This window comes from Hongsoonwoonella zoysiae (assembly GCF_013266695.1).
Classification (GTDB): Bacteria; Pseudomonadota; Alphaproteobacteria; order Rhizobiales; family Stappiaceae; genus Hongsoonwoonella; species Hongsoonwoonella zoysiae.
In genome coordinates this window covers 570,596-628,266 of sequence record NZ_JABRXF010000002.1, presented here as the reverse complement: position 1 = coordinate 628,266, position 57,671 = coordinate 570,596, and the positions used below count along the sequence as shown (strand labels likewise).

The following is a 57,671-nucleotide window of genomic DNA, read 5'->3' as shown; positions in this document are numbered from 1 at the left end:
CGTAACCATCGCCGCGGTGGAAAGTGTGTGCGACAGCCTGTTACCCGACGTCGTTTCAGCGTTTCGGGCGAAGTTCCCCGGCATTCACGTATCCCTTAGGGTGGGCGGCTCCGAAAGGGTCAATGGCTTCGTCATCTCGGGCGAGGCGGAAGTGGGCTTCACTTTCGATCCAACGCGAGATCACGGCCTGACCGTTGCGTTTCAGCGCGATTTGCCTATCGGCGTCGTCATGCGCCCGGATCATCCCTTGGCGGAAAGAAAGCGGCTGAAACTGGCGGATTGCCTTGAATTTCCCTTCTGTCTTCCCAGCGAGGGACTTTCCCTGAGAAAGCGGCTCGATGCCGTTCTCGTGACCTTGGCTCCAAGTCGCAAGACCTTCGTCGAGGCAAATTCGCTTCGCTTCATGCGCGCTCTTGTCAAGCGTGGCGGAGTAATCGCCTTCCAGACCCGTTTCGGCATCGAGGACGAGCGTGAGTCCAATTCACTGGTTTTTCGCGAGTTGGACGACCCGCCTCTACGCCGCGATCGCTTCGCGGTGGTGATTTCTGCAAACAGGGCGCTTAGCCTGGCCGCATCAATGTTTTTTGATCATGCAACAGACGCAATACGACGCCAGCTATCGGAAAATGATGCCGATATGGCATCACTGCGCGCGTGAATCTATGCTAGTGCGCTACAGTCATTTGGTGCAGCATCTTTAGGCTTGCCCAAATCGCAATCGAATAAAAAAATCTTCCGCATCAGGGGAGTGCGAATTGGGACGGTTGACCGCGCGGTTGCCCGAAAAGCTGAAAGGCGTACCGGCGGCGTGGCCTACCGCTAAATCAAGGCAATCGGGGAGGAGGGTGTCCTGATCAATTGCGCACTGACAGTTGAGGACGGCAGGGGCAACGGTACGCCGCCCAAGGGCGCGCGGGTGCTGGCGTCTGTCGGCAAATTGCCTGTCAAAGTCCAGCGCCGCGGGACTGCCTGTGACTTTTTTCTGTCTGATCCTGTGTTTCTCGGACAAATTCCAATCCGTTTCGGCGTATTGAAGGTCGATACGCCTCACCCTGTGGCGCTGCATCCGGCGCCACACGAATATTCAACCTATCGGGGGAGTTGATGCGCGATTGCATCCGGTTTCTCCACCGCGGCGAAATCGTCGAGGTGAACGACTTCAAGCCGACCGACACGGTACTCGACTATCTACGCTTGAACCGCGGATTGAAGGGGACGAAGGAAGGCTGCGCGGAAGGCGATTGCGGTGCCTGCACGGTTGCGCTTGGACGCGTAGAAGGTGAGCGGGTGACCTATCGTCCGATCAATTCCTGCATATTGTTCCTCGGTCAGGTCGACGGGGCAGAACTTGTCACGGTGGACGATCTTGCACAGGATGGAACCCTGCATCCGGTTCAGCAGGCGCTGGTCGATTTTCACGGTTCCCAGTGCGGCTTTTGCACGCCCGGCTTCGTCATGAGCCTGTTCACGCTCTACCATGCGCCGGACAAGACGGCGGATCGAAGGATCGTTACAGACTGGCTAGCAGGCAACCTTTGCCGTTGTACCGGCTATCGCCCTATAATCGATGCCGCTCTCAATTCCTGTTTCGACGCCGCTGACGACGTTTTTTCCAGGCGCGAAGCACATACGCGCAAGGTGCTGCAGTCGCTTGCCGACGGACGCGACGCGTTGATCGGCGCCGAATCCTTCTTCGCCGCGCCTGCGACGGTCGAAGGTCTTGCCTCATTATACGAAAAACATCCTGACGCGACCATCGTCGCAGGAGCAACGGATGTCGGCCTTTGGGTCACCAAGCAGCTTCGCGAATTGAAGAAGATTATCTGGCTTGGGCGTGTCGAAGGGCTTGACCGTATTGAGGAAACGACCGGCGGATTATTGTTGGGAGCCGGTGCGACCTATTCCGTTGCTGAACCGTATTTCAGCCGGGTTGACCCGGACCTTGGCGAATTGTTCCGGCGGATCGGATCGAGGCAGGTTCGCGCGTCCGGGACTGTGGGCGGAAATATCGCGAACGGATCTCCGATTGGTGATACGCCGCCTGCGCTGATAGCGCTTGGCGCCACACTCGAACTCCGCAAAGGTGAAGCTGCGCGCACAGTCGCATTGGAAGACTTCTTCATCGACTACGGCAAGCAGGACCGGGCGCAGGGAGAGTTCGTGACCGGGCTTTACGTCCCCAAACTCGATCCCAACCAGATATTTCGCACCTACAAGATCTCCAAGCGCTTCGACCAGGATATCTCCGCCGTGATGGGCGCTTTTCGGTTTACTGTCGTTGAGGCCCTGATCACCGATGCGCGGATTGCATACGGGGGAATGGCGGCTACGCCGAAACGGGCCGCGGGGGCGGAAGGCGCACTTATCGGCGCACGCATGGACGATCCTTCATCCTGGGCGGCGGCACTGAAGGCCATTCTTGAGGACTTCACGCCATTGAGCGACATGCGTGCAAGTGCCGAGTACCGCCGCGAAGCAGCCAGGGCCCTTCTCGCCAAGGCGCTGATGGAGGCGGCCGGAACGGATGACGCGATGACCCGCGTGACCGGACACAGAAAATTGGAGAGCGTCGATGCGGCATGAGCATCCGGCACCGCACGAATATTCGGTCGTCAACAAGCCGACGGTGCATGACAGCGCGGTCAAGCATGTTTCGGGAACGGCGACCTATATTGACGATATTCGTGAACCGGCGGGTTTACTGCATGTGGTTCCAGGCTGGTGTCGGGATGCGATACGCGGACGCATAATCTCGATGGACCTTGAGGCCGTGCGCAATGCTTCCGGGGTGGTTGCTGTGCTGACCGCAAGCGACGTGCCGGGCAAAAACGATTGCTCTCCGTCTCTTGGGGATGATCCCGTCTTCGCAGAAGGGGAAATTCAGTTTTACGGGCAGGTGGTTTTCGCTGTGGTGGCGAAAACACGGGACGAGGCGCGGCGTGCGGCGCTTCTGGCAAAAATCGAGGTTGAGCACGTCACCCCGATCCTGACCGTAGGCGATGCCATAGACGCCGACATCACCGTTCTGCCGGATTATCAATTCCGCAAGGGCTCACCTGAAACGGGGATGGCTCAGGCCGGGCGGAAGCTTTCCGGCTCGATGCGCATTGGCGGGCAGGAACACTTCTACCTCGAAGGGCAGGTGGCAATGGCGCTGCCCGGCGAAGACGGGGATATGCACGTCTATTCCTCCACGCAGCACCCGACGGAGGTTCAACACACGGTCGCCAAGGTTCTGGGGCAGCCGGATGCTGCGGTGACGATCGAAGTGCGCCGGATGGGCGGCGGCTTCGGCGGCAAGGAAAGCCAGGCCAACCAATGGGCGGCATTGGCCGCGATCGCGGCCCGGGCAACGGGTGCGCCCTGCAAATGCCGGCTTGACCGTGACGACGATATGATCATGACCGGCAAACGTCACGACTTCCGCGCCGATTGGGCGGTGGGGTTCGACGATGGCGGGCAGATCCGCGCGATCGACATGCAGTATTTCGCGCGTTGCGGCTATTCGGCCGATCTTTCGCTGGGTGTCGTCGACCGCACGATGTTTCATTCAGACAACAGCTATTATTATCCTGATGCGATCATCAATACGCGCAGGCTGAAGACGGATACCGTTTCCAACACGGCATTCCGCGGTTTCGGCGGCCCGCAAGGCACGCTTGCCGCAGAACGGGTGATCGAAGCCATCGCGATATCGCTTGGCAAGGATCCGCTGGAAATCCGCAAGGCGAATTTCTATCGCGAAGGGCGGAATATCACGCCCTACGGCATGACCGTAGACGAGTATGAGACGCTCCATACGATCGTCACGCAACTGGAAGCTTCTTCGCAATATTGGGAACGCCGCGAGGAAGTAAGGACGTTCAACGCGGGGAGCCATGTGCTCAAGAAGGGGCTTGCGCTGACCCCGGTGAAATTCGGCATCGCATTCACGCTGAAGCACCTGAACCAGGCCGGCGCCCTTGTGCATGTCTATACGGACGGCTCGATACATTTGAACCATGGCGGCACGGAAATGGGGCAGGGGCTTTATCAGAAGGTCGCCCAGGTTGTGGCGGAGGAGTTCGGCGTATCGCTCGACCGCGTGCGCATCACCGCCACCCACACGGGCAAGGTGCCGAACACCGGCCCGACCGCCGCTTCCAGCGGGTCGGACTTGAACGGCATGGCTGCAAAACGTGCGGCAGAGGCGATAAAGGCGCGTATGGTGGCGTTTGCCGCGCAGGAATTCGACATTGAACCGGAACTGATCGAGTTCCGCGACAACCAGGTGATCCTCGGAAACGAGGCGATGGATTTCGGCGCCCTGGCCAGGCAGGCGCACCTGAACCGTATCCAGCTTTCCGAGGCCGGATTTTACGCGACCCCGAAAATAACCTGGGAACGCGAAACGGCGAGTGGGCGGCCGTTCCTCTATTTTGCATATGGCGCAGCGTGCTCCGAAGTGACCATAGACACCATGACGGGGGAAATGCGCGTCGACCGCGTCGATATCCTTCATGACGTCGGGCATTCTCTCAACCCGGCGCTCGATATCGGCCAGATCGAGGGCGGCTTCGTGCAGGGAATGGGATGGCTGACGACCGAGGAGCTTGTCTGGGACGAGAAGGGACGCCTGCGCACCCACGCGCCGTCCACCTACAAGATCCCGACCGCATCCGACGTGCCGGCGGCATTCAACGTTTCGCTCTTTGAATCGAAGGGCAATCCCGAGGATACGATCTACCGCTCGAAGGCCGTCGGCGAACCGCCGATCATGCTGGCGAATTCAGTATTCTCGGCGATCGTTGACGCGGTTGCGAGCCTGAAGCCCGGTGTCGTTCCGCCACTCGATGCACCTGCCACGCCGGAAGCGATTCTCAAGGCCGTGACGGCAATGAAACGGATGGAAAGCGCCGCTGAATGATGGTTTGGGCCACCATATCGACCGTTCTGGAACGGCAAGGGTCTTGCGCTCTTGTGACTGTGCTGAGAGCAGACGGATCGAGCCCGCGGGAGGCGGGCGCGCGGATGATAGTGCAGCCCGACGGCAGCTTCTTCGGCACGATCGGTGGTGGCAACCTTGAATACGATGCGATCGCAATCGCCCGTGAAGCGGCGAAGCGGGGACAACCCGGACTCACGCTACGGAATTTCTCGCTGGGGCCGGACCTTGGACAATGCTGTGGCGGACGCGTGTGTATCGCTATCGAAGTTGTCGATGCCGGCCGTCGGAAAGAGATCGACCGATTGTCCGAGAAGGAGCGCAGCGGCGCGTTTTCAACCAAGGCGACGATCGAAGAAGGCGGAACTGTCGGCCCGCGCGAGATTTTAGATCTGGCCGAAGCGCCGATTATCGACCTGGATGGCGCCGAATTGATCGAAACGTTCGGAGAGTTTCGAACAGAGCTTTGGCTGTTCGGTGCAGGTCATGTGGGGCGTGCTCTGGTCCTTGCATTGGCGCCCCTGCCATTCAACGTGACATGGATTGACAGCAGGGCGGACGCATTCCCGGCGATGGTGCCGGCAAATTGTCGCTGCGTCTTGAGCGAACGGCCCGAAAAGGAACTGATAAATGCGCCGGACGGTGCGTGGGTGATCGTCATGACCTACAGCCATGCACTTGACCAGGCGATCGCGGATACGGCGCTGCGTAGAACAAAAATCCCGTATGTCGGGATGATAGGCAGCCGAACCAAACGGGGCCGTATGCTATCCCGTTTCCGCGCCGGGGGCATCGAAGAAAGTGCGTTGGATCGGTTTGTGTGTCCAATCGGCTTGCAATCAATCCGATCCAAGCATCCGGCGGCTATTGCGGCTTCTGTCGCGGCAGACCTGCTTGCTAAACAGGAAACGGAGATAAGGGCGTGGAAATCTTGCGCGCCCCTTGCTTCTTCTGTTGCATCCGCAGGGCGGGCATCTTGATAACGGTTCCGACGGGGGAGCAATGGAAACCAACACGCAAACGAAATCGGGTCCGCAAGCCGGTACCTTCGAAAGGTCTGGGGATCTGCTCCTCCAGGCCAAGGGAATTACAAAACGCTTTGGCGAGATACTGGCCAACAACGATGTATCGATCGATCTCAGGGCAGGTGAAATTCATGCGCTTCTGGGAGAGAACGGGGCAGGCAAATCAACGCTGGTGAAGATCCTCTACGGCGCGCTGGAGCCGAACGACGGCACCTTGCTGTGGCGCGGAAAGCCGGTTTCGATCACTTCTCCCGCCGAGGCGAGAAAACTCGGTATCGGTATGGTATTCCAGCATTTTTCGTTGTTCGAAGCGCTGACTGTCGCTGAAAATATCGCTCTCGCCATTCCCGGCAAATTGTCCATCCGCGCGCTTTCCGAACGTATACGAACCGTTTCGACCGATTACGGTCTGGAACTCGATCCCGGAGCAATCGTTGCCGACCTGCCGGTCGGCATCCGCCAGCGTGTGGAGATCGTAAGGTGCCTGCTCCAGGAGCCCGATCTCATCATCATGGATGAACCTACTTCGGTATTGACACCGCAGGAGACGGATCAGCTTTTCATCACCTTGCAGCGCCTGACGAGCGAAGGCTGCGCGATATTGTACATCAGTCACCGGCTGGAAGAGGTGAAGCAGATCTGTCATCACGCAACGATTATGCGCCACGGCGAGGTCGTCAGCGAATGTGACCCTTCGCAGGAAACACCGGCTACCCTCGCAAGCATGATGGTCGGCGCGGAAATCAAGGATGTACGCAAGACCGGCGCCGGTGAGCCTGGGGATGAGAGGTTGGTGATAGGCAGTCTGAGCGCTCCGGCTGACGGCCCGTTTGGCGTTGCGCTGCGGGACGTCAATCTTGCGGTACGCGCAGGTGAAGTCGTTGCGATCGCCGGAATCGCGGCAAATGGGCAGGGCGAGCTATTCGACCTGATTTCTGGAGAGCGCCTTGCGGACCGGGCGGATAGCGTACTCATTGACGGACAAGCAGTCGGCCGCAAAGGCGTTAACGACAGGCGCCGGACCGGTGCGGCCTTTGTGCCGGAGGAGCGGCTTGGGCACGGCGCGGTTCCGGGCCTCAAGCTATCGGAAAACATCGTGCTGACGCGGCATGGTGTGAACGACGGGCTCGTGAACGCAGGCTTCGTGAACCGATCGCGAGCTGAGGAGCTCGAAAAAAAGATCAAGAAAAATTACGACGTGCGCATGTCACATGACGACCCGGAGGCAAGGTCGCTCTCTGGCGGCAATCTGCAGAAATTCGTCGTCGGTCGCGAGCTCGACCGAAATCCCGGCGTAATCGTCATCAATCAACCAACCTGGGGCGTCGACGCTGGCGCAGCTGCCACCATCCGCCAGGAATTGATCGATCTGGCGCGGGCTGGAAGCGCCGTTCTCGTAATCAGCCAGGATCTTGACGAGATTTTCGAAGTGGCCGACCGCATCGCGGTGATCTCGCGCGGCGAGCTTTCGGAGGCCGTATCTGCAGAAATAATGACGCGAGAAAGGATTGGTCTGCTGATGGGCGGAATAACCGATGCACATTCGGCTCAAGGCGAAGGAGCGGCGTTCGATGCGGCTTGAACTCGAAAAACGGTCCGAGCATTCGACGTTTTATTCGATCGCCTCGCCATTTATCGCAATCGGGTTGACGCTGGTATTCGGCGCGATCCTGTTTGCCGTCATCGGAGAGGACCCGGCCGAAGCGCTATACATCTATTTCGTGAGTCCATTGACGTCGACCTGGTCACTTCATGAGCTTGCCGTTAAATCCGCGCCATTGATCCTGATTGGCGCCGGTCTTTCGCTTTGCTTCCTGTCTTCGAACTGGAATATCGGCGCGGAAGGGCAATTCGTCATGGGTGCGGTCGTCGGCTCGATGATGCCCATCGTGTTTCCGGACGTCCAGAATTCACTCGTCCTTCCACTCATGATCATAATGGGCATGGCGGGCGGCGCTGCCTACGCGTTCATACCGGCGTTCCTCAAGACACGCTTCGGCACGAACGAGATCCTGACAAGCCTGATGCTCGTCTATGTCGCCCAGCTTTTTCTCGACTGGCTGGTGCGTGGCCCCTGGCGCAATCCGGAAGGATTCAACTTCCCGGAATCCCGTGCGTTCCATGAATATGCGATCCTTCCGGAAGTGCTGGAATCCGGGCGGGCGCACTATGGGGCGGTATTCGCGATCCTGGCGGTGCTTGGACTTGCAATACTGCTTTCCAAAACGCTGAAGGGTTTCGAGATCCAGGTAACCGGCCAGGCGCCAAGGGCAGGGCGTTTCGGTGGGTTTTCAACTGCGAAAATGACGTTCTTCGCATTTCTGCTTTCAGGTGCGTTAGCCGGACTTGCAGGCGTTTCGGAGGTGTCCGGCGCTGTTCAGCAGCTCCGGCCGGTGGTTTCGCCGGGTTACGGCTTTACCGCAATCATCGTGGCTTTCCTGGGGAGGCTTAACCCGATCGGCGTTCTCTTTGCCGGCATTCTGCTTGGAATATCCTATCTGGGCGGTGAGGAAGCGCAGATCGTTCTTGGTCTCTCAGACAAGATCACCCGCGTTTTCCAGGGCATGCTGCTCTTCTTCGTTCTCGCTTGCGACACGCTGATCCTCTACCGCATACGCCTCGTGTCCAAGCGTGCACCGTCGCTTGCGATGGGAGAAAACTGATGGAACTCGCTGTCGCAGTCATAATAACGATCGTTACGGCAGCGACACCGCTGCTGATCGCCGCGACTGGCGAATTGGTCGTGGAGCGCTCCGGCGTATTGAATCTGGGCGTCGAAGGCATGATGGTGATCGGGGCTGTCGTCGCCTTCGCCATCGCGCACGGTACCGGAAGCCCGTATATGGGTATCATCGGCGGCATCGCAGCCGGTGTCTTTCTTTCGCTGCTGTTCGGTTTTTTGACCCTTACGCTTGCAACGAACCAAGTAGCGACGGGTCTTGCTCTGACCCTCCTCGGCCTGGGGCTTTCCGGGGCAATCGGCGAACCTTACGTCGGTCTTCCCGGTACGAAGCTGCAGCCGATCGAAATTCCCCTGCTTGCCGATATTCCGTTTTTCGGGCCGGTCTTCTTCAAGCAGGACATCATCGTATATGTGTCATTCGCCCTTGTGGCGGGTGTGGCGTGGTTCCTCTTTCGTACACGTTCCGGGCTTACGTTACGTTCTGTCGGGGACAGCCAGACGTCGGCGCATACGCTTGGAATTCCTGTGATCCGCATTCGATATCTGGCGGTCATGTTCGGCGGGGCCTGCGCCGGCCTTGCCGGCGCGCAGCTTTCGCTCGCCTACACGCCCCAGTGGGTTGAAAACATGACAGCCGGCAGGGGCTGGATCGCTCTGGCGCTTGTCGTCTTCGCGTCCTGGCGGCCACTGCGCGTAATTGCGGGCGCCTACCTCTTCGGCGCGGTTACCATCGGTCAGCTGCACGCGCAAGCGCTGGGTTTCGGAATTCCATCGCAGCTATTGTCCTCGCTTCCCTACCTTGCGACGATAGCCGTTCTCGTTATCATCTCGCGCGATCGTCGGTTGACTCTTGTGAATACGCCGGCTTCGCTCGGAAAACCCTTCGTACCGGACAGATAACCGACGTATGAAGAGCAGGAGAGCGGGCAAAGCGCGTTCACACCTGCTTGAAAAAACCAGAGAGGATGTTGCAATCATGAAGTTGAGAATTCTGGGACTTACCCTTGCCGCCGCAATTGTCGGATCGGCCAGCGCCCAGGCGCAAGACCCGGTAGAGGCCTGCTTCGTCTACGTCGGCTCGAAAACCGACGGCGGCTGGACGCAGGCCCATGACATCGGCCGGCAGGAAGCCGACAACCTTATGGGCGATGCGGTGACCACCAAGTTCGTCGAGAATATCCCCGAAGGGGCCGACGCCGAACGCGCAATCGAGCGCTTCGCACGGTCCGGCTGCGACATCATCTTCACGACGTCCTTCGGCTTCATGGATCCCACGATCAAGGTCGCAAAAAAATACCCTGACGTGAAATTCGAGCACGCAACCGGATACAAGACGGCCGACAACGTCACGAGCTATAATTCGCGCTTCTATGAAGGCCGCTATATCATCGGCCAGATCGCCGCGAAGATGTCGAAGACGGGCGTTGCCGGTTACATCGCCTCCTTCCCCATTCCTGAAGTCGTTCAGGGCATCAACGCATTTCTGCTCGGTGCCCAATCGGTCAATCCGGATTTCAAGCTCAAGGTTGTCTGGGTGAACAGCTGGTTCGATGCCGGCAAGGAAGCCGATGCCGCCAAGGCCTTGATCGATCAGGGCGTGGATATTCTGACGCAGCACACTGATTCCACGGCTCCGATGCAGGTTGCCGCCGAGCGTGGTGCCCATGCGTTCGGTCAGGCCTCCGACATGATCAAAGCCGGTCCGGAGACGCAGCTTTCCGCCATCGTCGATACCTGGGGCGCGTACTATATCAAGCGGATCCAGGCAGTGATCGACGGGACCTGGGAATCCCAGTCGAGCTGGGACGGTTTGGCGGAAGGCATCCTCACGATGGCGCCTTATACGAACATGCCCGATGACGTGAAGGCAATGGCGGAAGAGACGGAAGCCAAGATCAAATCCGGCGAATTGCATCCCTTTACCGGCCCGATCAACAAGCAGGACGGCACGCAGTGGCTCGCCGAAGGCGAGACGGCCGATGACGGCACGCTTCTTGGCATGAATTTCTACGTCGAAGGCGTGGACGACAAGCTACCGCAATAAGACGATTAAAAGCGCCGGGATGCAGGTCGTGTCCCGGCGGCTTCCATTGATTTTTATGGGATTTCTTATTTTAAACGATGATGTGTTGGCTTCGATATCGAACTGACAATAAGATATCGATATCATGACGATGCCAATCGTGATTTTAAATCATGCCGCCAGATCCAAGAGCTGGATGCTGGCGAGCAGGGGAGTGGGCCGTGGTGCCTGATGAGCCGCCGCTAACCGCGCATGAGCTGGGCGAGGAGGCTGCCGCACTCATCGATGAGCTTTCTCGGATATCTGCCGAAGAAGACAAGCTAACGCGCCTTTACCTCACCCCGGAGCACCGCAATGCGGCGGATCTTGTCGCCCGGTGGATGCGGCAAGCCGGGCTTGACGTTCGCGAAGACAGCCTTGGAACCGTGCGGGGCAGATTACCTTCCTCAATGCCCGCCTATGGCGAAAAATGCCTTTTGATCGGCTCGCACATCGATACCGTGATCGATGCAGGAAAATTCGACGGGGCGCTTGGTGTCATCTGCGCGATTCTTGCCGCGCGCGAGCTGCGAAAGCGCGGTATCGACCTTCCATTTGACATCGATGTGCTCGCCTTCGGAGACGAGGAGGGAGTGCGTTTTCCAACCACGCTATTATCTTCGTCGGCCCTTGCCGGTACCGCGCCTTATAGCGAGTTGGACGCGCGAGACGCGAATGGTATCAGCGTCGCCGAAGCTTTGCGCGAATTCGGAGGACGCCCGGAAAACATTCAAGATCTCAAGGAGGTGCCCGAAAAGCTCGTCGGGTATCTGGAGGTCCATATCGAGCAGGGGCCCGTTCTCGAAAGGGAGGCCCTGCCGGTTGGCATCGTGACGTCACTTGCCGGTGCGGAGCGTCACTGGATTACCGTTCAAGGCGAAGCGGGACATGCCGGGACTGTGCCGATGGATGCGCGAAAGGATGCTGTTTCCGCCGCTGCGGATTTGATCGTCTCTATGGAGACGGCGGCCAAATCAGCTAGAAGCGATGGTGTCGTGGCGACCGTCGGGGAGCTTGGGATCCATCCAGGTGCGGTAAACGTTATTCCGGCGCAAGTGAAAATGACGCTGGATCTGCGCGCGGCAACAGATAGGCCACGAGCGGCGGCGATAGACGAAATCAAGGCGCGAGCAGCTAGAATATCCAGGAAGCGCGGATGCCCGATCGAATTCGATCAGTTTCATGAAGTGGTAACGTCTCCTTGTTCCGAGATCTTTCAGGACGCGGCGAAACGCGCGATTGCATCCATGGGCATTCGTCCGTTCCGGCTGATGTCCGGCGCGGGGCACGACGGTCAGGCAATGAAGGCTCTGACGGATATCGGCATGCTTTTTGTGCGATGCAGGAAGGGAATAAGCCATAATCCGTCCGAATATGTATCCATCGAAGATATGGGGATGGCTGTCGAGGCGACGGTCCGTTGGGTCGCGGAAATCGCGCAACAGGAGATGAAAGCGTGATCAAAGCGGCAATCGATGCACGGTGGGCCGAGGAGGTGGGTTTTCTCAAGGCGCTTATCCGATTGCCGAGCGATAATCCGCCCGGTGACACAATTGCTCATGCGGAGGAAACAGCGAAGCGGCTGGAAGCCCTTGGCTTTCAGGTCGAGCGCCATCCGGTGCCCGAACCTTTCGTGAAGCAACACGGGATGCGCAATGTTACCAATCTCATCGTGCGCGAGAAGTTCGGCGAAGGTACCGGGCCGACGATTGCCTTGAACGCCCACGGCGATGCGGTGCCGCCAGGTGAGGGGTGGACGAGCGACCCATACGGCGGAGAGGAAATCAATGGAGCGATCTACGGACGTGGCGCGGCAGTTTCCAAATCCGACTTCGCCACGTACACCTTTGCACTTCTTGCGTTGAAAGATACGTCCGACGGCCTGAACGGTACTGTTGAATTGCACCTGACCTATGATGAAGAGGCCGGTGGCTTCGTTGGGCCAAGATGGTTGTTGGAACAGGGCCTTTCAAAGCCCGACTATGCCATTTCCGCGGGATTTTCGCATGCGGTGACCACGGCCCATAACGGTTGTCTTCATCTCGAAATCGTTATTCGCGGCAGGCAGGCTCATGCGGCTACGCCGGAAAACGGCGCCGATGCGCTGGAGGCTGCAACACCAGTGCTTGCAGCACTCTACGAGGAACGCAAACGGCTGCATAAGATCAAAAGCGAGACGCCCGGCATCGGCTCGCCGCAACTCACTGTCGGTCTCATTGAAGGCGGCATAAACACGAATGTCGTGCCGGATCGCGTGACGCTGCGTGTCGACCGCCGGTTGATTCCGGAAGAGGACGGCGACGCGGCCGAAGAGGCGTTGAAGGATCTGATCGAAACCGCTGCGCCTGACCACGAAAGCCTTGAGGTCGAGTGCAGGCGTATCATGCTCGCCGATCCGATGCGCCCGATCTCTGGAACCGAGCGGCTTGCCGAAGTCGTCAAGCATCACGCGGGCGAGGTGCTTTGCGAAGACGTGCGCGACACCGGCATACCGCTATACACCGATGCGCGCCACTATACGCAGGTTGGGATCCCAACGGTGCTTTACGGAGCCGGACCGCGATCCATCGCCGAAGCGAACGCACACGGGGCGGATGAGCATATCATGCTGGCGGACCTGCGAGCTGCAACGGAAGTTATTACGCTGACGCTAAAAGACATGCTGAGCGGATAATCCATCATTCACAGCCGCACCCGCATAGGGGCGCATTTATCGAATAACCACCCGATACGCGCCGGATCTCAAAGAGGGCGACTCGAGTACAGCCGTCTAAGCCGTCTTCGTATGTGCCCTCGAATGAATAAATTCGCATAAGATATATTATGGAATTATTTTGACGAAGGTTTGTGGGTATGACATCAGCCAGGTTTTGGCCGCTTCAGGCTGCAGATGCCCGCCTTGGCCAAGCCAATCGTTTTGCGCTCGCGTCCATTCACTCATCACAGGCGCTTTGCCGAAGCGCATCGACGTTTTCTGCCGTCACTATCTTTCGGGCGAGCGCATATGAAAACCCTGCGCGGCAAAGCGCGGCGGTTTCCTTCTCCATGAGCTTGTGATCCACTGCGAGCGTCGTGCGCCACGGTCCGAAGCGCCGACGTTTGGCGAAGCGCATCGCGGCGGCGATTTCGCTTTTCGGATCATCGTCCAACGTTTCGTCGATCAAATCCTTCGAAACGCCTTTTGCTACCAGCGTCGCCTTGATCCTGCTCGTTGACCTGCCGCGCCGCCTGAGTCCGGCAATCTTTGTTTCGGCATAAGCCCGATCATCTACAAGCCCGTTGCGAACGCAGAAGCCAACCGTATCTCGGATCATGTCCTGAAAATCGTCAGGGTTCAGTTCCAGCGCCATAGCGGCACGCATGACCTTGCGTTGCAAAACCTGCCTGAGGTTATCCTCGCTCGATGAATAGCGCTGGAGGTATGCGATAGCCGAACGTTTCAGGCGCTCTTCCGTCGGCGGTTTTGGCGGGCGGCGGAATTTCAAAACGTGTCACGCATCCACGGAAAATGTCAGGCCGTCATAGGCAGGTTCGATATTTTCAGGCAGCTCCGCGCGAAGCGTACGGTAATCCAGATCAATATGCATGTTCGTCAGGATCGCTTGCTTCGGCGCCATGCGCTTGATCCACTCCAAAGCTTCGGAAAGTGAGAGATGGCTCGGATGATGTGAATGGCGCAATGCGTCGAGAATCCATATATCCAAGTCCCTGAAATGCAATTCAGACATTGGTGAAATATCTTTCACATCAGGGAGGTAAGCAACGTTCTTAATCTTGAAACCAAGCGCATCAATGTCGCCGTGACCAACCTTCACCGGCAGGAATTCGAGGGTGCCGCCAGCGCCTTCGACGGCAAATGCCCTCTTCGGGTCAATCCGGTGCTCGTTCAGGATCGGCGGATAGTTCGAACCTTCCGGCGTCTTGAATACATAGCCGAACGCCTCATGCGCCTTCAGAGACGTCGGTGCATCCATATAGACATCGACACGCCTTCGATGGGTAATCGCGATCGCGCGCAGATCGTCGATACCATGAATATGGTCTGCATGTGCGTGGGTATAGACGACCGCATCCAGGTCCTTCACTTCCGCATTCAATAGCTGTTGACGAACATCCGGCCCGGAGTCGATCAGCACCGTAGTGGTGCCGGTTTCGGCGACCCGCCGGACGAGCAATGCGCAACGAAGCCTGCGGTTTCTGGGCTCCGCCGGGTCGCAAGCTCCCCATATGTTCCCGACCCTTGGGACGCCGCCGGAGGAACCGCAGCCGAGGATCGTGAATTCCAGCTGCGCCGTCATTCCGCCTCCTGAAGCGGTACCTTGGAAAACAGCCGGAAGAAATTCGCCGTTGTCTGGGTCGCCATTTCTTCTGTCGAAGAACCATGGCAATCGGCAAGAACCTGGTTGGTGTGAGCGACGTAAGCCGGCTCGTTGCGTTTTCCGCGCCAGGGTTGCGGGGCGAGATAAGGAGCATCGGTTTCGACAAGAAGGCGATCACGCGGCAATTCGCTCGCGATTTCGCGTAACTCCGTTGACCTTTTAAAGGTCAGGATGCCGGAAAAAGAGACGTAGAGTCCTAATTCTATTCCCTTCAACGCCAGTTCCCGGCCGGATGAGAAACAGTGAAGAATGGCCGGAAAGGCCCCCTTCCCCATTTCGTCCTCGAGGATGGTAGCCATGTCCTCATCGGCATCGCGCGAATGAATGACCAGCGGCAACCCGGTTTCTCGTGCGGCGGCGATGTGGCGCCGGAAGCCGGCCGCCTGCAGGTCCCGCGGAGACTTGTCGTAGAAATAATCCAGCCCGGCTTCGCCGATCGCAACAACCTTCGGATGCTCGGAAAGGCGAATAAGTTCGTCGACCTCGATGTCAGGTTCTTCGCCAGCATTGTGTGGATGAGTTCCGACGGAGCAGTAGACGTTGTCATAGCGCTCCGCGATGTCGCGGATCCGGTCGAACTGTCGAACCCGAGTTGAGATTGTCACCATGACCTTCACGCCGGCATCGCACGCCCGGGCGATGATTTCATCGCGCTCTTCGTCAAAATCAGGAAAATCGAGATGGCAGTGGCTGTCGACAAGCATCAGGCTTCGCCCTCGACCTTTTCCTCATCGACGTAGCGCGGGAATACAGGTTGAGGTTTTGGAAGCTCTGTCCCGCTCTTAAGCCGTCCCTCGGCACCCAGGTTTGCGAAATTGCGCGCGCCTTCCGGCACACCGAGAGCATCGAGAATCTTTGCAGTGCTATCCGGCATGGCCGGCTGGGCAAGGATCGCGATTTGCCGGATCACCTCCGCCGTCACATACAAAACAGTGCCCATGCGCGCCGGATCCGTCTTCCTTAGAACCCAAGGCTCCTGAGACGCAAAATACCGGTTCGCTTCGGCAACACACGCCCAGACGGTCGCGAGCGCCTGGTGAATCGCTTGCGTCCTCATGGCGCTTCGGCAGGCCTCCAGCATGGCATCGGCCTGAGCGAGCATGGCCTTATCGGCATTCGAGAGCGAGCCGCAATCGGGCAAGGTGCCTCCGCAATTCTTGGCGATCATCGAGAGCGAACGCTGCGCGAGATTCCCCAGGTCATTGGCGAGATCGGCATTGATGCGGTTGACGATCGCATCGTGGCTGTAGTTGCCGTCCTGCCCAAAAGGCACTTCGCGCAGGAAAAAATAGCGTACCTGGTCTAGACCGTAATGACCGATCAGGGCAAACGGATCGATCACGTTGCCGACGGATTTGGACATCTTCTCCCCCCGATTGAAGAGAAAGCCGTGGGCAAACACACGGTCAGGCAACGGTATCCCGGCGGACATCAGGAACGCCGGCCAATAAACCGTGTGAAATCTTACGATATCCTTGCCGATCACATGCAGGTTAGCTGGCCAGTACCGCCAATTCGGCGCTGCCTCATCCGGGAATCCCAAACCTGTAATGTAATTGGTAAGCGCATCCACCCACACGTACATAACGTGTTTTTCATCGCCGGGTACCGGAATGCCCCAGTCGAATGTGGTGCGTGATACCGACAGGTCGCGCAAACCTCTTTTCACAAAGCTGACGACTTCGTTGCGCCGTTCGTCGGGGCCTATGAACTCCGGGTGTTTCTCATAATGCTCCAACAGCTTGTCCTGATAGTTGGAAAGCCGGAAGAAATAGCTTTCCTCCTCCACCCATTCGACGGGAGTTCCCTGTGGGCCGTAGCGCATGCCATCGTCGCGAAGTTCGGTCTCGCTTTCCTGATAGTAGGCCTCATCGCGAATGGAGTACCAACCGGAATAGGAATCCTTGTAGATATCGCCGTTGTCGGCCATCCGCTTCCAGATCGCCTGCGATGCCTCATAATGGCGCTCTTCGCTGGTGCGGATGAAATCGTCGTTGGAACAATTGAGCGCCCCAATCATCTCCTTGAATCGCTTGGCGTTTCGATCGGCCAAGTCCCTGACCTCGATGCCTTCTTTTCGCGCGGTTTGCAGCATTTTCTGCCCGTGTTCGTCTGTCCCGGTCAGGAAATAGACGTCACGGCCATCCAGGCGGTGGAATCGCGCGATCGCATCTGTCGCGATCGCCTCATACGCGTGGCCGATATGCGGCGCGCCGTTTGGATAGGAAATCGCGGTGGTGATGTAAAATGGCGGCTTGGCGGTCATGGCTCTTTTCGGTCGGAAACGCAGTGTCGACGGGGGCGAATGATGCCACGGCCGACTGGGCGTATTTCAAGCATCTCGAGAAAGGTCTGCGTAGGACAAGGCGCGCTGTTGCAGGTCTGCGGAACTTGTCGTCACATTCGGGCGGTTTGGGCCATTTGCCTGAAGACGGTCAAGATTACCTGCTTCCTGTCAAGGTTCAGCGCATCCGCATCCGATACGGCGTGGTTGGTCTTTTCCCACACCTCGCTCCACCTGACAAGCCGGTGTCCGCCGCTTGCTGCCTCAGCACGCAGGCGTGCGTGCAAATGCTCCGAAACGAGATCATAAAACAGAATCCACGCGTCGTCAGACCCGCTTGCGGAAGCAAAATCGGCGAACCCATGCAGGGCTTCCGTATCTACGTCCGGGAGATTAGCCATGAGGCGGTCGAACAAGCGGGCAAGTTCAAGACCGCCGGTCAACAAAAGTTGCAGCGCCCGCCGCAGGCTACCGCCGGAAAGTCGTGCCACAAGCGGAAGATCTTCCGGGTCGAGACCATGCTCCGGTACGAACCGGCCAATACCCTGCGACACCATATCGGTTTCAAGGGGTTTCAGATGTAGGCGGCGGCAGCGTGAGCGGATTGTCGGAAGCAACCTCCCCGGTGCATGAGAGAGAACGAAAAACACGGAATGCGGTGGAGGTTCTTCCAGGATCTTAAGAAGCGCATTCGCCGCATTGGCGTTCATGTCGTCCGCCGCGTCAACGATGCAGACACGCCAGTTGCCGCCGGATGCCGTGGAGCCGAAGAAAGAGACCGTGCGACGGACCTCGTCTACCGTCAGTTCTGTTCGAAACCTGCCCGTCTTCTCGTTTAGGGGGCGGCGCAAATGCAGGATATCGGGATGCGCTCCACTTGCCACCTTCCGGCTGACCGGTGATTGCGGACTGACGGCGAGCGTTTTTGCTTCCATCACCGCCGAAGAGAAGCGTTCCGGGTGCGAGAATGCGAAACGCGCGAAGCGGAAGGCAAGAGTTGCTTTCCCGATACCTCTTGGCCCACCGATAATCCATGCGTGGTGAAACCTTTCCGAGCGAAAGGCGTCAAGCAGGACCATTTCCGCCTCTTGATGGCCGATCAGATCGGTGGTTTCGCGTGGATGGGGGATGCCGTCAATCTGGTCCCACTCGCCGGGTGCCTGAGTATCTTTCTGCCGTAGAGCCATGTTTCTAGCCATCCCGTGTTCCGGGCACAATCAGAGGAACAACGCGAGTCGCATCTTCAAGCCTATGGCCGAGCCTTTCACGGACAAGTGCCCATATCGCTTCTTCCACCGTGTCGGCGGACTTTGAACCATCGACGACGGCAATCCGATCCGGTTCCGCCTTGGCGAGATCAAGGAACATGGCTTGCCGGCGAACCTGCACTTCGAGATCATCCTTTTCGAACCGGTCGGGCGCGCCGGATGCCGATTCAGTGGCGCTTCGCGTGGAGACCCGCGCCAAGCCGATATTCGGCGGGACGTCTATCAGGACCGTGAGGTCGGGCTTCTTTCCCGCAACTGCGAGGTTTTCCAGTTCACGAATGAATGCCGGATCTACCCCGGCCTCACCCTGGTAGACGCGGGTGGAATCGGTAAAACGGTCACATAGGACCCATTCGTCGCGTTCGAGCGCTGGAAGGATAATAGAATCCATATGGTCGGCGCGGGCCGCCGCAAAAAGCATAGCCTCGGTATCCGGACCAAGGGCTCGCGCCTTGCCCGAAAGAAGAACGCTGCGCACGACCTCCGCTCCCGGGGAGCCGCCGGGCTCACGCGTGACAAATACCGGAATGCGCAGCTTTTCAAGATGTGCTTTCAGGCGGGCAATCTGCGTGGATTTGCCTGCGCCCTCGCCCCCTTCAAAGGTTATGAATTGTCCCGTCACGCAGTTGTAGCCTCTTGGTCGGGGTAGCGCTGGTTCCTGAAAAACCGGTAACTGGTGTCTGCAAATCGAGTGTAGCCGATTCAGCGGCAGCCTGCAGAGACGATCCGAGGCGCACCTACCACCAACCGAATAATGTTTCCGTCACCGAATCGAGGGCCTTGGTCCGCATTGTCCCTTCTTCCACCCTGTCCATTGTGACAAGGGAAGTGCGGTAGGTAACGACATCGTTTTTGAGAATGCGAAGCTCCCCTGCTTTCTGCCCCTTCTCGACCGGGGCGATGAGCGGGCCTCGGTAAACGACGCGGATTTTATAGTCGTGCCGGTCGCCGCGCGGTAAAAGGACACGTACCGGCGCTTCCGCTGCAAGTGCAACACCGGATTTCGTGCCGCCAAAAGTACGGGCATCCGCAACCGGCTCCCAAGCATCGTAAAGTATTACTTCCTCGAAGTCTTTCTCGACACTGTCGAGAAGCCGTTTCAGGGCGTCGATGCGAGCGCTCTCGCTGGGTGCGCCGGCGACGACTGCGACGAATCGGCGATCTCCTCGAACCGTGGAGCCGACGGCATTGAAGCCGTCCGTCTCGCTGAAGCCCGATACCATGCCGTCGAGTTCACGGATCTCTCCCAGCACCGGGTTGCGATTGCGCTGAAAAATATTGTTCCAGGTGAACTCGGGGAGGCTGTAGAGGTAATAGAATTGAGGGAATTCATCCAGGATGTAATTGGCCAGCACGGCGAGGTCGCGTGCGCTTGTATGAGCGCCTTCCGCTTCGTAGCCGGTCGGATTTGCGAAGCGTGTGTTTCGCAGGCCTATTTCTCGGGCAAGCTCGTTCATAAGATCGGCGAAATCTGCTTCGCTGCCGGCCATTCCCTCGGCGATGACAATAGCCGCGTCATTGGCGTTTTGGATTATGAGGCCGCGCAAGAGATCTTCCACGCGGATCTCGCTGCCCAGTTCGGCGAACATCGTTGCCGTGCGTGCCGGCGCGCCACCTGTACGCCATGCATGCTCGCTCACCTTGAATGTGGTGCTGAGTTTTAGTTTGCCCTCTTCAAGTGCCTTGAAGACGACCGCAGCTGTCATCAGCTTCGCGGTGGAAGCGGGAGGAAACGGTCGCTCGGGATCGGTCGCTGAAAGCAGCGTTTCCGTCGTCGTATCGAGGAGGTAGGTGGATGTCTTTTCAGCACCTTCCTCCGCGCTTGCGGGCGGATGAAGGAAAAACGTCATGGCCAGAAGGCCAGTCTGCAACATTGATATGAAACCGTACCCTGCACGCACTTTTCGTCGCCCGATCTGCCAATGCGGTGGACGTTAGCGAAAATCTCAATGATTTCAAATTTAAATATAAATTGCAGAGCTTTCCTGGCATCCGAAAAGCCCGACTATTCCGGGAGTTTCACAGCGAGCGCAGCCAGCGAAACTCCGCCCCCAATTTCCGATATGGCGGAATAGGCTGCACTGATGCGCAGTCTTGCTGAGTAGGATGACACTGCCGACCCGCCGTCGAAGCCCGAATTCCTTACCGGAAGCACGCCGAGGACACCAGGTTGAGGGTCAGGCGATCCGGTCGGGCGGTTCAATGCGGCGGGAAGCGTCAGATCATACGGTTTTCCCAACTGCTGCGCGGAAGGGACAAAAGCATTTGCGGATGCGACCTGAATGGTTTTGCCAGACGCTTCGAATGCAAGTGCGGGATCGAAAGCCGCCACTTCTATCCCCTGCTGCAATTGCCCGTCCACCGATGCGAGAGTTGTGAATGCGCCATAAGGCCGGGTTTGCGGAATTGGGGCGGAACTAAAAATGGATGCCGGTGGCGTTGCCTGTGCAAGCAGCGTACCCGGCAAGGTGCCGCCCGGCGTCGTCTCGCCCGGGCCCGAATAGGATGCGAGAAGAAATTCCTCATCCCGACCATCCAGTCTCGCAGGGCCGACATATTCGACCTTCACCTTGGCGACGCCCTTGTGCTTGTAATCAAGCAATGTCGCAACACGCTCCGAAAGGTCGATTTCCCGGTTCCCGTGGAACGGCCCTCTATCGTTCACGCGAACCGTGACCGAACGGCCATTCTCAAGGTTGGTGACGCGAGCATAGGAGGGAAGCGGAAGTGTTGTATGAGCAGCCGTAAGTGCGCTTCGATCGAAAATTTCGCCGTTAGCCGTCATCCGCCCGTGGAATGTCGGTCCATACCATGATGCATAGCCGACTTTCTCATAGTTCGGATCGCGCTTCGGCTTATACCATTTGCCGGCTACCTTATACGGCTTGCCGACCACCGCGCGTCCGCCGCCTTTCGGAACGGGTTTGCCATCGGCGATAACTTTCGGGCTGGCGGGAACACCATATTTCGCGGAACTGAATTTGACCTTCTTCTCGCTCGGCCCCGAAGAACATCCTGCTACGGCGATGCACAGCAACGCGGTTGCCGTTGCGCCAGCTCCGCGCGGGGAAATAAAGAAGGAGAATGCCGTGCTGGAGGCTTGCGATGCGTTCTGCTTCTTGGGTCTCATGCCGTCTTACTCGATACACGTTGTCGACTGACTTGCCTGCACGGGGCAGATCGTTAGCCGCCGGCCAACCGCTTCGATCATTCCGGCATTCGATTAACATGCCGGAAACATCCTCCCGTCAGGCAGCGCCGTCCCCCAAAAATGGCGCCAAACCAGAGAATGCATCAAAGCTCTTACTGTATCGTGAACGACACGTCGAGACACAGATCGCCTCAGTAAGACGATAATGATATCAATATGGTAAATGATTTCTTAATTGTGGCGGATATGTCACTGTCCGATCCGCGCACGGCCGCTTAACCCGTCATCACGAGTCCATAAAAGTGTACCTTCGCCTCGTTCTGCGAGAGTAAAGCAAAAGCGCTTGCCGTCGTACCAGGACTTCCATTTCTGACAAAGTTTGTCGCCCTGGACCCACCAGTTCCCGGAATCGGTCGGTTTCATCAAGCGGCCAAGTCCAACCGCCTTGCCGGATCCGTCGACCTTTCCATTGCTTTGATAGTAAAGCGGGAACTCGCCGCCAAACGGCGTCTTGAGAAAAATCCGTTTACCTGAAACCGCTGCCTTTATTTCGTTTCCTGTCATCACGGAATTTGCGACGGCTGGTTTCGTCATAAAGCAAATCGCCATTGCGACGGCGAAAACGCCTGAGAACCGGAAAAACGAAGGATACTTGCCTTTCATCGTCACCTCCCGTTTTCATCACTGGAAGGTACGCATGTGCAAATCTGACGGATCAATGAATGATCGAATTGCAAGTGACCCACGTCACATCCCTGGAAGCCAATTAGCTGTAGACAAGTTGTTGGCGCACGCCCCTGCGCCTTTCGCCGTATAGACGGCGTTGCCGCTGATCCGGCCCCTGCCTCGACCTGCCGGGTCGGCGGCTTATTTCCCAGCCGACCAGGAAGCCGGATACACGGTTGAAGTCTGCTCCTGACGCACACTCTTGACATTCGCTTTCGAAACACCGAAACGAGGCGCGTCGGAGGTGTGGCCGAGTGGTTGAAGGCACCGGTCTTGAAAACCGGCAGGCGGGAGACCGTCTCGTGGGTTCGAATCCCACCGCCTCCGCCATGAATTCTTTCAGGCGCCTAATATGTCGATATTTTTGAACTTACTTTAATTACGCCGCATAGATTATATTCGCCCCCCCTTTCATTAAGTGAAGATATGTATCCGTGATATGATCACGTAGCGTTCGTTTATTATAATTTTCAATGATTGACCTTCCAGCCGCTGGAACAATTATGTATTGGGCTGTTTTATGTGCTGATAGGCGAAAAGATGAACGGTCAAAAAGGCGACTCCACCGAGAAAAGCATCGATAGTCCGCATGACGACGGCCGCGATCCTGGAACGCATGCACACTCGGTTATCGACCCTGTGTGCGGCATGAAGGTGACGCCTGGCGAGGACAAGCCGTCGCACGACCATGCCGGCCACCGCTATTTCTTCTGCAGCCAAAGGTGTCACGACAAGTTCGTCGAGACGCCCGAGAAATATCTGGGCGATCGACCCGAAACGGAAGCCATGCCGTCCGGCACAGAATACACCTGTCCGATGCATCCGGAGATCATCCGCGACGAGCCGGGCTCCTGCCCCATTTGCGGCATGGCCCTGGAACCGATGGGCGTGCCTTCCGTCGATGAAGACCCGAACCCGGAGCTTGTCGATTTCACACGACGCTTCTGGGTGAGCGCGGCTTGTGCCCTCCCGCTTCTCGTGCTGACGATGGGGCCGATGGTCGGCATTCCTTTTCGGGCCTGGCTTGGCGAGAGTGCTTCGGTCTGGGTAGAGTTATTTTTGGCCACACCGGTGGTTCTCTGGGCGGCAGTTCCTTTCTTTGAGCGTGCCTATCACTCTTTTCTCAACCGCAGCCCGAACATGTGGACGCTTATCGGCCTTGGCGTCGGCGCGGCCTATGGATACAGCGTCGTGGCGACACTCTTTCCGAGCGCGTTTCCGGCTTCCTTCCGGATGGAGAGCGGCCATGTGCCGGTCTATTTTGAAGCCGCTGCCGTCATCATCGCGCTGGTGTTCCTGGGCCAAGTTATGGAACTGCGGGCGCGCGAACGCACGGGCTCGGCTATCCGAGCTCTCCTCGATCTTGCACCGAAGACCGCGCGGCGTATCGATGCGCAGGGCAACGAAGAAGAAGTGCCTTTGGATGAGGTGAAATCCGGCGACCGGCTGCGCATCCGCCCGGGCGAAAGCATTCCCGTCGACGGTAGCATCGCCGAGGGCCGCTCGTCGGTTGATGAATCCATGATCACGGGGGAATCTGTCCCGGTCGAAAAGGAAACCGGCGACGGCGTCACCGGCGGCACGCTCAACAAGAACGGCTCCCTCATCATGGTGGCCGAACGCGTTGGTGCCGACACGATGCTTTCCCGCATAGTCGACATGGTGGCCAAGGCGCAGAGGTCACGCGCGCCGATCCAGGGGCTTGCCGACCGTGTGGCGGCCTGGTTCGTGCCGGCAGTGGTGCTTGTGGCCGTTTTCGCATTTGTCATCTGGGCGATCTTCGGACCCTCACCGTCGATGATATTCGCCATTGTTTCGGCGGTCTCGGTGCTGATTATCGCTTGTCCCTGCGCCCTCGGACTTGCGACGCCCATGTCGATAATGACGGCGACCGGACGTGGCGCGCAGGCCGGCGTCCTGATCAAAGACGCCGAAGCACTGGAACGCTTTGCCCACGTCGATACGCTGATTGTCGATAAGACGGGCACGTTGACGGAAGGAAAGCCGAAGCTAACGGATGTCATCGCGGACGACTGGGATGAAATGGATGTCCTGCGGCTTGCGGCAAGCCTGGAGCGGGGTTCGGAGCATCCGCTTGCTGATGCGATCGTCGAAGCGGCACGTGAACGCGACCTGGAGCTTTCATCGGCTTCCGAATTCGAGGCGGTTACGGGCAAGGGTGTAACTGGTGAAATCGCGGGTAAATCCGTTGCACTCGGCAACAGGGCCATGATGGATCATCTCGGGATCAACACGGATAGATTCTCCGAGAGGGCAAAGGATCTGAGCGGGGAAGGAAAGACGGCAATGTTCGTCGCCGCCGATGGGCAGGTAATCGGGCTTCTGGCGGTTGCCGACCCGATCAAGAAGACAACGGCCGATGCAATCCGTGCTCTGCACGACCTTGGTCTCACCATCATCATGGCGACCGGCGACAACGAGCGCACTGCGCGCGCTGTTGCCGGCAAGCTCGGCATCGATGATGTCAGGGCCGAAGTGCTGCCGGAAGACAAGCAAGCACTGGTCGAAGAATTCCTCACAAAAGGCAAATCCGTTGCAATGGCAGGCGATGGCGTGAACGACGCCCCTGCCCTTGCCAGCGCCCATGTCGGCATTGCCATGGGAACTGGGGCGGATGTCGCGGTCGAAAGTGCGGGACTGACGCTCGTCAAGGGTGACTTGAATGGCATCGTCCGCGCACGCAAGCTTGCCACAGCGACGATCCGAAACATCAAGCAGAACCTGTTTTTCGCCTTCGTTTACAATGCTCTAGGCGTGCCCATCGCGGCGGGCGTTCTTTATCCCGTTTTCGGGACGCTTCTTTCTCCGATGATCGCGGCGGCTGCCATGAGTCTTTCTTCCGTGTCCGTGATCTCAAATTCTCTAAGGCTCAGGAACATCCGGCTTTGATGGCGTTCAAGCAGGCCGGGAGAACCGGCAATGCACTTCACAATTCAGTGAGTTATTTGATAATATTGAGATAAATCAATTCGTTATTCCCTCGACAAGATATTCATCTACTGATGAGCAGTGCGTTTAATGCAAGAATTTCGTCATTTCAAAATGGAGAGAGAAATGAATAGGTTTCTTTCAATCGTCATGGGCGGCATGGCTATGTTTACCGCAATGAGCGGGGTTGCGGCGGCGCAGTCGAATGACTTTCGAGGCTATCACGGCCACATGTGGGGAGATGGTTACGGATATGGTTTCATGGGCGCCGGTATGATGTTTCTGTTCTGGGGCCTGATCATCTTTCTGGTCGTTATTGCCGTGCGGTGGTTCATGGACCGTGACAGTGCTTCTAAAAAAAGCGGCGACGCGCTGGAAACGCTGAAGCTGCGTTTAGCGCGCGGGGAAATTGATGTTGCGGAATACGAAGAGCGTCGTAAGGCTCTTGAGGGATAGGTTTTCGAGGCTGGCCGTCACTGTCGGACGGTTATTAACGCTGCGGCCCTTGACCTTCCAGTCATGGTAAGGTGTTTATATTCTCCGTCTACATGCGCGGTCACCTGGCAGGTCGCATGCAGACGGAAATACCTGCAGCATAAAGAGTTATGAGCCAAGGCTATGAACATCGGTCACGCCTCGGAAAAATCAAATCTCCCCGCAAAAACGATCCGTTATTACGAGGAAATCCATCTCATCAAACCGGGTCGGGCCGAAAACGGATACCGCGATTATTCAATACAGGATGTTCATCGGCTTCGATTTCTTCAACGAGCCAGGAGCCTGGGCTTCACCATCGACGAATGCCGCCAGCTGCTTTCGCTTTATGAAGATGACGAACGCTCCAGTGCGGACGTCAAAAGGATTGCCAATTCGAAGCTTGCCGAGATCGGGGAAAAGATTCGTGAGTTGAGATCGCTTGAGGCGACTTTAAAACACCTCGTCTCGCACTGTAACGGCGATGACCGGCCGGAGTGCCCGATCATTGATGATCTTGCCGGAAACAACGACGCATGAACCGAATGCGCATCCTGCTTCTGATCGGCATTGCGGCGATCGTTCTTGCCGTGTTGCGATTCGGCTTCGAAAAGCCGGACGATGGAAAGGCGACGCCTGGTGGAGCAATTGTTTCTGTTCGAATCCCGGAATTGACAGGCCGCGCCGAGGCCGGGCAAAAGCTGTTTTCCGCAAACTGTGCGGTCTGTCACGGTGAAAACGCTGCCGGTCGGGATGGTATGGGCCCACCTCTTGTCCATAAAATCTATGAACCGGGCCATCACGCGGATGGGGCGTTTTACCTTGCCGTAGCGCGTGGAGCGCGCGCCCATCATTGGCCTTTCGGCGATATGCCGCCGATCGAGGGCTTGACGCAAGACAATATTGCCAAAATTGTCGATTACGTTCGCACGCTGCAACGAGCCAACGGGATATCATGACGACGTGATCGAAAAAGGGAAAACAATAATCTTTTGCCGTTTTTTCTCGGTTCTGGCGGTATTGTCGCTTGTTATGGCGGGTGGGTTTTATGCTCATGCCGGCGAAATAAGCCCCGCAGGACACACGCACTCCCTTTCGCATTACAATCACACTGATCATGGCCATTCAGGCGTTCCCGAAAATCACAAAAGTGAATCCGGGTCCCTGCATTGCGGCTCCAATATTCTGGCGCTTTTTCATGAATGCGAAATAGCGCTCCTGGTCGAGGCAAACAAACCGGCGTTATTCCTGTCGGTCGCCGAAGTTTCCCATCATCCAGTTCCCGAACCTCCCCCGCCACGCTCTTTCTGACTGTCGCTCCGCAAACCTGGACGGTATCAGCCGTCAAATTGATCGATAGACAGGAGAAGACCTCATGAAGAATTTCAAGGCCTATACCGCGGCCGGCATTTTGCTTGTGGCGGCTTCGGGAGCATTTGCCCATGGAGGTGCGACCGGCATCGTGAAAGAACGCATGGATGCCATGGGTGAATTGGGGAAAGTGATGAAAACGCTCTCCGCAATGATGCGAGGGGAAACGAAATACGATGCTGCGGTCGTGCGAAACAGCGCCCGAACGATCCGGTCCCACGCCGGAGCTACGATGGTGAAGCTTTTCCCCGAAGGCAGCAATCCGACCCCTTCGGAAGCCCGCGATACGATCTGGGCTAACTGGAATGAGTTCAACGAACTTGCAGACCGGCTAGCCTTGCTGGCAGAGGGGCTTGAGGGTGCCGCGGGGAACGGGCGCATGCATGAAGGTGGCGAAGCGGCGAGCTTTGACACGATGCACATGATGGGCACTGGCCCGGCCTCCTTGATGGGCGGCGAAGGCATGCTGGGCATCTCAGAAATGATGGGGGGCGGCTCAGGCTTCGAGAGTGCGGATTTTTCCGAAATGCCCGCGGACGGAGTTTTCAACATGGTGGCGCTGACATGTTCGACCTGCCACACGAAGTTCCGTCAGGAAAAAAAATAGGCAATGCGGCGCATACTGAAGCTGCCGTTGATTGCCCTCGCGCTTGCGGGGGTAGTGGCAGTAGGCGTTGCCGTCTGGCCTATCGAGGCCTCGGTGCCCGGTATCGAGCGAAGCGGGAATCCGCAAAAAGGAGCCTATCTCGCGCGGATGGCGGGATGCATCGGCTGCCACACGGATTCTGAGAATTCCGGAGCTCCTTTGGCAGGCGGCGTGGCGTTGAAAACGGACTTCGGCACCTTCCACTCGCCGAACCTGACAACCGACAAGGAACACGGGATCGGCGCCTGGACAGTGAATGATTTCGCCAAGGCTGTCCGGCAAGGAATATCGCCAGAGGGAAAGCCTTACTATCCGGCCTTTCCATATGCGTTTTACTCCAGGCTGACGGACCAGGACATCGCGGACCTTTGGGCAGCCTTCCAGACGGTGCCACCGGTCGCGGTACCGTCGAAACCGCAAGATCTGGTTCCGCCTTTCAATTTTCGGCCAGCACTCAAGCTTTGGCGAGGCATGTTCTTCAGGCCCGAACCATACAAGCCGGACCGCGCAAAAAGCGACTTGTGGAACCGGGGCAAATATATCGTCGAGGGGCCGGCTCATTGCGGCGCATGTCATACGCCGCGCAATGCCATGGGGGCTAGGCAGGTGGAGCAGCGCCTACACGGCGCGGATGGCCTCCCCGGCGGCGGAAAGTCACCTCCGATAACAAAAGCACATTTGCGGCAGAATGGATGGACCGTGGAGACGCTCAAATATGCGTTGAAAACGGGCATTTTGCCGAACGGAGACGTATTCGGCGGCTCGATGGGGGAAGTGGTTCGCGACGGCACCGCGTTTTTGAGCGAGCAAGATCTGAGGGCAATCTCCATCTACCTGCTGGATGCGGACGCCGGTTCGTAAACCAACGTTCGAAAGGGTTCCGGATCCCGTTCGCCTTCCGGGCCTTTTCATCGGCTTATCCAAAGTCAATGAAATACGATTGGTCCGGATGCGAAGATGCTCGTATTCCCGCCAGGGCATTGTGATGAGCCAGAAAGAAGTAGGATATGCGCTGGAAGTAGCGGGATTAACTTGCAGCCGGCTTGTCCCTTAGACAGGGCGCTGGATTATCTGAGTAGCTTATGGGAATGAAAAAGGTCGTAACTTTAGCCTGCGCGGCAATCGCCTTGACCGCAGGCCTTGCGGCATTAACCTACACGCTTGGCGAAGTGGAAAGCCGACCGTTTCGCTTGATGCCCGATAACGCGAGCCTTATCTCTCAGGGTCGTGAAATTTACGCTGCGTATTGCGCATCCTGTCACGGTGAAAGTCTTGAAGGTCACCCGAACTGGCAGGAACAAGGTGCGGACGGGTTGTTTCCGGCGCCACCGCATGACGCTTCCGGTCATACCTGGCATCACGCGGATGAACTGTTGTTTAAAATTACCAAGTATGGAGTGGCGAAAGCGGCTGGACTGGAAAATCATTCTTCCGCAATGCCTGCGTATGAAGGCGTTCTGAGCGACGCACAAATTGTCGCCGTCCTGTCGTTCATCAAGTCACGGTGGCCGAAGGAAATTCGCGACAGACACGATACGCTAAACGCCAGGACTTTGAGATAGGCGGGCTTCGTTTCCTGGTCGACGCCTGCGAATGAGGTTCCGCTCAATTCGATGGTGCAAAGTTCATGTCGAATGACGCTCGATCCGCACGATACCAGAAGAACAGCCTGACGCTTGCTGGCGCCGTAGCAATGGGAACCGGCGTCATGATCGGCGCCGGTATATTTGCCCTGACCGGCCAAGTCGCCGAGCTTGCGGGAGAATGGTTTGCCCTCGCATTCCTCGCCGCAGCCGTCGTAAGCGGGTTCAGTGCCTATTCCTATGTAAAGCTGGCAAATGCCTATCCATCTGCCGGCGGCATCGCGATGTTCCTGGAAAAGGCCTACGGAAAATCAATGATGACCGGGGCTACGGCCCTGCTCATGTATTTTTCGATGGTGATCAACGAAAGTCTCGTGGCGCGAACGTTCGGGACCTATACCCTTCAACTGTTTGATATTTCCGAGGCGAACTATCTGGTTCCCGCATTGGGCGTGGCGCTTTTGTCCTTCGCATTCTTGGTGAATATTCTTGGAAACCGGGCGGTTCAGTCCCTTTCGTTTGTTCTTGCTTTCCTGAAGATAGGCGGTATCGCCGTATTCGCCGTGGCCGGATTGTGGGTCTCCGGGCTTACTTTTCAAAGTGTGTCCCTGGACCCGGCAGATACCACGCTTACCGGCTTTCTGGGTGCCGTAGCACTTGCCGTTCTTGCCTATAAGGGCTTCACGACGATAACGAATAGCGGCGAGGAGATTGACGACCCGCACCGTAACGTGGGTCGGGCCATCATCATATCCATCCTGATATGCGTGGTTATTTATCTACTGGTCTCGCTCGCGGTCGGGGGGAACCTTTCTATCGAAGAGATCGTGCGTGCGCGCGATTACTCTCTCGCAGAAGCCTCAAAGCCGGCATTTGGGCGTTATGGCCTTTGGTTTACTGTCTGGTTTGCGATTGTAGCGACGGTCTCGGGCGTGATTGCAAGCGTTTTCGCAGTATCCCGCATGCTGGCTATGCTGACGGAAATGAAGCTGGTGCCCCATAGCCATTTCGGTATGCCGGGAGATATCCAGAAACATACGTTGGTATACACGATCGTGGCGGCCATGTTTTTGACTGTCTTCTTCGATCTGGGAAGGATCGCATCGCTTGGCGCGATCTTTTACATAGTCATGGATATCGCCGTTCATTGGGGCATCTTGCGCCGACTACGCAAAGATATCGATGCCAGCGCGATCGTTTTGGGAGCGGCAATTGCTTTCGATCTCATCGTGCTTGGTGCATTGCTTATTGTGAAGGCTCAATCGGACGTGCTGGTGATTTACGCAAGCTTGATCGGCATTACGTTGATTTTTGCGGGTGAACGGCTTTTCCTTCGAAGACTGAACTAGAAATCGATCGTCAATCGGCAAACGCCTGCAGCCGGAATTGGCGCTCCCGGTAAGAGTATTTCTTCAATGTAAGGAAGACAGCCATATATATCATCAGTTGAATCGGATTCTTAATTAAAAACAAATGTTTCGGGTGAAAACATCTCCCGTTGTCCACCGTATTTCTTGGATGATCATTCTGCGTGCTTATTGAGGAAAGTCGAAATTTCCTCGAAGAATTGATCGAAGGCGGGCGTGCCCTCCAGCAGCACATGGTTGTTTCCCGGTAGCTCCACGAAGGTCGCATTCGGGATGAGGCGGGCAATAAGGCGTCCTTCCTCGATCGGTGCCACTCGATCTCCGATGCAGTGCAGAACTAGTGTTGGTACCTGTATTTTTCTGGCAAGTTCCGTCACATCGACATCCGCGTTCATGTGCCAAAGCCTGAGCGCGGCTTCGGAACTTGTGGCAATTCGCTGCAACTCGTCAAAGCTGCTAGCCACATCGGGTGGTGCATCAGGCATGAAGCTGGATGTGAAAAAATGCCTGAACACGGGGTTGGGTGAGCCCCAGCCCTGCTCGATCGTAGTGGTCAGCATTTCGAACAGTTCTTTCTGCTCTGAATCGGGACGATTTCGGCGCCCGCGCACATATCCTCCCAATAAAACCAGGCATTTGACCCGCTCTGGATTTTCCACGGCGTAACGTATGGAAAATGCTCCTCCTTGCGAGATTCCAAGGAGCGCAAAGCGATCAAGCCCGGCAGCGGCGACCACCGCGTTCATATCGCTTTGCATCGCATCCAGTGAAATCGTTTCAACATCCCGGTCCGAGAGTCCGTTGCCACGTTGGTCGAAACGCACAAACTGAAACCTGCGCGCGCATTCTGCGAGCATTGGCGCCCAACAGGGGCTTTTCCATTCGTATTCCAGATGGTTTAGCCAGTTTGGCGCTTTTAAAACCGGCAATCCTTTTCCCACACTCGCCCAGGCGATATGCGTGCCGTCGGCTGACGCCGCATAGCGAACTCTTTGCTGCAATGCCTCTTCGACCGGTTGAACCGTTTCCGGCTTTGCGTCCGGTGTCCATTGCCAGACGCGGATCGGGCGCGAGATATTCTTTACCTTTTGCCGCCCCATATCGCGGAAAGTTGCGCCGATTCTTTCATTGACAGTCTGGTGCACCAGATCGGAGACGCAGATTCCACCGGGTTCTGCGATCGTCTGAAGCCTGGCTGCGACGTTTACCCCATCGCCAAAAATATCGCCGTCGTCATGCACGACATCACCCAGGTTAATTCCCACCCGGTAAGTAATGCGTACATCGGGAGGACATCTGCCCTCCCGCTCGAACATCGCTTCCTGGATCTCCATCGCCGCGCGAACAGCATCCTGGGCACTTTGAAACTCCGCCAGCATACCGTCGCCGGTGGTTTTGACGATCCGTCCGTGTCTGGCGGCGATCGCCGGGTCGATCACTTCGCGCCGATAATTCTTTTGCCTTGCGATGATGCCGTCTTCATCGAGTTCCATGAGGCGGCTATATGCCGCCATGTCGGAAACCATTACCGCAGCAAGGCGTCTTTCCATGACAGCACCTGTACTCTTCGATGGGGAAAATCGATCTACTTTTGGACGTTAACCTGATTATACACCATGTCCGGGTGCCATCCGGCTTGCCGGTAAACGCGCCGATCTGCATCACGGACATTATATTCTTACAACTGTCTTTTACCAATAAAGAGCGTTTTGCGGATGAAGGTCGATGAGGTACGGCGTATATTTAGTCATTGCGCGCAGAAATCTTAGTTTTTTCCTGATTGAATAGCGATTTACACCAGATGATCTTTATAATATTCTTTCATTATCCTTATTTTGATATTAAAGTACCAATTTAGCCAAAATACAATAGAATATTACTTATATGTTATTTACGGTAGAATTGGTGTTCCGCTCTGCGAGGGGCTCTAACAGCATGTGAAAGCCAACGACGACTCAATAGCGGTTCAGTCCAGGAATCCGTCAGCTTCAGGAGTTGTCTTTCCGGTGAGTTTACCCTCACCGGGGCCCGATCTTGTCAGCGTCAACTGGCGCTGCGTCTTCGACACGCCCTGTTTGATATTGTCCTTAAGCCAGGACGCCACGAAACGGGCGCCCTCTTCACTGAAATGTCCATCGGGGGCATAGAAACGCGCGGGTTTTCTTTCGCCATGGAAAACAGGGACAAGGTCTAGTACTTCAATACCCGCTTCATCAGCGGCCTTCAGCACCTGGTGGCGTAAATCGTCTATGGCGAAATCCATCGCGAAGAGGCCCCGGAATCGGTCCGTCTGCGGAACGTAGAGCAGAGAAAATTCCCCACCCCATTGCTCAGCGAGTTGCTTCGCGCGAATGAGTATTTCAACATATCGTGGATTGTTCTCGTGCACCTTCGGATAGATTAGCCCCAAAGACGTTCCGGTCAGGTGCAAAGCAAGGAAATTACGAATAATTTTGGATCTCTTAAATACATCCGTCACATTCACTTCAGAAGCTGAATCTTCTCTCAGTGCCTTTTCTATGCGGGTGAGAACAGCTTCCGATTGGATGGGACTGCCAAAATCCACGCCTTCGAGAAGCGCCGCCTCCAGCCACGGTTGTTCGAGTTCTTTCTCCAGGTTTTCCCAGTCATTGGCTTCAAAAAACGCCATCACGACTTTTTTGGGCTTCAAAATCGGGCCATACCTTCCGATTGTGGCCAGTTCGATCAAAGGGCCGCTCCCGCGTATGCCCATCCCGGCGACTTGCAGGCCTTGCCGGCGCAATTGGCCCACCAGGCTCAGTTCCGGTTCGAGACAAAAACCTTCGATGAATGAATCGCCTACAATTAGAACGTCCACTTGTTCGTCATAAACATTGTCGTCATTGGCAAAGCCGTAACGGTCCGCGAAGTAATTAACGATCTCACCACCCGGGGTGCAAAGAAGGACGTTGGCGCCAGGGAGACCCGACAAAACGGAAGATGACAGTTTATTCGTCTCCAGTTTGTTGTTGAGTCGTCTCAATGTAAATCCACGCAATATATCAAGATCACTTATTTTATCTCCGGCCTTGGGCATCTTTCCCAACATTGCCATCTGAACTCCGAGCATCCGGTAAGACAAAAATGCTTCGACGGCAAAAAAGGAGAACAATATTGAAAAAGCACAGATGCCAAACAAGAGCGCTGATGTCGGCTTAAGATAGGCCGCAAGGAAAATTGTCAATAATGCCAAAATGATAGGTACTTTTATGTATCGGATAAATTGGGGTATAGCAGTTCCAAAGTCTGAATAGTTCAGTAGTGCATAGCTTGCACTCGCCAAAAAATACACGGCCACAATGGATGAGACTGTCAGAGCAGCGATACGCTTTCTACAAACTCGTTGCTCTTTCATTCGTCAATAACACCTCCCGATCTGATCCCTCGTAATCGAACGAGAGGCCGCTCAGAGCGCGACTTATGGGATGTATAACGCTGGTGGACGATTTGCCAGATCGCTACAAAGAATAATCCAAGAAATATTTTTTCCAACTCAGAAAGCATAATTCTTTGATCAAACGCTAAGTAAATCTTCGGAACATGGTTAACTATCGTAGAGTAAAGATTTGTAGTGTCACATTTTTCGCGGCTATGACGGCGGGACGCGCAGGGACACGGTAATTATCGTTTCTCAGGACAGGCCTTGGAGAATACGCCGCGCCGACCGCTTAACCGTGGCATTCTGCCTCTTCGCGAAGATTTGTACCCTGTTGACGGACTGGTGGGGGGACATCCCCGCATACAGCCATTAGCGTCCGGCCGACATCGCGTTGATATGCCGCGATCTTTGGATTCACCCTCGTGAATATATTATTCGTATGACCGCCTGGTTGGGAGAAAATTATGGTGGGCAGCAGCGCCGACGATGCGACTGTCATAGGAGATCTTCAGAAGTTGCCGCATTTGCCGGTCAATCTTTTTGCGATCGTCATGGGAATGGCGGGATTAACGCTGGCAACGATCAGATTTGAAAGCGCCTCAGGCGTTTCTGCCAGCATAAGCCTTATGTTCCTTGGCGCGACCGTCTCCGTGCTTTTGCTTTTGTCCGCGCTCTATCTCCTGAAGCTTGTTAAACATCCGCAAGCTGTTCGCGCCGAGTGGAATCACCCGGTAAAGATCGCGTTTTTCCCGGCTATCAGCATCGGGCTTATTCTTACGGGAACGGCACTTGCCCCATTCTTCTTTCAAGTTGGCCGGGTGGTCTGGGCGGCGGGAGCGATATTGCATCTTGCGGCAACGCTGGCTGTTATATCCGCCTGGATCGGGCATCGTTCGTTCGAACCTGTTCACCTCAATCCGGCGTGGTTCATCCCGGTTGTCGGAAACGTCCTGGTGCCGATTGGGGGTGTCGGATTCGGTTTCGTCGAAATTTCCTGGTTCTTTTTCTCCATCAGCGTCGTTTTCTGGACGGTGCTCTTAACCCTCGTTTTCAACCGGCTGATCTTTCACAATCCGCTGCCCGAGCGGCTATTGCCGACATTGGTTATTCTGGTCGCGCCCCCCTCGGCCGGTTTTATCGCATGGATGCAGCTTTCTGGAGAGCTGAACGCATTCGGACGGATCCTCTATTTTTCAGGGCTTTTTTTCGTGATGGTGGTGACCGCACAAATCGGCCGCTTCGCGAAGCTGCCCTTTACGATCGCATGGTGGGCTTATTCGTTCCCGCTCGCCGCATTTTCTGTTGCCACATTCATTTACGCCGACGTATCCGGCTATCCGGCGATGAAAGGCGTCGCCTATGCTGTCTACGCGGTACTCTTGGCCGTGCTGGCCACGCTCGTGATCAAGACGATCAATGCAGCGCGGCGCGACGAAATATGCCAACCGGACTGAGGGACGGCCCGGTAACCCAACAGGCTTGGGGTGCTACCAGAGTGTTTTGGCCGCACGTTCCGGCCATTCCTTGTCGTATGTCTCGCCATCGAAGCCGTTGTTCGTCGCTTCGGTCAGATAGTCGCCCGGAGATGGTAGCCCGTCTGCCAGTTTGCGTTGGTCCGGGTTCCACAAGTCGGCCCGGATGATCGCCCGCGCGCACTGGAAGTAGACTTCATCTACGGTGATGACGATGACAGTCCGTGGTGCCTTGCCCTTGATCGCGAAAGAATTGCAAAGCTCTTCATCGGTTGAAATTTTTGCGCGACCGTTGACCCGGATTGTATTTCCCGATCCCGGAACAAGGAACATCAACGACACGCGCGGATCGAGAATGATGTTCTTAAGGGAATCGCCACGGTTATTACCGCGCCGGTCTGGAAGCATCAGCGTGTTCTCATCCGCAATCCTCATGAAGCCAGGCTGATCGCCCCGTGGCGAGCAGTCGAGGCCGTCCGGCCCGCAGGTGGCGAGCGCAACGAAGGGCGATGCCTCGATGAACCGGCGATAGAGCGGCGAGACGTGGTCAAGCACCTTCACTGTCGATGCCTCGGCAGGCGTGCCGTAAATCGCCTCAAGTTCTTCGATTGTCGTGATACCGCTCATGCCCCGCCTCTTTTTTTGGCTGATCGCTGGAGACCTATCCCAATCGCGAAATTGTGGCCAGTTGCATTCTTGCCATGGCGTCTCCCCTCACCCAGTCTTGTTCTGTTGCCTGGGGTGGGGAGCTCGCGAACATATGCACATCGGTCGGTTTGCCGTTTCCTTGAAGCGGGCTCTTACGCTTTGCATCTCGCTCGCCGTTGCTGCATATGCCTCGATTGCCCCGGCGCAATCAGCCCGCGAAGTCGACCTGCAGCTCGTGCTTGCCATCGACGCATCGGCAAGCGTTGACCCACAGGAGTATCAGCTTCAACTCGACGGAATTGCTGCTGCATTTCGAGATATTCGGGTACATCAAGCCATATCGGCTGGCGACAAGGGCGCGATCGCGGTGGCGATCATCGTCTGGGCGGAATCGGGCACGCCTGCCGATGAATCTGGTTGGTATCTTGTGAGTGGCTCTGGAAGTGCGAACCGCTTCGCAGGAGACGTCTCGGCATGGCCCCGCCATGTAAATGGTGGAACGGGCATAGGCGCAGGCCTTGTTCAGGCCATGCGCATGTTCGACCGCAACGGTTACACAAGTGTGCGGCGCACGGTCGACGTGTCGGGTGACGGGCGTGAAACACCGCCGCGTGACTATGTCGTTCTCGTGGAAAATGCGCGCGGCATGGCACTGTCGCGCGGCATTACGATCAACGGGCTTGCTATCGAGAACGAAGACAAGGAACTTTCGGCCTACTATCTGGAAAAGGTAGCGACCGGCCCGAAGAGCTTTGTCGTCCGGGCCGGCGAATATGAGGATTTCGCCCAAGCCATGCTCCGCAAGCTCTTGCGGGAGATCGAGGACCTCCCGTTGAGCGCGTCGCTGGAATAAGGCCCGCTCAGGCCGCCTCTTCCTTTTTCTTGATTACGGGCTCCATCTCCTGCAACTCGGTCGGGTCGAGATGGCAAAGGATCTCGTGTCCCTCACGGCCGAACGCCCGGATCGGCGGCGCCTCCACATCGCATTTGCCCGGCATCATGTATTGGCAGCGCGTGGAGAAGGGACAGCCTTTCGGCGGATTGGACGGTGAAGGCAACTCCCCTTTCAGCACGATGTGACGCTTCTCGATGCTCGTATCGGCGATCGGCACGGCGGCGAGCAAGGCTTCCGTGTATGGATGATAGGGCGGAGAGAAAATCTCCTCCGTGGTCCCCTGCTCCATGATCTGGCCGAGATACATAACGACCACCCGATCCGCCAGATAGCGCACCACGGAAAGATCATGGCTGATGAAAAGCAGCGTCGTGCGGTTTTCGCGCTGAATGTCCATCAGAAGGTCCGTCACCGCCGCCTGCACGGAAACGTCGAGCGCTGAGACCGGCTCGTCGGCGATCACGACGTCCGGATTGCCGGCGAAGGCGCGCGCGATACCGACGCGCTGCTTCTGTCCGCCTGAAAGCTGCCGGGGACGGCGTTTTGCGAAATCGCGAGGAAGCTTAACGATATCGAGAAGCCTGAAGACGATTTCGTCGACCTCTTCCTTGGTCTTGGCCACGCCAAACTTGCGGATGACACGTGCGATCTGGCCGCCAACGGTGTGAGATGGATTGAGCGTATCGAAGGGGTTTTGGAACACCATCTGCAGACGTGAGATTGTCTTTTCGTCCCGCTTCTCGACGGGGAGGTTTCCGAGTTCGACATTGCCCAGCTTTACCTGTCCAGCAGTCGCATCTTCCAGGCCCATGAGAACTTTGGCGAAGGTAGATTTGCCGCAGCCGCTTTCACCGACGATCGCGACAGTTTCCGCTTCGCGGGCGGAGAAATTCAGGTGCTCGTTGGCCTTGACCGTTTTCTCTTCGCCGCCGAATATCAGAAAGCCTGACTCTTCAATTACATAGTGTTTCGTCATATCGTCGACGGAAAGCACGACATCGCCGGACTCCACGGGCGGTTTGGCTTCGCCCTTCGGCAGGTCGCGTTCCCAGTCGATTTCCTGAAACCGTTCACATCTCACCCGGTGGTCGTCATCTCCCGGCACGGAGTGCATTCGCAAGCGGCCCGTGTCGCATACCCCTTGTCTGAAGAATGTGCAGCGCGGACCGAAGTTGCAGCCTTTCGGCCGCTCATGCGGAAGCGGCAGTTGGCCGGGAATGGCGACGAGCGGATGCTCGTTCTTGTCCGCGCCCGGAAGCGGAATCGAACCGAAAAGCCCGCGCGTATAAGGATGGCGCATCTCGTCGAAGACGTCGTGAATGTCGCCGACCTCCACCGCCTCGCCGGAATACATCACCGTCAACCTGTCACAGGTTTCGAGAATGAGACCGAGGTTGTGGGAAATGTAGATCATCGAGGTGCCGAACTCGTCGGCGATATCCCGGATGAGTTCCACAATGCCTGCTTCCACCGTAACGTCGAGCGCCGTCGTGGGTTCGTCGAGAAGCAGAAGCTTCGGGCTCGACAGGAGCGCCATGGCAATCACGACACGCTGTTGCTGCCCGCCTGAAATCTGGTGCGGGAACGAATTCATGATCCGTTCGGGGTCGGGCAGGCGCACCTTGGCGAGCATCTCCGCCGATCGCTGCCAAGCCTCCCTTTCCGAAACGCCGTCGTGGTATATCGGCACCTCGCAAAGCTGATCGCCGATGCGCATGGCCGGGTTTAGCGAGGCCATCGGCTCCTGGTAGACCATGGCGATCTTGGAGCCGCGAAGCTTGCGTAGCTCATCAGGGCTCATGCTGCGCATGTCACGCCCTTCGAACAGCAGTTCTCCGCCGACGATCGCTCCGTTCTTGCCCATGTACTGCATGATGGCGAGCGCGACCGTGGATTTGCCGCAGCCGCTTTCGCCGACGATGCCATGCGATTCACCCGGCATCAGTTTCAGGTTGAAATCCACCACCGCCGGGATTTCGCCCGCGCGCGTGTAGTAGGAGATCGAAAGGTTCCGGCACTCCAGAACCGGTGTCTGGTCGCTCATGTCTCTTGTCGTCCCCATTCTCAGTCTTTCAGGCTCATTTCGCGCAGTCCGTCGGCCATCAGGTTGAAGCCGAGGATGAGCGTCGAAACGCTCAATGCCGGAACGAGCAGCATGTAGGAAAACTTCCAGAGCATCGCGGTTTTCGCCGCTTCGCGGATCATCAGGCCCCAGTCGGGATCGGGCGGCTGAAGGCCGAGGCCCAGAAACGTCAACGTGGTGATCGCAACGGTCGTGTAACCGAGCCTGAGGCACGCATCGACGATGATCGGCCCGCGCACATTCGGCAGGAGCTCGATCACCATGATGTAGAAGGGATGCTCACCTCTCGTTTGGGCAGCATAGACATAGTCCCGTGTCTTTATATCAAGCGTGAGCCCCCTCACGATACGCATGATCGCCGGGGCGGATGCGAAAGTGACGGCGACGACAATGTTGAAGCCCGACGGGCCGAGATAGTTCAGAATGACGATGAAAAGCACCATCACCGGGAAGGATAGAAGCACGTTCGCCAGAAACGAGATGATCTCGTCCCACCATCCCGACAGATAGCCGGCGATGAGGCCGAACAAGGTGCCGATCACATAGGCGACGAATGTCGCCGTAACGCCCCAAACGATGACGCGCTGACATCCCCAGATCATGCGAGAGAGCATGTCACGGCCCTTGAAATCTGTTCCGAGCCAGAAAAAGATGTCGCGCTTTTCGGAAAATGGCAGGGTGAAGGGTGCGATCGGCTTGTTCGGGTCAACGAGCGGCAGATATGGCGCGGACACCGCCATTAAAAGCCAGAAAAAGACGAGCGTCAGCCCGATGATCGCGGTTGAACTCTCCCGGAAATTGTAGAACGCGACCCAATAAAGCAGGATTGTTGCCGGAATGGCCGGCAAAAGCACGAACTGATGGGCGCCGAACATGACGTAGATCGTCAGCGGCACCCACATCAACAAGAGAAGCGTTATCGCCGGTTTCGGCGCGCTTAGCCGCTCGACAAGGCCGGGAGCGGCGATGGATTCGGATACAGCCATTATGCCTTGCCCCCTCTCAGGCGAAACGGATGCGCGGGTTGAGGAACGTATAGCCGATGTCGGAAATCAGCTGCGAAAGCACGGCTACGGCAACCGCCACAAGCGTGCAGGCCTGAACCACCTCGACATCGGGAAACAGTGCCGCTTCCAGAAGTAGTTTTCCGAACCCGTCATACTCGAAGAACACTTCCACAACGACCACGCCGGAAAGCAGCCAATTGAGCTGCAGGACGATGATGGTGAAGGGAGCGATTAACGCGTTGCGCAGTGCATGCTTCATGATTACGCGCTTGTAGGGCAAACCCTTGAGGATTGCGGTGCGGATGTATTGCGAGGTCATGACTTCCGCCATGGAGGCGCGGGTCATTCGGGCAACGTAACCGAAATCGTAGAGAACGAGCGTCAGGACCGGCAGGATCAACTGGTCGAACTGGAAACCGCCGATCATCGCAGATTTTACCGGAAACCATTGCAGCCCGAGCGCGAATATGACGGTCAGCAGGATCGCTGTCGCGATTTCAGGGATGGATGTCGTGAACACCGAGAAAAAGCTGATCGCCCTGTCCTGGATCGACCCTTCCTTCATGCCGGCCAGAACTCCGAGCAAAAGGGATATCGGGATCATGAGCGCGAAAACGAAGAAGGCGAGAATTCCGGTATTCGCCAGTCGGTCGAGCAACAAGGGAGCCACGGGCGTCGCCTTCTCGTAGGAATAGCCCATATCCCCGCTCAGGATGTTGCCGACCCAGTTGACGTAGCGCTGGTAGAAAGGCACATCGAGCCCTTTTTCAGCCAGCCACTGGTTGTAACTATCTTCCGACAATGCCGAGACGGCAAATCCGCCAAGTTCCTGAATCGCGAGCCGTTTCTTGAATTCTGGCGTGTCGAAAATTGCGAAAAGCAGAAGTGAGGCGACGACCATGATCAGAAGCATCTGAACAAGGCGCCGCAGGACCAGTTTTGCCATATCAGTGCACCGCTATCGCGTTATCTGGAGTTTTTCCGGGGGTGCCGGGAAACGGTCGGGGTCGAAGATTGCTCCTCCGGCCCCGAACTCTGGATCGCTTTCGCGATCCAGAGTTCGCTCCAGATTCAATATCTTGAGCATGTCCCTGTCGCGAAATCCGGTTCGGATTTTGCGGGATATGCTCCAGGCGATTGTCAGCCCTTCCAGACCTTGTTGAACTGATGGTACTGGGTCGGATGTCCTGGATACCCATGCACGGATTTCGATGTAATGGTGTAGACCGGCCGATAGAGCGGCTGGATCATCACCGCATCGTCCTGCAGGATCTTTTCCACCTTTTCCATGATGGCCGTACGCTTTTCCACGTCGAGCGTGGATTCGGCCTCGTCCAGTGCGGCGTCGAACTCCGCATTGGCATATTTGGTCTCGTTCCAGGGAACGCCTGTCCTGTAGCCGAGTGAAAGCACCATCGTGCCGAGCGGGCGGTGCGTCCAGGCAGTCGCGCCGAATGGCGTCTTGTCCCAGATTTCCCAGTACTTCGACGGCGGAATCACGTTGACGTTCAGCGTAACGCCGACATCCTTGAGCTGATCGCGCATGGCTTCGGCAACCGTCTGGTGCCACGGGCCATCCGTGTTGCCGACGTCGATGGTGATTTCCAGCCCGTCCTCGTAGCCGGCTTCGGCGAGAAGCGCCTTGGCGCCTTCGACATCGCGTTCAAGCGGCGGCAACTCGAAATATTCCGGGTGGATCGGCGCGACGTGGTGGTTTTCGGCAACATCCCCGCCTTCCGGGTAGACCAGGTCGAGGATGCGGGAATTGTCAACCGCCTTGACCAGAGCCTGGCGCACGCGCTTGTCGTCGAACGGCTTCTGCGTGACCTGGAAGCGGCAGCAGAGCGTCTGTGCCGTTCTGGCCGCGATGATATTGCCTTCGACTGCCTTGGCGAGTTCCATCTGTTCGATACCGAACTCGTAGATCGCGTCGACGTCGCCGCCGGCGAATGCGGTCAGCTGGTTGTCCTCGTCGAAATTGTAGTAATGGATTTCGTCGAGATAAACCTTGCCGCCCCAGTACTCGAAAGGCTCGCCGTTTGTCGTCTCCCTGATGCGCTTCAGGATGCATCGGTCTCCCACGACGTTTTCTACGAGCGTGAAAGCACCGGTGCCAATTGGATTGTCGGAAAGCGGGGCCTTGAAGCTTCGATGCACGATAGCCGTGGGATAGTTGTACATGTCTTCCGGGAATGACAGTACCGGCTTGGCGAGATTGAAGCGGATCGTGTGATCGTCGATCACCTCGATCGCGCCTTCGCGCAAGACCTTTTTGCCGTCTTTTTCCTCAAGCATCGCGGCGATCGAAGACAGGCCGACATTCGAGGAGCCGAGATCGGGATTGGTCCAGCGCTCGAAGTTGAACTTCACATCCTCGGTCGTGAAATCGTCGCCATTGTGCCACTTCACGCCCTTGCGCAGGTGGAACGTCCACGTCGTAAGGTCTTCTGAAGCTTCCCAGCTTTCAGCCAGCATCGGACGGGTCACATTGTCGGGCGTGGTGAAAGCCAGATGTTCAAGGATGTGGCGCGTCTGGTTCGACATTTCGACCCAGGAATAAGTCGCCGGATCTTCCATTTTCTGGACTTGCATGCCGACCTTCAGGATGCCGCCCTCCTTGGCGTCCGCGTTGTCGGGCGGGAACGGCAGGTTGTTGGCATCGTCGGCGAACGCGGGTGCCGGAAGTCCCGCCATGGCATAGGCAGCGGATGCGCCCACGCCCAACAAGGCGGCAATCCGTACGAACTCGCGGCGGTTCATCCGCCCGCTTTCCATCAGATCACGCGCCTCGTCGACCTTCGGATGTATGCGGTTGGATTTCTTGTCTTTCGTCATTGGTTCTACAACCCTCTACCTTTGTTTGACGCACGGAAGCCCCGGCAAATTCTCCGGCTTATGTGCCGGTGTTCGTCTGCCGGTTCCAAGGCAACCGCACGGTTGTCTTTCCTTCTTTGACTGGCGAAATCGCCGCCTGCCTCCGGTCGCAAGGGTGGCTAGCGGATATCAGCATTTCGACAGCTCGCCCAAGTTAACATGCAAACACTCCCGGCGGGCAAAGCGTTTTGAATTATTTCATCAAAATAGCGCGGGCGATGTCGGACCTGTGTAAATAGATGTCGCAAACGGGGTGTCGCTGCAATGCGGCGAACGGCGCTACGATGGTTTTCGAATAACTGCGATCTCGAGATTTTAAATGCGAAAATACATCATGATTTTCGCATTCGATTTGAGGTTACTCGCCAGTTCTCGAATAATTCAGATAAAAAAGAAAAGCGTAAATCGAAGGACCTCTCATGGCAGACGATATAGTACCGAATGCCGAAGGCGACCTGCCGTCCGCACCCCGTGCCGGACGTCGCGGACGCAAGGCACGCAAGGCACGCAAGGGTATCGGAGCTACTGCAAGGTCGATCGAACAAAAGCCTTTCCGGGCGAGGCGAAATACTTATCCCAAGGTGGATGCTGTCTCTGCGGACGAACTGGAAATGATCCATGAGGCATCGCTGAAAATTCTTGAGGAAATCGGCATCGATTTCATCAACGAGGAGGCGAAGGCCATTCTTAAGGCCGCCGGAGCCGACATCGACCCCTCCTCCGATCGTGTCCGGATGGATCGCGCAATCGTGCTGGAAGCGATCGGCACGGCGCCTTCGCAATTCACGATGCATGCGCGCAACCCGGAGAAGAACCTGCACTTCGGTGGTGATTCCGTTGTCTGGAGCGCTGTGGCGAGTGCGCCCAATTGCGTTGACGCCGAAAAAGGCCGGCGCCCTGGCAATCGAGAGGACTTCCAAAACCTTCTGAAACTGACGCAATATTTCAATGTGATCGATCTGAACGGAGGTTATCCGGTCGAGCCTGTCGATATCCACCCGAGCGTGCGTCATCTTGAGTGTTTGTCGGACACGGTGCGCATCACCGACAAGGTGTTCCACATCTATTCGCTGGGTAAGGAACGCAATCTCGACGGGATGGAAATTGCTCGAATCGTCAATGGCTTGAGCGAGGATGAGTTCGAGCGGACACCAGTTGTCCTGTCGATCATCAATTCCTCCTCTCCGCTTCGTCTCGACACGCCGATGCTCCAGGGCATCATCGAGATGTCGCGGCGCGGCCAGGTCATCGTGCTTACGCCCTTCACGCTGGCGGGTGCGATGGCGCCGGTGACGCTTGCCGGTGCTCTTGCGCAACAGAACGCGGAGGCGCTCGCCGGGCTCGCGTTCGCCCAGATGGTGAAGCCGGGTGCTCCGGTCGTTTATGGCGGCTTTACCTCCAATGTCGACATGAAGTCGGGCGCCCCAGCCTTCGGCACGCCGGAGTATATGAAGGCGGCACTCGTCGGCGGGCAGTTGGCGCGCAAATACCGTATTCCGTATCGAACATCGGCGGTTTGCGCCGCCAATACCGTCGATGCGCAGGCGGCTTACGAAACCGTTTTTTCGCTTTGGGGCGCCATCAACGGCGGTGGAAATTACCTCAAGCACGCGGCCGGCTGGCTGGAAGGCGGGCTTTCGGCGGGATTCGAAAAATTCATCATCGATGTCGACCTTCTTCAGATGGTCGACGAATATCTCCGACCGATTGTGGTCGATGAGGCAAGCCTTGCGCTGGATGCGATCCGCGAGGTCGGCCCCGGCGGTCACTTCTTTGGCACGGCGCATACGCAGGCGCGTTACAAGGATGCGTTCTACTCGCCGATCATCTCCGATTGGCGCAACTACGAAAGCTGGGCGGAAGCCGGCAGCCCGACCGCCTATGAGAAGGCGAACCGGCTTTACAAACAGGTGCTTGCCGAGTTCGAAATGCCGGCTCTCGATCCTGCGATTGACGAGGAGCTTTCTGCATTCGTGGAAAAACGCAAGGAGGAAGGCGGCGCGCCGACGGATTTCTGATCGACGGTTCAAGCCCGCAAAAAATCGTAATCTCAAGACGCGGCCCCGTTGGAATTACAAATCCGGCGGAAACGCAAGAGCCCTATGTGGAGCCCGGTCATGAAGTCTCACGCGAAGGCCGTTGTCATCGGTGGCGGTGTTGTCGGTGCAAGTATTCTCTATCATCTCACGAAGCTTGGTTGGCACGATGTCACGCTGATCGAGCGTTCGGAATTGACGTCCGGTTCCACATGGCACGCGGCGGGCGGTTTCCACACGCTGAACGGCGATCCGAACGTTGCAAAGCTTCAGGCCTATACGGTCAATCTCTACAAGGAGATAGAAGCTCTTTCAGAGCAGTCCTGCGGATTGCATCTGACGGGCGGCTTGCAGCTTGCCGATACGCCGGAGCGGCTGGAATGGCTGAAGATGGCACATGCGCGAGGCCGTTATCTTGGCATGGAAACGGAAATCATCTCGGCGAAGGAGGCCAAGGACCTCCTGCCGCTGATCGACGAGAAACACTTCGTCGGCGCCCTGTTCGACCCCATCGAAGGTCATCTCGACCCTTCCGGTACGACGCATGCCTACGCGAAAGCCGCGCGCAAGAACGGTGCGGAAATCGTTCTTCGCAATCGCGTCATGGAGTTGGTGCAGCGCGAGGACGGTAGTTGGGATGTCGTCACCGAGCAAGGCACCATCCATGCGGACCACGTTGTGAATGCCGGCGGCCTTTGGGCGCGCGAGGTCGGGCGCATGGTCGGCATAGAGCTGCCGGTACTTGCCATGGAGCATCATTACCTCCTCACCGACGACATGCCCGAGATTGCCGAAATCAATGCATCGACCGGTAAAGAGTTGATCCATGCCATTGATTTTGGAGGGGAAATCTATACGCGCCAGGAACGCGGCGGCATGCTGCTCGGCACGTACGAGCGTGCGGCGACCCCCTGGAGCCCCAAGGAAACCCCATGGGATTTCGGCCACGAACTGCTGGAGCCAGACCTGGAACGCATTGCGCCTTCTCTCGAGGTCGGTTTTGAGCATTTCCCGGCACTCAAACACACGGGGATCAAGCAGTTCATCAACGGCCCCTTCACGTTCGCGCCCGATGGCAATCCCCTCGTCGGGCCGGTGCGCGGGCTTAAAAACTATTGGGTCGCCTGTGCGGTTATGGCCGGCTTCTCGCAAGGGGGTGGCGTTGGTCTTGCGCTGGCCAACTGGATGGTTGAAGGCGATCCGGGATTCGACATCTGGGGCATGGATGTCGCCCGTTACGGGAATTGGGCCACGCTCGCCTATACGAACGCCAAGGTGCGCGAAAACTATTCCCGCCGTTTCCGCATCCGCTACCCGAACGAGGAGCTTCCGGCCGCTCGCCCTCACCAGACCACACCGCTTTACGACTGCATGTTGGCGCAAGGGGCCGTCATGGGAGACAGTTGGGCGCTCGAAACACCGCTCTGGTTCGCGCCCGACGGGGTTGAAGCGAAGGATATCGTTTCCTTCCGCCGTTCAAACGATTTCGAGCATGTGAAGGCCGAATGCCTTGCGGTGCGCGAGAGCGTTGGCATCACCGAGATCGCCAATTTCGCAAAATACGAGATCACGGGCGTTGGTGCGGAAACCTGGCTAAACCGCCTCATGACGAATCGCATGCCGAAGCCGGGACGCATTATCCTCACGCCGATGTTGAACGAACGCGGCAAGCTGATCGGCGATTTCACCATTGCAAAGGTGGCGGACGGCCGGTTCTACATGTGGGGCTCGAGCCAAGCCGAGATCTATCACATGCGCTGGTTCGAAAATCATCTGCCCGACGACGGATCGGTCCGGGTTCGCGCGATTGGTCTTGGCTGGGTCGGCGTCTCGATCGCCGGGCCGAAGGCGCGAGAAGTGCTTGAAAAGGTTGTAGTTACCGATGTTTTTAATGAAGCGTTCCGCTTCATGGATGCCCGCGCGATGGACATTGCCGGCGCGCCCTGTTTCGTCAACCGGATCAGCTACACAGGCGATCTCGGCTATGAAATCTGGATGACGCCGGAATATGAACGTCGAGTCTACGATGCGCTCAAGCAGGCCGGAGCGGATTTCGGCATTCGGGATTTCGGCATGCGCGCCCTCCTCTCGCTTCGTCTTGAGAAGAATTTCGGCACCTGGTTCCGCGAGTTCAGGCCGATCTACGGTCCGTTCGAAGCCGGGCTCGACCGTTTCGTGAGGCTCGACAAGGAAGATTTCATCGGCCGCGATGCGGCAGTGGCAGAAAAGGAAACTGGCGGAAAACTGCGCCGCGTTTCCTTCATTGTCGATGCGGGAGATGCGGACGTCATCGGCGATGAGCCGATCTGGCATGATAACGAGGTGATCGGTTGGGTGACTTCCGGCGGATACGCGCATTTTGTCGATGCGTCGCTCGCCCAGGGCTACATCCCGAAGGAACTGGCCGATAATCTCGACGAAGGCGCGTTCGAGATCGAAATCATTGGCGAGCGCCGCAAGGCGCGGATCAATCCGGAACCGTTGTTCGATCCTCAAGCTCTCAGGATGCGCGGCTGATGGCCGTTTTTGCCGGTGGAAGCCTGTGTTTTCAGGCGCTCATCGCTTTCGGCGCCGAGGCGGTGTTCAGTTCCTTGAAGGATTCGATCACGTGCCTGGCGAAGGCGTCCGTCGCCTTGCCGGCGGAGGACGATTCCTTGAGGATGATGTTGTAATTACCAATTTCCGGCAGATTATGCCTGTCGTCGAGACGTTGTAGCGGAGAATTGACGACGCTTGCCGGAAATGGGGCTATGGCGAGGTCGGCGAGCAATGCCGCTTCCTGCCCCGCGCTGTGAAAGCTCTGATATGCGATCCGGTATGGTTTTTCCGCCTTGTCGAGCGCTATACGCGCAGCCCTTCGCCACGGGCAACCGGAAATCGAGACGGCAAGCGGAACGGGGTCGCGCTGATAGGCGATACCACCTTCAAGCCCCACCCAGACGAGCGGCTCCGTGTAAACGATCTCCCCGCCGAGCGCGAAATCGCTGTCGGGCCGTGCGGTATAGAGGATCAGGTCGAGTTCGTTCTGCCTGAGTCCCTTTAGAAGTTGCGGGCTGCCGTCCAGATGCACATCCACGCTTACGCCCGGGTGGGTGCGGGCGAAACGGGCCAGGATGTTCGGCAGGAAACGCGTTCCGAAATCGGACGGCGCGCCGAAACGGACTTCCCCCTCCACGTTGGGCGAGCGGAACAGGAACACCGCCTCTTCGTTCAGGAGAAGGATCTTTCGCGCATATCCAAGCAGAGCTTCGCCTTCCGCCGTCATGCGCACACTGCGGTTCTCCCTTGCAAAAACGGTAACCCCGAGAATTGCCTCCAGTCTCTTGATCTGCATGGAGACAGCCGAAGGCGTTCGGCCAATGATTTCGGAAGCCTTTGAAAAACTTCCACATTCTACAATCACCAGAAAGGTTCGATAAAGATCGAGCTCAACCAGCGGCGCGCCTTTTCCCGGAAGCTGTTCCATTGAATCCCGCTCGAATTGTCGGTTCAATCAAATTGATCGATAGCATAAACTCTTTTCGTTTGATTGAAAGGTCGAATGGCACCATATGGCGATCAAGTCATCGCGGATCCCGCGATTTCCATCCGGTCGCAACCCGAAACCTTTGGTGAGTGAAATGTCTTTCCTGGCTCATGCACTTGGAGATGCTCTCTTCGGCATCATCAACGGGCGGCATCACGTTCACCTGTCTGATGCCGATCCGCGCTCGTTCAACGATCTCGGCATCAACGGTAACGCTGCACAGCGTGCCCGTTTCAACTCCTTCCGCTTTGGCGAACCCGGCGCGTCCAACGCCGCACGCCTGGGCGTGAACGGGCGTTGATGCTCCCCCTCCCAACTTAAGTAAACTAAGCCCCGTACGATATCGTACGGGGCTTTTTTCTCTTTGGAATTCAGCCTCAAAGGCTCAGGTTCAGAATATTCTCCAGATATTCCTGGCGACCCGAGACGGGTGAGGGATTCACTCTTTCGCGCTCGACCATCTCGGCGATGCCGGAAAGGCTCATTTCGCCTTTCAGCATTGCCTGCGCCTTGTCGCTTCCCCACTTCGCGTAACGGTCTTCCAAAGCCCTTGAAAGGTCGCCTCGCTCGATCAGGTCGGCTGCCACCAGCAGCGCGCGGGCGCAAGTGTCGATCCCGCCGACATGCGCATGGATCAGGTCCGCCGGATCGATCGACTGGCGCCGCAGCTTCGCATCGAAGTTGAGCCCGCCCGTCGTGAAGCCGCCCGATTTAAGGATGTAATAGAGCGCAAGCGCCACTTCCTGGACGTTCATCGGAAACTGATCGGTGTCCCAGCCGGACTGATAGTCGTTCCGGTTGATGTCGCACGACCCGAAAATACCAAGTGCCGCAGCCAGCGCCACTTCATGCTCGAAGGAATGGCCGGCAAGCACGGCATGGCCGACCTCGATATTCACTTTCACTTCGTTTTCAAGGCCGTAGCGCTTGAGGAAGCCGTAAACACTGGCAACGTCATAATCATACTGGTGCTTGGTCGGTTCCTGCGGCTTCGGTTCGATCAGGATCGTCCCGTCGAATCCGATCTTGTGCTTGTATTCGACGACGAGCGACAGAAAACGCCCGAGCTGGTCGAGCTCGCGCGCCATGTCCGTATTCAGCAGCGTCTCGTAGCCTTCGCGCCCGCCCCAAAGCACGTAGTTTTCGCCGCCAAGCTCTTTCGTAACGTCAATGCAGTTCTTCACCTGCGCGGCGGCATAGGCGAATACGTCGGGGTCCGGGTTGGTGGCGGCACCGGCCATGTAGCGGCGGTTCGAAAAGAGATTTGCCGTGCCCCAAAGCAGTTTCGTTTTGGAAGAGGCCATCTTCTTTTGAAAGATTTCGGCAATTTCGCGCACGTTCTTGTTCGATTCCGCAAGGCTTGCACCCTCCGGCGCAATGTCCCGGTCGTGGAAGCAGAAGAAGGGAACGTCCAGGATATCGAACATTTCGAAGGCGACATAGGCCTTTAGTCGAGCGTGGTCCATGTCGTCGCCGAACCATGGGCGCTCAAAAGTTTGTCCGCCGAAGGGATCGCCGCCGGGCCAGCAGAAGTTATGCCAGTAGCAGACGGCAAAGCGCAAATGGTCTTCCATGCGCTTGCCGAGGACGATGCGGTCCGGGTCGTACCAGCGGTAGGCGAGCGGGTTTTCGCTTTCCCGTCCTTCATAGCGGACCGGAGTGATATCCTTGAAAAAACCGGTACTCATGACATGACCTCTTTGATAGCGGGATAAAGAGTGCGGTAGCGGCGCAGCGGCTCCTGATAGCCGTCCGTCAACCGCGCATCGGGCTCGATGGTGGTTTCGATCATCGGTGGCTTGAAGACTTCGGCCGCCGGAATGCCGGAAGCCGTCATGCCGAGACGGGCGGCACCGAAGGCTGCGCCATAATCGCCATGCGCCGGGATATCCACGGGGCGCTCCAGCACGCTTGCCATGATCTTCAGCCAAAGCCGGGAACGCGCGCCGCCGCCAAGCGCCGTCAACCGCTCGACGTTTGTCCCCGCCGCTGTCAACGCATCGAGACAGTCACGAAATGCGAAGGCGACACCGTCGAGGACGGCGCGGGCAAGATCGGCCTGGTCGTGCGCCTGGCTGAGGCCGGCAAACAATCCCCGCGCCTTTGCGTCATTGTGCGGCGTCCTCTCACCGGAAAGATACGGCAAGAAGGCGATTTGCGACGGCCCCTCGCCCCTTTCAGCCCTTGCTTCCGCTGCATTGACGAGGTCCGCCGGATCGGCTCCGGCAAGCCGCCCCAGCCAGTTGAGACTGTCGGTCGCCGACAGGATAACGCCCATCTGGTGCCAGGTCTCAGGCAGCGCGTGGCAAAAGGCGTGAACGGCGCTATCGGTATTCGGGCGGAAGCGATCCGTGGAAACGAAGAGGACGCCCGAGGTGCCGAGCGAAAGAAAAGCGCCGCCCGGCTCCACCGCGCCTATGCCGCAGGCGCTCGCGGCATTATCCCCGGCGCCGCCGGCGACGACTGGTGAATTCGACATGCCCCATCGGTTGGCAAGTTCGGCCTTGAGCGTGCCTGATGGCTCCGTTCCCTCGACGAGCGCCGGCATTTGTCCACGGGTCAATCCCGTTGCTTCGAGAAGACGATCGGACCAGCGCCGCTTGTCGACATCGAGCCACAGCGTGCCCGCGCTGTCCGACATGTCGGAAAAATACTCCCCGGTCAGGCGAAAGCGCACATAATCTTTCGGTAACAGCACCTTGGCGACCATGGAGAAAACGTCGGGCTCATGCCAGCGCACCCACTCGAGCTTCGGCGCGGTAAAACCCGGCATGACGAGATTGCCGCCGATGCCGCGAAAATCGGCGCGCGCATCGAGCGCGGCGCATTCGGCAAAGGAGCGTCCGTCATTCCAGAGGATCGCCGGACGCAGGATATCGTCGTTTGCATCGAGAAGCGTCGCGCCATGCATCTGGCCCGAAAGCCCGATGCCTTTTACCGCGCTCATCTCGGCGGGAAACTCGCGGTGCAGCCTGTCGAGCGCGACTTCGCTCGCCATCCACCAGTCGAGCGGATCCTGTTCCGACCAGCCGGGTTGCGGCCGCGACACCGACAGATCGGCCGTCTTTTGCCCGACCATATTCTGCTCTTCGTCGATGAGCACCGCCTTTACGCCGGATGTGCCGATATCGATGCCGAGGTACACGCTTCACCTCCCGTAAGGTTTTTTATCGCTTCGGGTCATCACAATTTTTGAGGTACGTAACTCATAATTGCCGCCAGGCCAATCCACTGTCTTGAAAAAATCATACGAAACATGTTCGCGCTTATCGAAGTGTTTTGTTAATCGACTGTCTTTGAACGCATTTTCTTGATCTCGCCGCGTTGTTTTTTCGCTGCGATCCGCCGCTCCTTGGAGCCTTTCGTGGGGCGGGTCGGCTTGCGGGGCTTGGGTCGCACAAGCGCCTGACGCGCAAGTTCGGCAAGACGCTCCATGGCGTCCTGCCGGTTTTGCTCCTGGGTACGGAAACGGTCAGCCTGCAGCAGGATTTCGCCGGATTGCGTCAACCTGCTGCCGGCAAGCCGGGCCATCCTCGCCTTGGCGTCAGGGGGCAGCGTTTCGTTTCCCTTCAAATCGAAGCGAAGCTGCACCGCGGTCGCGACCTTGTTGACATTCTGGCCGCCCGGACCGGAGGCGCGAATGAAAGCCTCGGAGATATCCTCGGCCGGGATGTGTAAATTGGCGGTTACGCGCAGATCGCCACGGCGTATTTCTCTCGTCATGTGCGGTCCCGATAATTTCGGCGAGGAGAATTCCAGAAGGTTTGTTTCGGGTTCATCTCGATGCTATCCGGGTGAATGAGAATTCCAAAACTTCCCCAGAAAGGCGAGCAGACCGTGCAGCCCTCCCGCGATATATCCGGCCTCCTGGAAATCATGGCCGCGCTCCGTGACCCTGCGTCAGGATGCCCATGGGACGTCGAGCAGGATTTCCGCTCCATCGCACCCTACACGATCGAGGAGGCTTACGAGGTGGCCGACGCGATCCAGCGCGACGATCACGATGACTTAAGGGAAGAACTCGGTGACCTCCTCCTGCAGGTCGTCTACCACGCCCAGATGGCCGATGAGGAGGGCCGCTTCGACTTTGCCGACGTCGTGGAGGGGATAACCACGAAAATGATCCGCCGACACCCGCATGTCTTTGGCGACGAGGAGGCCAAAAGCGCCGGCATGGCAAAAGGTGCGTGGGAGAGGATAAAGGCGGAGGAAAAGCGCGAGCGGGCAAAGCGGCGGGCGCAACTGGGTATCGAGGATAAGGACAAGGGGTTCCTCGACCATGTTCCGACGATATTTCCCGCATTGACCGAAGCCGAGAAGCTTCAGAAACAGGCCTCGAAGGTCGGCTTCGACTGGGGCGCGGCAGGGCCCGTCCTCGACAAGGTTGCCGAGGAAACGCAAGAACTTGCCGAAGAAGTTTCAAGCGATACGCCAGATCGTGACCGGATCGAGGACGAGATCGGAGATCTTTTCTTCGCGATCGCCAATCTCGCCCGCCACCTGGAGATCGACCCGGAGAAGGCGCTGAAGCGAACGAATGCCAAGTTCCGCAAGCGTTTCGCCCACATCGAGGAAACGGCCAAGGCGCGGCAGACGACGCTCGACGCCATGTCGCTGGACGAGATGGAAGAAATCTGGCAGGCGGCTAAGCGGATTTAGCTTCGATATAGCTCTTGCAACGCTGCATGAAGCGGTCGCGCTGCTTGGGGGCGACACGCAGCGTCAGGTGACTTGACGCGTCGCCATCCCGCCGCTCGAGCACTTCCGTCGAGCGGTAAAGCCAGGCCAGCGTTTCGCCCTCTTCCAGCGGAAGGTCAATCTCATAGACCGAGCGCTCCTGCGAGACCCGCGCCTCGATGCGCTGCAGCAGGATATCGATGCCTTCGCCCGATATGGCGGAAAGGGCGATTGCCCCGCCGTCCGCCCGGTTCGCCTCCAAAACCGCCTCCCGACGGGCCGGATCGAGTAGATCGACCTTGTTCCAGACCTCGATGATGCGCTCGTCGCTGCCCTCCTCTATGCCGAGAAGACGCAGCGTATCGGCAACGTCGAGCGCCTGGGCATCCGTATCCTCATGCGAAATGTCGCGCACATGCAGGATCAGGTCCGCTTCCAGAACCTCTTCCAGCGTCGCGCGGAAGGCGGCGACCAGATGCGTCGGCAGGTCGGAAATGAAACCGACGGTGTCGGACAGGATCACCTCGCCGCCATGCGGCAGCGGAATGCGCCTGAGCGTCGGATCGAGGGTCGCAAACAGGAGATTCTCGGCAAAGACTTCCGACTCGGTGAGCCTGTTGAACAAAGTGGACTTGCCGGCGTTGGTGTATCCGACAAGCGCCACCACGGGCTGAGGCACCTTCTTGCGCTGTTTGCGGTGAAGATCGCGCGTGCGGCGCACCTGCTCAAGCTTTTTCTCAAGCTGCGAGATGCGCTCCTGGATAAGGCGCCTGTCCGCCTCGATCTGGGTTTCGCCGGGGCCGCCGATGAAGCCGAGGCCGCCACGCTGACGCTCAAGGTGTGTCCATGAGCGTACAAGGCGGCTTTTCTGCCACTTGAGATGGGCAAGCTCCACCTGCAAGCGCCCTTCGGCGGTACGCGCCCGCGCCCCGAAAATTTCGAGAATGAGGCCCGTGCGGTCCAGCACCTTGGCGTTCAGCGCCTTTTCGAGGTTGCGCTGCTGGATCGGCGTCAACGGATGATCGACGACGACAAGCTCGACATCCTCCGTCTTCACGGTGAGGCCAAGCTCTTCCACCTTGCCGGTGCCGAAGAGCGTGGCGGGGCGAAGGCTGTTGAGCGTGACGATCCCGGCCGAGACGATCTCAAGATCGATCGCCCGGGCAAGACCGACAGCTTCGTCCAGCCGGGCTTCATTGGAACGCTCCGGCCGGGCGGCCTCGTTCGAGCGTCTGATTTTCGGCCCGAACACAGGCACGACGACAAGCGCCCTTGCGCCGACGCTTTCCTTACGTTCGGCGAACGGCTCGTGAGCCGTGCCGCCCTTTTCAGATTCGGTCGATTTTCTCGATTTCGGCTTCAATCAGCCCGCCGCCTTCTCGCTTTCGGCCTCATTGGGATCGAACAACTGGATCGGAGTATTCGGCATGATAGTGGAAATCGCGTGCTTGTAGACAAGCTGCGAATGCCCGTCCCTGCGCAAAAGAACGCAGAAATTGTCAAACCAGGTGACTACACCTTGAAGTTTGACACCGTTGATGAGGAAAATGGTGAGCGGAGTTTTTTGCTTGCGTACGTGGTTGAGAAACGTGTCTTGAAGGTTTTGTGCGCGGTCAGCCATGTTTTTTTATGTCCTGGTTTCTAAGTTGTGGCCTTAACGTCCGCGCGTCTCCCAATGTGCCCTTAGGTTAATAGATGCGCGTCGGGCGGCCTTCTTGTTTGACGGTTTGAGGATTCGCGGGAAGGAAGCGCTATCCCCGTTCCGCCTGAGATTTGGTCAGATATCTTTGTTGCTCCGTGACAGTCACAAAGGCCAGTCTAACGGATGAAAATTCGTTTTGTCTCCAGATTTTTCAAGGCCCTCGGCAGACTGTCACAGCGATTCCAGTTCACTCACTTCATGAAATTTTTCACGCAACATACGTGAAATCGCGCCAGGATAACCGTTCGCAACGACCGTATCGTCGATACGCACAACCGGCATGACAATCGTCGAGGCCGCGGTAATGAACGCCTCCCGGGCCGATTTCGCCTCTTCCACGGTAAAGGGCCGCTCTTCGAACTTTATGCCTTCACGCGCCGCAAGTTCGATCACGACCTGCCGGGTGATGCCGCGCAGGATGCCGGCTTCCGCCGGACGGGTGACGAGCGCGCCCTCTTTCGTCACGATCCATGCATTCGTCGAGCCGCCCTCTGTCACGTTGCCGTCCCGGTCCACGAACCAGGCCTCCTTGGCGCCCTGCTCCTTCGCCTTTTGCTTGGCAAGGACGTTCGGAAGAAGGCCGATGGATTTGATGTCGACACGCTCCCAGCGGTTTTCGGGAACGGTGATTACCGCACAGCCGGTTTCGGCGGCCTTTTCGGCCGCACGTGGATCGGTGGAACGCGCCGTGACGACCAGAGCCGGCGGCGTATCGCCGGCCGGGAAATAATGATCGCGCTTCGCAACGCCACGCGTGACCTGCAAATAAACGAGGCCGTTTTTCACCCGATTGCGGCGAATGACCTCTCGCATGATCAAGCAAAGCGCGGGCCGACCCATCGGCGCATCGATGGAAAGCTCGCGTAGCGACCGGTCCAGCCTGTCGAGATGACGCCGCTCGTCCACGATATTGCGGTTCCAGATCTCGCACACCTCGTAGACGCCATCGGCGAACTGATAGCCGCGATCCTCGATATGAACGCAGGCTTGCGAATGCGGAACATATTGGCCGTTCACATAGGCAACGCGACTCATCGCAACTCCAACAGTCTTTAGGAAACGGGTTATTCGCCAACGAGTATCGCGCTTCGGTGGAGCGGGGCAAGAGGCCAATGAACGAAATACCCGCCTCCGGCCCGCCGCGACCGCGAATAGACGAAGGCCGGCAGAATTCGGAACAATCAGAAGAATTCCAGGCTCACGCGGAACATCTGCTCCACCTGCCGCACCCGATCCGCCACCGCGAAGAGAACCACGCGGTCATGCGCCTGGAGCTGGGTTTCGCCGTTCGGCGTAATGACCTTGCCATCGCGGAATATCGCGCCAACGCGAATGCCGTCCGGCAGATCGACATCGCGCAAGGGCCTTCCGACCATCGGCGAGGTTTCCAGCGCTTCGGCCTCGATAATTTCCGCAGCTCCGTTTTGAAGCGCGTGAACGCCGCGAATGCGCCCCCTTCTGACGTGGCGCAGGATCTTGGAAATCGTCACTTGGCGCGGGTTGACGAAAGCGTCGATGCCGAGCGCATGCGCAAAGGTCGGATAGCTGGAGTTGTTCAAAAGCGAAAGATTGCGCCGGCAGCCAAGCTTCTTTGCCATCACGCAGGAGAGAATATTGACCTCGTCCTCGTTGGTGAGCGCGACCATCGTATCCGCATCCTCGATGTCGGCCTCCAGCAGAAGATGCTGATCGAGCGCGCTGCCGTGCAGGATCACCGTGCGCTTCAACTCGTCGGCAATGGCCACCGCACGCTCGCGCGAATGCTCGATCAGCTTTACCTTAGCCTTCGTCTGCCGCTGCTCGAGAGCGCGGGCGACGTAAAGGCCGATGTTGCCGCCGCCGGCGATCACCACTCGGTTCGCCTCCGGCTCCTCATGACCGAAAATGGAAAGCGTACGGCGCACCTGATCACGCCGGGCGACGATATAAACGAGATCGTCTTGCAGGATCGTGTCGGAACTTTTCGGCACGAACAGCTTGTTTGCCCGGAAGACGCCGACAACCACCGCGCCGAGGTCCGGAAAAAGCTCGGTAAGCTGCCTGAGCGGCGTATTCACCACCGGGCAATCCTCGTTGCACATGATGCCGACCACCACCACGTTATCGTCGGCAAAGCGCACCGTCTCCACCGCGCCGGGCAGCGCAAGGCGGCGAAGCACCATCTCTCCCACCTCGATCTCCGGTGAGATGATCACGTCGATCGGCATGTTTTCGCGCGAGAAAAGGTCGCTCCACTGTCCTTCCAGGTAGCTTTGCGCACGCACGCGGGCGATCTTGGTCGGCACGTTGAAAAGCGAATGCGCCACCTGGCAGGCGACCATGTTGACTTCGTCGTAAAGGGTGACGGCGATCAGCATGTCGGCCTGGTCGGCGCCCGCCTGGGCCAGCACGTCCGGATGCGCGCCGTGGCCGACGAAGCCACGAACGTCGAGCGTGTCGCGGATCGCGTTGACGAGGCG

General features: G+C 57.5%; 49 protein-coding genes and 1 tRNA gene (2 of these 50 running past the window's edge). 26 read left to right on the top strand and 24 right to left on the bottom strand.

Annotation, left to right across the window (positions count from 1 at the left end; genetic code table 11):
• From HPQ64_RS14085 to HPQ64_RS14040, 10 genes are all read left to right on the top strand, one after another.
• Positions 1–658: the 3' portion of a LysR family transcriptional regulator gene (locus HPQ64_RS14085; RefSeq protein WP_210260275.1), read on the top strand. Its footprint begins 344 nt before the window's first position; only the last 658 of its 1,002 coding nucleotides appear in the window; its start codon lies beyond the left edge, outside the window; it ends in the stop codon at positions 656–658.
• Positions 659–1,104: 446 nt separating this feature from the next.
• Complete coding sequence (gene xdhA, locus HPQ64_RS14080; RefSeq protein ID WP_172889115.1) at positions 1,105–2,583, top strand: xanthine dehydrogenase small subunit; 1,479 nt, start codon at positions 1,105–1,107, stop codon at positions 2,581–2,583.
• Complete coding sequence (gene xdhB / locus HPQ64_RS14075) at positions 2,573–4,906, top strand: xanthine dehydrogenase molybdopterin binding subunit (RefSeq protein ID WP_172889113.1); 2,334 nt, start codon at positions 2,573–2,575, stop codon at positions 4,904–4,906. The genes xdhA and xdhB overlap by 11 nt, the downstream gene beginning before the upstream one ends.
• A complete protein-coding gene (xdhC, locus tag HPQ64_RS14070) occupies positions 4,903–5,904 on the top strand; it encodes a xanthine dehydrogenase accessory protein XdhC (RefSeq protein ID WP_172889111.1) in 1,002 nt (333 codons plus the stop codon). Before xdhB ends, xdhC begins: the two co-directional genes overlap by 4 nt.
• Before the next feature lie 22 nt (positions 5,905–5,926).
• Complete coding sequence (locus tag HPQ64_RS14065; RefSeq protein WP_172889109.1) at positions 5,927–7,531, top strand: ABC transporter ATP-binding protein; 1,605 nt, start codon at positions 5,927–5,929, stop codon at positions 7,529–7,531.
• On the top strand, positions 7,521–8,612 hold the full coding sequence (locus tag HPQ64_RS14060; protein ID WP_172889107.1) for an ABC transporter permease: 1,092 nt from the start codon (positions 7,521–7,523) through the stop codon (positions 8,610–8,612). Before HPQ64_RS14065 ends, HPQ64_RS14060 begins: the two co-directional genes overlap by 11 nt.
• Positions 8,612–9,532, top strand: coding sequence for an ABC transporter permease (locus tag HPQ64_RS14055; RefSeq protein ID WP_172889106.1), 921 nt, complete (start codon positions 8,612–8,614; stop codon positions 9,530–9,532). Before HPQ64_RS14060 ends, HPQ64_RS14055 begins: the two co-directional genes overlap by 1 nt.
• A 76-nt stretch (positions 9,533–9,608) precedes the next feature.
• The gene (locus HPQ64_RS14050) at positions 9,609–10,676 is read left to right on the top strand and encodes a BMP family ABC transporter substrate-binding protein (protein ID WP_172889105.1); all 1,068 of its coding nucleotides are present in this window, start codon (positions 9,609–9,611) and stop codon (positions 10,674–10,676) included.
• A gap of 203 nt (positions 10,677–10,879) precedes the next feature.
• A complete protein-coding gene (locus HPQ64_RS14045) occupies positions 10,880–12,154 on the top strand; it encodes an allantoate amidohydrolase (RefSeq protein ID WP_343036009.1) in 1,275 nt (424 codons plus the stop codon).
• A complete protein-coding gene (locus tag HPQ64_RS14040; protein WP_172889603.1) occupies positions 12,154–13,368 on the top strand; it encodes an ArgE/DapE family deacylase in 1,215 nt (404 codons plus the stop codon). The genes HPQ64_RS14045 and HPQ64_RS14040 overlap by 1 nt, the downstream gene beginning before the upstream one ends.
• Before the next feature lie 259 nt (positions 13,369–13,627).
• Here the strand turns inward: HPQ64_RS14040 and HPQ64_RS14035 are convergent, their stop codons facing one another.
• The 9 genes from HPQ64_RS14035 to HPQ64_RS13995 all read right to left on the bottom strand — a co-directional run bounded on the left by HPQ64_RS14035 (position 13,628) and on the right by HPQ64_RS13995 (position 22,439).
• Complete coding sequence (locus HPQ64_RS14035; RefSeq protein WP_172889103.1) at positions 13,628–14,179, bottom strand: regulatory protein RecX; 552 nt, start codon at positions 14,177–14,179, stop codon at positions 13,628–13,630.
• A gap of 6 nt (positions 14,180–14,185) precedes the next feature.
• Positions 14,186–14,992 carry an MBL fold metallo-hydrolase gene (locus HPQ64_RS14030; protein ID WP_172889102.1) on the bottom strand — a complete coding sequence of 269 codons (807 nt, stop codon included), beginning with the start codon at positions 14,990–14,992 and terminating at the stop codon, positions 14,186–14,188.
• Positions 14,989–15,777: a TatD family hydrolase gene (locus HPQ64_RS14025; protein WP_172889101.1), complete on the bottom strand. Its 789-nt coding sequence runs from the start codon at positions 15,775–15,777 to the stop codon at positions 14,989–14,991. Before HPQ64_RS14025 ends, HPQ64_RS14030 begins: the two co-directional genes overlap by 4 nt.
• Positions 15,777–17,339, bottom strand: coding sequence for a methionine--tRNA ligase (gene metG, locus HPQ64_RS14020; RefSeq protein WP_172889100.1), 1,563 nt, complete (start codon positions 17,337–17,339; stop codon positions 15,777–15,779). Before metG ends, HPQ64_RS14025 begins: the two co-directional genes overlap by 1 nt.
• A gap of 131 nt (positions 17,340–17,470) precedes the next feature.
• Positions 17,471–18,544 carry a DNA polymerase III subunit delta' gene (locus tag HPQ64_RS14015; protein WP_210260273.1) on the bottom strand — a complete coding sequence of 358 codons (1,074 nt, stop codon included), beginning with the start codon at positions 18,542–18,544 and terminating at the stop codon, positions 17,471–17,473.
• A 4-nt stretch (positions 18,545–18,548) separates the two neighbouring features.
• Positions 18,549–19,247 (bottom strand): dTMP kinase, encoded by a 699-nt coding sequence (gene tmk, locus HPQ64_RS14010; protein WP_172889098.1) that lies wholly within the window; start codon positions 19,245–19,247, stop codon positions 18,549–18,551.
• A 115-nt stretch (positions 19,248–19,362) separates the two neighbouring features.
• On the bottom strand, positions 19,363–20,499 hold the full coding sequence (locus HPQ64_RS14005; protein ID WP_172889097.1) for a D-alanyl-D-alanine carboxypeptidase family protein: 1,137 nt from the start codon (positions 20,497–20,499) through the stop codon (positions 19,363–19,365).
• A 131-nt stretch (positions 20,500–20,630) separates the two neighbouring features.
• Positions 20,631–21,755, bottom strand: a complete 1,125-nt coding sequence (locus HPQ64_RS14000) for a septal ring lytic transglycosylase RlpA family protein (RefSeq protein ID WP_172889096.1) — start codon at positions 21,753–21,755, stop codon at positions 20,631–20,633.
• 270 nt (positions 21,756–22,025) lie between these two features.
• A complete protein-coding gene (locus tag HPQ64_RS13995) occupies positions 22,026–22,439 on the bottom strand; it encodes a hypothetical protein (protein WP_246270711.1) in 414 nt (137 codons plus the stop codon).
• 303 nt (positions 22,440–22,742) lie between these two features.
• On the opposite strand from HPQ64_RS13995, the gene HPQ64_RS13990 reads away from it, so the two are divergent.
• The 10 genes from HPQ64_RS13990 (at position 22,743) to HPQ64_RS13945 (ending at position 30,874) form a co-directional block, all read left to right on the top strand.
• Positions 22,743–22,832, top strand: a tRNA-Ser gene (locus HPQ64_RS13990).
• A gap of 210 nt (positions 22,833–23,042) precedes the next feature.
• Entirely contained in the window at positions 23,043–25,412 is a 2,370-nt protein-coding gene (locus HPQ64_RS13985) for a heavy metal translocating P-type ATPase (RefSeq protein WP_172889095.1), read from the top strand.
• A 165-nt stretch (positions 25,413–25,577) separates the two neighbouring features.
• Complete coding sequence (locus HPQ64_RS13980; protein WP_210260272.1) at positions 25,578–25,907, top strand: SHOCT domain-containing protein; 330 nt, start codon at positions 25,578–25,580, stop codon at positions 25,905–25,907.
• A 162-nt stretch (positions 25,908–26,069) separates the two neighbouring features.
• Entirely contained in the window at positions 26,070–26,465 is a 396-nt protein-coding gene (gene cueR, locus HPQ64_RS13975) for a Cu(I)-responsive transcriptional regulator (protein WP_172889094.1), read from the top strand.
• Between the two features lie 5 nt (positions 26,466–26,470).
• A complete protein-coding gene (locus HPQ64_RS13970) occupies positions 26,471–26,884 on the top strand; it encodes a c-type cytochrome (protein WP_172889093.1) in 414 nt (137 codons plus the stop codon).
• Between the two features lie 4 nt (positions 26,885–26,888).
• The gene (locus HPQ64_RS13965) at positions 26,889–27,236 is read left to right on the top strand and encodes a hypothetical protein (protein ID WP_172889092.1); all 348 of its coding nucleotides are present in this window, start codon (positions 26,889–26,891) and stop codon (positions 27,234–27,236) included.
• A gap of 64 nt (positions 27,237–27,300) precedes the next feature.
• Positions 27,301–27,903 (top strand): c-type cytochrome, encoded by a 603-nt coding sequence (locus HPQ64_RS13960; RefSeq protein ID WP_172889091.1) that lies wholly within the window; start codon positions 27,301–27,303, stop codon positions 27,901–27,903.
• Positions 27,904–27,906: 3 nt separating this feature from the next.
• Positions 27,907–28,803: a c-type cytochrome gene (locus tag HPQ64_RS13955; protein WP_172889090.1), complete on the top strand. Its 897-nt coding sequence runs from the start codon at positions 27,907–27,909 to the stop codon at positions 28,801–28,803.
• A gap of 227 nt (positions 28,804–29,030) precedes the next feature.
• Complete coding sequence (locus HPQ64_RS13950; protein ID WP_172889089.1) at positions 29,031–29,504, top strand: c-type cytochrome; 474 nt, start codon at positions 29,031–29,033, stop codon at positions 29,502–29,504.
• A gap of 65 nt (positions 29,505–29,569) precedes the next feature.
• On the top strand, positions 29,570–30,874 hold the full coding sequence (locus tag HPQ64_RS13945; RefSeq protein WP_172889088.1) for an APC family permease: 1,305 nt from the start codon (positions 29,570–29,572) through the stop codon (positions 30,872–30,874).
• Positions 30,875–31,047: 173 nt separating this feature from the next.
• Here the strand turns inward: HPQ64_RS13945 and HPQ64_RS13940 are convergent, their stop codons facing one another.
• Both HPQ64_RS13940 and HPQ64_RS13935 read right to left on the bottom strand, forming a co-directional pair.
• Positions 31,048–32,442, bottom strand: coding sequence for an alpha/beta fold hydrolase (locus tag HPQ64_RS13940; protein WP_172889087.1), 1,395 nt, complete (start codon positions 32,440–32,442; stop codon positions 31,048–31,050).
• A 416-nt stretch (positions 32,443–32,858) separates the two neighbouring features.
• Entirely contained in the window at positions 32,859–34,268 is a 1,410-nt protein-coding gene (locus HPQ64_RS13935; RefSeq protein WP_172889086.1) for an SGNH/GDSL hydrolase family protein, read from the bottom strand.
• Positions 34,269–34,756: 488 nt separating this feature from the next.
• Here HPQ64_RS13935 and HPQ64_RS13930 point away from each other — a divergent pair, with 488 nt between their 5' ends.
• Complete coding sequence (locus HPQ64_RS13930; protein WP_172889085.1) at positions 34,757–35,746, top strand: SLAC1 anion channel family protein; 990 nt, start codon at positions 34,757–34,759, stop codon at positions 35,744–35,746.
• A 33-nt stretch (positions 35,747–35,779) separates the two neighbouring features.
• On the opposite strand, the gene HPQ64_RS13925 is transcribed toward HPQ64_RS13930, so the two are convergent.
• Entirely contained in the window at positions 35,780–36,391 is a 612-nt protein-coding gene (locus HPQ64_RS13925) for a pyridoxamine 5'-phosphate oxidase family protein (RefSeq protein ID WP_172889084.1), read from the bottom strand.
• Between the two features lie 133 nt (positions 36,392–36,524).
• Here HPQ64_RS13925 and HPQ64_RS13920 point away from each other — a divergent pair, with 133 nt between their 5' ends.
• A complete protein-coding gene (locus HPQ64_RS13920; RefSeq protein WP_172889083.1) occupies positions 36,525–37,265 on the top strand; it encodes a DUF1194 domain-containing protein in 741 nt (246 codons plus the stop codon).
• Positions 37,266–37,272: 7 nt separating this feature from the next.
• Here HPQ64_RS13920 and HPQ64_RS13915 read toward each other — a convergent pair whose 3' ends face one another.
• From HPQ64_RS13915 to HPQ64_RS13900, 4 genes are all read right to left on the bottom strand, one after another.
• Positions 37,273–39,351, bottom strand: a complete 2,079-nt coding sequence (locus HPQ64_RS13915) for a dipeptide ABC transporter ATP-binding protein (protein ID WP_172889082.1) — start codon at positions 39,349–39,351, stop codon at positions 37,273–37,275.
• A 20-nt stretch (positions 39,352–39,371) separates the two neighbouring features.
• Complete coding sequence (locus tag HPQ64_RS13910) at positions 39,372–40,376, bottom strand: ABC transporter permease (RefSeq protein WP_210260271.1); 1,005 nt, start codon at positions 40,374–40,376, stop codon at positions 39,372–39,374.
• Positions 40,377–40,392: 16 nt separating this feature from the next.
• Positions 40,393–41,343, bottom strand: coding sequence for an ABC transporter permease (locus HPQ64_RS13905; RefSeq protein WP_172889081.1), 951 nt, complete (start codon positions 41,341–41,343; stop codon positions 40,393–40,395).
• A 194-nt stretch (positions 41,344–41,537) separates the two neighbouring features.
• Positions 41,538–43,232 (bottom strand): ABC transporter substrate-binding protein, encoded by a 1,695-nt coding sequence (locus HPQ64_RS13900; RefSeq protein ID WP_172889080.1) that lies wholly within the window; start codon positions 43,230–43,232, stop codon positions 41,538–41,540.
• A 458-nt stretch (positions 43,233–43,690) separates the two neighbouring features.
• Between HPQ64_RS13900 and HPQ64_RS13895 the strand changes: the two genes are divergently transcribed.
• On the top strand, positions 43,691–45,289 hold the full coding sequence (locus tag HPQ64_RS13895) for a trimethylamine methyltransferase family protein (RefSeq protein WP_172889079.1): 1,599 nt from the start codon (positions 43,691–43,693) through the stop codon (positions 45,287–45,289).
• Positions 45,290–45,388: 99 nt separating this feature from the next.
• A complete protein-coding gene (locus HPQ64_RS13890) occupies positions 45,389–47,824 on the top strand; it encodes a GcvT family protein (RefSeq protein ID WP_172889078.1) in 2,436 nt (811 codons plus the stop codon).
• A gap of 31 nt (positions 47,825–47,855) precedes the next feature.
• Here HPQ64_RS13890 and HPQ64_RS13885 read toward each other — a convergent pair whose 3' ends face one another.
• Positions 47,856–48,773 carry a LysR family transcriptional regulator gene (locus HPQ64_RS13885; RefSeq protein WP_172889077.1) on the bottom strand — a complete coding sequence of 306 codons (918 nt, stop codon included), beginning with the start codon at positions 48,771–48,773 and terminating at the stop codon, positions 47,856–47,858.
• Between the two features lie 154 nt (positions 48,774–48,927).
• Here HPQ64_RS13885 and HPQ64_RS13880 point away from each other — a divergent pair, with 154 nt between their 5' ends.
• Positions 48,928–49,134, top strand: a complete 207-nt coding sequence (locus tag HPQ64_RS13880; RefSeq protein ID WP_160777197.1) for a hypothetical protein — start codon at positions 48,928–48,930, stop codon at positions 49,132–49,134.
• Between the two features lie 76 nt (positions 49,135–49,210).
• Here HPQ64_RS13880 and xylA read toward each other — a convergent pair whose 3' ends face one another.
• The 3 genes from xylA to arfB form a co-directional block, all read right to left on the bottom strand.
• The gene (gene xylA, locus HPQ64_RS13875; protein ID WP_172889076.1) at positions 49,211–50,521 is read right to left on the bottom strand and encodes a xylose isomerase; all 1,311 of its coding nucleotides are present in this window, start codon (positions 50,519–50,521) and stop codon (positions 49,211–49,213) included.
• Positions 50,518–51,978 carry a xylulokinase gene (gene xylB, locus HPQ64_RS13870; RefSeq protein ID WP_172889075.1) on the bottom strand — a complete coding sequence of 487 codons (1,461 nt, stop codon included), beginning with the start codon at positions 51,976–51,978 and terminating at the stop codon, positions 50,518–50,520. Before xylB ends, xylA begins: the two co-directional genes overlap by 4 nt.
• A 137-nt stretch (positions 51,979–52,115) precedes the next feature.
• Positions 52,116–52,556 (bottom strand): alternative ribosome rescue aminoacyl-tRNA hydrolase ArfB, encoded by a 441-nt coding sequence (gene arfB, locus HPQ64_RS13865; RefSeq protein WP_172889074.1) that lies wholly within the window; start codon positions 52,554–52,556, stop codon positions 52,116–52,118.
• 114 nt (positions 52,557–52,670) lie between these two features.
• Here arfB and mazG point away from each other — a divergent pair, with 114 nt between their 5' ends.
• Entirely contained in the window at positions 52,671–53,492 is an 822-nt protein-coding gene (mazG, locus tag HPQ64_RS13860) for a nucleoside triphosphate pyrophosphohydrolase (RefSeq protein WP_172889599.1), read from the top strand.
• On the opposite strand, the gene hflX is transcribed toward mazG, so the two are convergent.
• From hflX to trkA, 4 genes are all read right to left on the bottom strand, one after another.
• On the bottom strand, positions 53,479–54,873 hold the full coding sequence (hflX, locus tag HPQ64_RS13855; RefSeq protein WP_172889073.1) for a GTPase HflX: 1,395 nt from the start codon (positions 54,871–54,873) through the stop codon (positions 53,479–53,481). The genes mazG and hflX overlap by 14 nt on opposite strands.
• Complete coding sequence (hfq, locus tag HPQ64_RS13850) at positions 54,874–55,131, bottom strand: RNA chaperone Hfq (protein ID WP_160777201.1); 258 nt, start codon at positions 55,129–55,131, stop codon at positions 54,874–54,876. It lies immediately after the preceding gene.
• Between the two features lie 252 nt (positions 55,132–55,383).
• On the bottom strand, positions 55,384–56,247 hold the full coding sequence (locus HPQ64_RS13845) for a D-amino-acid transaminase (protein ID WP_172889072.1): 864 nt from the start codon (positions 56,245–56,247) through the stop codon (positions 55,384–55,386).
• Between the two features lie 146 nt (positions 56,248–56,393).
• Positions 56,394–57,671: the 3' portion of a Trk system potassium transporter TrkA gene (trkA, locus tag HPQ64_RS13840; RefSeq protein WP_172889071.1), read on the bottom strand. It continues 99 nt past the right edge of the window; only the last 1,278 of its 1,377 coding nucleotides appear in the window; the start codon falls outside the window, past its right edge; it ends in the stop codon at positions 56,394–56,396.

Bases quoted from the DNA above. Each gene is read 5' to 3' on its own strand.
- xdhC (WP_172889111.1), top strand. From the start codon at position 4,903: ATGATGGTTTGGGCCACCATATCGACCGTTCTGGAACGGCAAGGGTCT.
- xdhB (WP_172889113.1), top strand. From the start codon at position 2,573: ATGCGGCATGAGCATCCGGCACCGCACGAATATTCGGTCGTCAACAAG.
- HPQ64_RS14060 (WP_172889107.1), top strand. From the start codon at position 7,521: ATGCGGCTTGAACTCGAAAAACGGTCCGAGCATTCGACGTTTTATTCG.
- HPQ64_RS13945 (WP_172889088.1), top strand. From the start codon at position 29,570: ATGTCGAATGACGCTCGATCCGCACGATACCAGAAGAACAGCCTGACG.
- metG (WP_172889100.1), bottom strand. From the start codon at position 17,339: ATGACCGCCAAGCCGCCATTTTACATCACCACCGCGATTTCCTATCCA.
- HPQ64_RS14055 (WP_172889106.1), top strand. From the start codon at position 8,612: ATGGAACTCGCTGTCGCAGTCATAATAACGATCGTTACGGCAGCGACA.
- HPQ64_RS13885 (WP_172889077.1), bottom strand. From the start codon at position 48,773: ATGGAACAGCTTCCGGGAAAAGGCGCGCCGCTGGTTGAGCTCGATCTT.
- HPQ64_RS13895 (WP_172889079.1), top strand. From the start codon at position 43,691: ATGGCAGACGATATAGTACCGAATGCCGAAGGCGACCTGCCGTCCGCA.
- HPQ64_RS13985 (WP_172889095.1), top strand. From the start codon at position 23,043: ATGAACGGTCAAAAAGGCGACTCCACCGAGAAAAGCATCGATAGTCCG.
- cueR (WP_172889094.1), top strand. From the start codon at position 26,070: ATGAACATCGGTCACGCCTCGGAAAAATCAAATCTCCCCGCAAAAACG.
- HPQ64_RS13920 (WP_172889083.1), top strand. From the start codon at position 36,525: ATGCACATCGGTCGGTTTGCCGTTTCCTTGAAGCGGGCTCTTACGCTT.
- HPQ64_RS13910 (WP_210260271.1), bottom strand. From the start codon at position 40,376: ATGGCTGTATCCGAATCCATCGCCGCTCCCGGCCTTGTCGAGCGGCTA.
- HPQ64_RS13925 (WP_172889084.1), bottom strand. From the start codon at position 36,391: ATGAGCGGTATCACGACAATCGAAGAACTTGAGGCGATTTACGGCACG.
- HPQ64_RS13940 (WP_172889087.1), bottom strand. From the start codon at position 32,442: ATGGAAAGACGCCTTGCTGCGGTAATGGTTTCCGACATGGCGGCATAT.
- xdhA (WP_172889115.1), top strand. From the start codon at position 1,105: ATGCGCGATTGCATCCGGTTTCTCCACCGCGGCGAAATCGTCGAGGTG.
- HPQ64_RS13890 (WP_172889078.1), top strand. From the start codon at position 45,389: ATGAAGTCTCACGCGAAGGCCGTTGTCATCGGTGGCGGTGTTGTCGGT.
- HPQ64_RS13955 (WP_172889090.1), top strand. From the start codon at position 27,907: ATGCGGCGCATACTGAAGCTGCCGTTGATTGCCCTCGCGCTTGCGGGG.
- HPQ64_RS13880 (WP_160777197.1), top strand. From the start codon at position 48,928: ATGTCTTTCCTGGCTCATGCACTTGGAGATGCTCTCTTCGGCATCATC.
- HPQ64_RS14025 (WP_172889101.1), bottom strand. From the start codon at position 15,777: ATGCTTGTCGACAGCCACTGCCATCTCGATTTTCCTGATTTTGACGAA.
- HPQ64_RS14000 (WP_172889096.1), bottom strand. From the start codon at position 21,755: ATGAGACCCAAGAAGCAGAACGCATCGCAAGCCTCCAGCACGGCATTC.
- xylA (WP_172889076.1), bottom strand. From the start codon at position 50,521: ATGAGTACCGGTTTTTTCAAGGATATCACTCCGGTCCGCTATGAAGGA.
- HPQ64_RS13995 (WP_246270711.1), bottom strand. From the start codon at position 22,439: ATGAAAGGCAAGTATCCTTCGTTTTTCCGGTTCTCAGGCGTTTTCGCC.
- HPQ64_RS14015 (WP_210260273.1), bottom strand. From the start codon at position 18,544: ATGGCTCTACGGCAGAAAGATACTCAGGCACCCGGCGAGTGGGACCAG.
- HPQ64_RS14030 (WP_172889102.1), bottom strand. From the start codon at position 14,992: ATGACGGCGCAGCTGGAATTCACGATCCTCGGCTGCGGTTCCTCCGGC.
- HPQ64_RS14065 (WP_172889109.1), top strand. From the start codon at position 5,927: ATGGAAACCAACACGCAAACGAAATCGGGTCCGCAAGCCGGTACCTTC.
- HPQ64_RS13845 (WP_172889072.1), bottom strand. From the start codon at position 56,247: ATGAGTCGCGTTGCCTATGTGAACGGCCAATATGTTCCGCATTCGCAA.
- HPQ64_RS13935 (WP_172889086.1), bottom strand. From the start codon at position 34,268: ATGAAAGAGCAACGAGTTTGTAGAAAGCGTATCGCTGCTCTGACAGTC.
- HPQ64_RS13915 (WP_172889082.1), bottom strand. From the start codon at position 39,351: ATGAGCGACCAGACACCGGTTCTGGAGTGCCGGAACCTTTCGATCTCC.
- arfB (WP_172889074.1), bottom strand. From the start codon at position 52,556: ATGACGAGAGAAATACGCCGTGGCGATCTGCGCGTAACCGCCAATTTA.
- hfq (WP_160777201.1), bottom strand. From the start codon at position 55,131: ATGGCTGACCGCGCACAAAACCTTCAAGACACGTTTCTCAACCACGTA.
- HPQ64_RS13980 (WP_210260272.1), top strand. From the start codon at position 25,578: ATGAATAGGTTTCTTTCAATCGTCATGGGCGGCATGGCTATGTTTACC.
- HPQ64_RS13950 (WP_172889089.1), top strand. From the start codon at position 29,031: ATGAAAAAGGTCGTAACTTTAGCCTGCGCGGCAATCGCCTTGACCGCA.
- HPQ64_RS13900 (WP_172889080.1), bottom strand. From the start codon at position 43,232: ATGACGAAAGACAAGAAATCCAACCGCATACATCCGAAGGTCGACGAG.
- HPQ64_RS13970 (WP_172889093.1), top strand. From the start codon at position 26,471: ATGCGCATCCTGCTTCTGATCGGCATTGCGGCGATCGTTCTTGCCGTG.
- HPQ64_RS13905 (WP_172889081.1), bottom strand. From the start codon at position 41,343: ATGGCAAAACTGGTCCTGCGGCGCCTTGTTCAGATGCTTCTGATCATG.
- HPQ64_RS13960 (WP_172889091.1), top strand. From the start codon at position 27,301: ATGAAGAATTTCAAGGCCTATACCGCGGCCGGCATTTTGCTTGTGGCG.
- HPQ64_RS13930 (WP_172889085.1), top strand. From the start codon at position 34,757: ATGGTGGGCAGCAGCGCCGACGATGCGACTGTCATAGGAGATCTTCAG.
- HPQ64_RS14050 (WP_172889105.1), top strand. From the start codon at position 9,609: ATGAAGTTGAGAATTCTGGGACTTACCCTTGCCGCCGCAATTGTCGGA.
- HPQ64_RS14005 (WP_172889097.1), bottom strand. From the start codon at position 20,499: ATGTTGCAGACTGGCCTTCTGGCCATGACGTTTTTCCTTCATCCGCCC.